A 57,671-nucleotide genomic window follows, 5' to 3' on the forward strand; every position below is an offset into this window, starting at 1 on the left:
GATATCTCATAGCAAAAGCTAGTAAGGCCCCTTGAAGACGACGAGGTAGATAGGCTGGAGGTGGAAGTGCAGCAATGTATGGAGCTGACCAGTACTAATCGGCCGAGGGCTTGTCCAGGTGGTTTAGGATGTTCTGGAGATGGATGACAATGTGCAGTTTTGAAGGTATGAACCTTCTGCCTACGAAAGAGCAATAGTTAGAATACATAAGCTGGATGATACAAAAGACAGCGTTACGAAAGAGTTTGCAGTATACAGAAGACAGTAATACGAAAGATGGTTATACAAAGGATAGTAATACAAAAGATATTTATCGAATACATAAGATAAGAAAGCTCTGGACAATGTTCAGAGCTTTTAGTTATACAATATAATTTAGTGACCTCGGACGATCCTGAATTAACACAAAGGAGACTATATAGATGACGGATATCAGCAGAGATATTTCAGACAGCGACTTTATCTTGATTGGGATAGGAGAAGAATGGGAGTCCCGCGAAATGACGGAAGAGCTGCGGGCTGCTTACGAGAAGCTGAGAAAGCAGATAGAAAACCGCGACTATTTTATTGTCACTACGGTTATGGATGGGTGGATTCATCAGATGGGGTTTGATGATAAACGGATCGTGGCTCCCTGCGGGAACTGGAATTATTTACAGTGTAAAGACGCCTGCTGCCCTGATATCTGGATGAAGGGAGACGGCATCGGTGAAGTGTGCCCTGAATGTGGGGCTTCTTTAGTTGAAAACACGGTTGAATCGAAACCTTACGTGGAAACAGGATATCTTTCTGGGTGGCAGACTTATATGAGCTGGCTTCAGAAGAGCCTGAACCGTAAGCTGCTTCTGATGGAGCTGGGTGTAGGGTTTCGCACGCCTACGGTGGTCAGATGGCCCTTTGAAAAGACAGCTTATTTGAATTTGAAATCACGGCTGTACCGAGTACATGAAAAGCTGTTTCAGATTCCGGACAACCTGGAGGGCAGAGGAATCTCCGTTCCGTTAAACAGCGTGGAATGGACATTGTCTGCTTTGACTGTTCGGCAGTAATTTCGGAAATCCTTGATTTTTCTTAAGAAAATCCGACAATTCTTCTATTGTGTGACCTCTCTAACTATGATAAAATATGACATAGTTGTGAGTGCCGCAGAAAAGCCTGCCTTTAAGAGGATTTAATCCGTGTCGGCAGAGAACGGCAGTTAGGATGTGACAATATGATTGCGATTATTGATTACGACGCCGGTAATTTGAAGAGTGTAGAAAAAGCCTTGGTTTTTCTGGGAGAGAAGCCAGTCGTCACCAGAAGCCGGGAGACGATCCTGACGGCTGACAAGGTGATACTGCCCGGTGTGGGAAGCTTTGGAAATGCAATGGAAAAGCTTCATCAGTATGACTTGGCGGATACAATCCATCAGGTAGTGGACAAAGGCACCCCATTTCTCGGTATCTGCCTTGGGCTTCAGCTATTGTTTGCCAGGAGCGATGAGGCACCGGGAGTAGAAGGCCTTGGTATCCTGCCTGGAGAGATTTTGAGGATTCCGGATGCTCCAGGGCATAAGATTCCGCATATTGGATGGAATTCTCTGGATATAAAAAGAGATGCTTCATTGTTTCAGGGTATTGACAATGGAGCTTATGTTTATTTTGTCCACTCTTATTATTTGAAAGCGGCAGACGAGGCCATTGTGGCGGCTACGACGGAGTACAGCGCTTGTATCCATGCTTCGGTGGAAAAGGATAATGTGTTTGCGTGCCAGTTTCATCCGGAAAAGAGCAGTGATATAGGACTGAGAATTCTCAGGAATTTTGCGGGACTAAAGCAGTGAGACGGGAGGGAGCCTTATGCATACGAAGCGAATTATTCCCTGCCTGGACGTGCATGGCGGCCGGGTGGTAAAGGGAGTCAATTTTGTCAATCTGAAGGACGCGGGCGACCCGGTGGAGATTGCGGCGGCATATGATAAAGCCGGAGCAGATGAAGTAGTATTTCTGGATATCACGGCATCTTCGGACGCCAGGAATACGGTGGCAGACATGGTCCGCAGAGTAGCGGAAACGGTCTTTATACCATTCACCGTAGGCGGCGGGATTCGAACCGTGGAGGATTTTAAGGCGCTGCTGCGGGAAGGCGCCGATAAAATATCCATAAATTCTTCTGCGATCAGCAATCCCAGCCTGATTTCAGAGGCAGCCGATAAGTTTGGAAGCCAGTGTGTAGTGGTTGCCATCGATGCTAAGCGCCGCAAGGATGGTTCCGGATGGAGCATCTATAAAAACGGCGGACGAATAGATATGGAAATAGACGCCGTTGAGTGGGCGATGAAAGCAGACGAACTGGGAGCCGGCGAGATCCTTTTGACCAGTATGGACTGCGACGGGACGAAATCGGGTTATGACAACGCTCTAACGGCGATGGTGGCGGAAAATGTTTCTATACCTGTCGTTGCTTCCGGAGGGGCAGGTACTATGGAGCACTTTTACGACGCGTTGACGGTGGGAAAGGCGGATGCGGCGCTGGCTGCTTCCTTATTCCACTATAAGGAGCTGGAAATACGGGAATTGAAGAAGTATTTGTCAGGAAGAGGACTGCCTGTGCGTATTTGAATTGACGGACGGTGAGAATAAAAGCGGTGAAATACTTTTAGACAAGAGGGGGATGGAGTATGGGAGCGATTTCCAATGACTGGCTGGAGCCACTTTCAGCAGAGTTTAAGAAACCATATTATGCCAGGTTATATAAAACGATAAAAGATGAATATAATAGTAGACAGATATTTCCAGAGGCTAAGGATATTTTTTCAGCATTTGAGCTGACGCCGTTTCATAAGGTAAAGGTGGTCATCCTGGGGCAGGACCCTTATCATAATATAGGGCAGGCACATGGACTCTGCTTTTCCGTAAAGCCGGGCGTTGAGATTCCGCCTTCTCTGGTGAATATTTACCAGGAACTTCATGATGACCTGGGATGCTACATTCCCAACAATGGATATTTGACAAAATGGGCGGAGCAGGGAGTGCTTCTTTTAAACACGGTGCTCACGGTCCGGGCTCATGCGGCGAACTCGCACAGAGGGATCGGATGGGAGGAATTTACAGATGCGGCGATCAAAGCGCTTAATGAATTGGATAATCCCATCGTATTCATTTTGTGGGGAAAGCCTGCTCAGAATAAAAAGGTAATGCTGAACAATCCCCATCATTTGATTCTGGAAGCGCCGCATCCCAGCCCGCTTTCTGCATACCGGGGATTTTTCGGAAGCCGTCCGTTCAGTAAAGCCAATGAATTTCTGAAGAAGAATGGGGTAACGCCAATTGATTGGCAGATAGAGAATATCTAGGAGGGAGTATGGGCTTTTTAGAGTTTTTAAAGGTAATTGTATTCGGTATTGTGGAAGGTATCACAGAATGGCTTCCGATCAGCAGCACCGGACATATGATCATCCTGGAGGACCTGATGCCTTTGAAGGTCAGCACGGAATTTATGGAGATGTTCCGCGTGGTCATCCAGTTGGGAGCTATTTTGGCTGTTTGTATCCTGTTTTTCCATAAGTTGAATCCCTTTTCTCCGAGGAAAAATCGGAGGCAGAAAAAACAGACATGGAGATTGTGGTCTAAAGTGATCGTAGGATGTATTCCTGCCGGGATTCTGGGTATCCTTCTCAATGATTGGTTTGACGCGCATTTTTACAACAGCTATGTGGTGGCGGCGACCCTGATTATCTATGGCGTCCTGTTCATCCTTTTGGAAAGACGGAACAAACGCCGGTATTTTTCCATTGAACGGTTTTCTCAGCTTACGTATCAGGATGCCCTGATAGTCGGTGCCTTTCAGGTACTTTCCCTGATTCCGGGTACATCTCGTTCCGGCGCTACGATTCTGGGAGCTATGCTCATCGGGATTTCGAGGCCCATCGCCGCGGAATTTTCATTTTTCATGTCCATTCCGGTCATGTTCGGCGCGAGTCTGTTGAAGCTTGTAAAATTTGGATTCCATTATACCGGTACGGAAGTCATGGTGCTGATAGTAGGCATGGTTTCTGCCTTTATAGTATCCGTAGTCGCGATTAAATTCCTGATGAGTTATATCAGGAAAAAAGATTTCAGCGTCTTCGGCGTTTACCGGATTGTACTCGGTGTGCTCGTACTGCTGTATTTCTTCGTGAAGAAATAACAGGACTGCGGGTAGGTATGAAGCCGGGTAAAGAAACCTGTAGAAGAAAATGATAGATTTTACACAGAAGTGAGGAGTAATGTGATGATGGAGCATAGCAGGACCGGAGCGAACCGGGGCAGGTACGAATATGGCAGCATAGGGGAAGAACCGCGGAGAAGAGGCAGGAAGCCGAGAGGTGTTCTGGGTCTGCTTTCAGCTCTTGGTCCCATATTATATTTTCCGATGATGCTTTTTTATCTGGAGATGGCATTTCATATTTATATGGGTGAAAGCCTGAAGTATATTCCGGTGTGGCTGTTCTTTTCGATTTCATTGGGATTTTTTCTTTCTCTTTTTGCCATCAATTTCAGTTTTCGGGTAAATCGGATAATCACATATGTCATAACAATACTGTTTAGTGTGGTATTTTGTGTGGAGATGATGTGCAAAAAAATCCTGGCTCAATATTACCAGCTTTTCAGCATAGCCAAGACAGCGGCCGGAAATAAGCTGACGGATTATATGAGCGCGATCGTCCAGGGAATTGTCAAAAACCTGTTTGGGCTGCTTCTCATGGTTCTGCCGATTATCTTTATCTATGTGATCGGACGTAATTTTTATAACTTTAAGAGAAAATATATTGGTTTGAGCGGTGTTGTGGCAGGAGCCGTGGTGGTGACGCACCTGCTGGGACTGCTGGTGATACATCTGCCCTGGAAGGGAGATTATACGCCTAAAAGCCTTTACGCTACAGATACCAACGTGGACGACCAGGTGCAGCAGCTGGGCGTCATGAACATGCTGCGGCTGGATTTGAAGCATTCCCTTTTCGGGGTGAAGAGGAACTTGAACGCTGATTTTGAAAATCCCACCTTTTCGGCCAACAATACAACGCCCAGTGGTGAGGGAAGTACCGGCGGCGAGAGCGATGCGGTTGGAACCAATACGAATACTCTTCCCAACGGCGTTACAGCCAACACCGACACCTCCCCCAATGTCATGAATGTGGATTTGGAATCTCTGGCGGCCAACGCCCCCAACGACGATGTGGCATGGCTGTGCAAATATTTTAACAGTGTGACGCCTTCGAACAAAAACCAGTATACCGGTATGTTCAAAGGATACAATGTGATATTTTTGTCTGCTGAGGGATTTGACCAGTATGTGATCGATAAGGAGAAGACGCCAACCCTATATAAACTGACCCACGAGGGTTTTGTGTTCAACAATTTTTACAGTCCTCTCCATTATACCAGCACATCCGGCGGAGAGTGCCAGAACCTGCTGGGCCTGTATCCGAAAAACGGCGGCGAGATAATCATGCAGGACAGCGGGGACAAGGGAACGAACTGGTATTTCAGTTTGGCTCAGCAGCTGAACCGGGCCGGCTACGCTTCCATGGGTTTCCATGCCAACGGAAATATGTATAACAGGCTGAATTCCCATACGAATCTGGGCTATAAATGGTTTCAGGATGGAACGGGATTGGATTTGGAGCTGAATTCCAGCGGAAAGAAGATTTGGCCTCAGTCCGACCTTTATGCCATGGAACAAAGCGTAGATAAGTATCTGAACAGCAGTCAGCCGTTCAACGTCTACTATATGACTATCAGCGGCCATATGCCTTACGATTTTGGAAGTAATGCTATTTCCGTAAAGAACAGGGATATGGTGGCGGACAGCGGCTATTCAGAGAAAACACAGGGATATCTGGCGGCCAATTATGAGCTTGACAAGGCGTTGGAATATCTGCTCAAGCGCCTGGAAGAAGCAGGTATCGCCGACAAGACTCTGATCGTAATGGCGCCGGACCACATTCCGTATTTTGATGTGGATACCATAGAAGAGCTGGCTGGAAAATCCTTCTCATCCGGAGATGCGACGGCTTTGCAGCAGTCCCTGAATGAATCCATGATTACGGACTATGACCTGTATAAGAATTCCCTGATCATCTGGTCGGCCAGCATGAAGGAGCCGGTTCAGGTCGATAAAATCTGCGGACAGGTGGATATTCTTCCTACGGTTTCTAATCTGCTGGGCTTAGAATATGACTCCAGGATGCTGTCCGGCACGGATATCCTCTCCGATGCCCAGCCACTGGTAGCGTTTTCTTCCGGCTGCTGGAAGACAGACGTAGGATTCTATAACCGCTATACGGGAGAATTTACATTGGCAGAGGGCGTGACCATGGACGATGCTCAGAAAGAGGAGTATGTGGCAGCCATGAAGAAGGTCGTGAACAACAAGCGGGCCCTCTCAGAGATTATTATGGCCAATGACGCTTATAGCTATATTTTCCCGAATACGAAAAACAGTTCAAGTGTACAGTAGCACAGTCTATACAACCAAAAAGGCTGCCGGGGGTGATTCTCCGGCAGCTTTCTATTGTCCATTTAAATTGTTTGTCGAATTATAATATTACTGCTTGAATTTCGCAGGCGGCTTGTTATAATGAAGATGAAAAAGGTACTTTTGTGAGGGAGTTTGTATGAAAAAGTCATATGAGATTGACATGTGCAGCGGGCCGCTGTTTGGTAAAATCATGAGATTTGCGGTCCCGCTTATTCTGTCTGGCGTGCTTCAGCTTCTTTTTAATGCGGCGGATATCATTGTAGTCGGTAGGTTCACTGGAAGCCATGCTCTGGCTGCGGTGGGATCTACCAGCGCTCTGATCAATCTGCTCGTCAATCTGTTCATTGGTGTTTCCGTGGGAGCCAATGTAATGGCAGCCAGATATTTCGGATCCAGAAGTGAAAAGGAAATGTATGAAACCGTTCATACGGCCATACTCACGGCCCTGATTGGCGGATGTCTGATGATATTCATTGGAATCTTGATGGCGCGGCCGGTGTTGGAGCTGATGGGGACTCCGGATGATGTACTTTCTCATGCGGTGCTGTATATGAGGATTTATTTCATAGGGATGCCGTCGTTTATGGTATACAATTTCGGAGCGGCGATCCTGCGGGCCATAGGAGATACCAAGCGGCCTTTATATTTCCTGACGGCTGCCGGGGTAGTCAATGTGATATTCAACCTGTTGTTCGTTATTGTCTTTCATATGGGAGTAGCCGGTGTGGCCATCGCAACAGTCATATCCCAGACCATATCGGCAGCGCTGGTACTTCTCTGCCTGTGCAGGAGCGAGGGAATTTACCGACTGGATTTGAAAAAGCTTCATATCCACAGGGACAAGCTGTCAGCGATGCTTCAGATTGGCCTTCCGGCAGGATTTCAGGGAATGGTGTTCAATATCTCCAATGTACTGATACAGTCTTCGGTAAATTCGTTCGGATCTCTGGCTATGGCGGGAAATACGGCTGCCAATAACATTGAAGGATTTGTCTATATATCCACCAACTCCATCTATCAGACCTCTCTCAGCTTTACAAGTCAGAATATGGGGGCCAGACAATATAAAAGGGTTGACCGCATCCTGATAGAATGCCTGCTGATTGTGACCGTGCTGGGGCTGGTACTCGGAAACGGCGCTTATTTGCTGGGCGATTCACTCCTTCAGGTTTATTCATCGGATCCTGAGGTGATCGCATTTGGAATTTCCCGGCTGGCGGTCGTCTGTGTATCCTACGCCCTTTGCGGAATCATGGACGTGATGGCGGGAAGTATCAGAGGGATGGGGTGTTCTGTCATGCCCATGGTAGTGTCTTTGACCGGCGCCTGCCTTTTTCGGGTAGTCTGGATATTTACAGCATTTAAAATCAGCCGCAGCCTGTTTACTCTTTATATTTCATATCCGATTTCCTGGGTGCTTACCATATCCATGCATGTGGTATGTTATCTGGTCATGAGGAAGCGGAAATTTGGACCGCCGCGGAACAGGGCTCCGCTTCCAAGAAAAAAACAGGACGTCTCTTGATCTGAGACGTCCTGTTTTTGTTCTATTATCTGTATTGGTTATGTACTGCTTTTCTGTTCGGCAGCTTTATTCATATTTTTCTGGGCTGTGGAGAGCATCAGCTTGATACGGTTCAGCTGGTTTACTTCACTGGCGCCGGGATCGTAATCCACTGCGATGATATTGGAGTCCGGATATTGCCTCCGCAGCTCCTTGATGACACCTTTACCCACCACATGGTTGGGCAGGCAGCCGAAGGGCTGCGTACAAACGATATTGTTGGTGCCTGTATGAATGAGCTCCAGCATCTCACCGGTCAGGAACCAGCCCTCGCCTGTTTGATTACCCAGGGAAACAAAGGGATCGGCCAATTCAGCCAGGCTTTCTATCTTGGCCTGGGGGAGAAAATGCCTGCTGGCGTTCAGTTCCTGTCTGGCGGCCTTTCTGAAGTATTCCAGAAGGGAAATCCCTATGTTGCAGAGGCGGGCGGTGGAACTTTTAAAGCCCAGATTCTTTGCCTTAAAATTACTGTTATAAAAACAGTACAAAAGGAAATCCATCAGATCTGGCATCACAGCCTCAGCGCCTTCGGCTTCCAGCAGGTCCACGAGATTGTTGTTGGCCAGAGGAGAGAATTTCACGAGGATTTCACCGACAATACCCACCTTAGGCTTCCGGATGTCCTCATGGATGGGAAGGCTGTCAAAAGCCTGGATGATGGCCCGGATATTCTTTTTGAACCGCCCCATGGAAGGCCCATGACTGGTCAGGTCCTCAATGCACCGTTTTTCCCATTTTTTATGGAGTTCGTTGGCAGAGCCGGGCACCAGCTCATAAGGACGCATCCGGTACAGCACCCGCATGAAAACATCGCCGTATACCACTGCCTGCATGGCCTTTATGAGCAGAGGCAGGGTAAAGGAAAATCCAGAATTGGATTCCAGCCCCTGTGCGCTGAGAGAGATGACCGGTATCTGCGGCATGCCAGCCCGTTCAAGCGCGCGGCGAATGAAGCCGATATAGTTGGAGGCTCTGCAGCCGCCGCCAGTCTGGCTCATGAATACGGCTGTCTTGTTCAGATCATATTTTCCGGATAAGAGTGCCTCCATGACCTGGCCCACCACGATCAAAGAGGGATAGCAGGCATCGTTGTTTACATATTTTAAACCGACGTCAACAGCTGCTTTCGTATGGTTTTGAAGGACCTCCACATGATAGCCGCAGGAACTGATAGCCGGACCCAGAATGTCGAAATGGATGGGGCTCATCTGCGGACACAGGATAGTGTAATCCTTTTTCATCGCTTTTGTAAATTCCACCCGGTTATAGGCAGAAGTGACGATTTTTCGCTCAATATGCTTGCTTTTCCGCACCCGGAGCGCGGAGATCAGGGAGCGGATACGGATTCTGGCAGCTCCTAGATTGCTGACCTCATCAATCTTCAGCACCGTATATATTTTGCCGGAGCCTGTGAGAATATCGTTTACCTGATCCGTTGTCACGGCGTCCAGGCCGCAGCCAAAGGAATTCAGCTGGATCAAGTCGAGATCCTCCCTGGTTTTTACAAAATTCGCCGCGCGGTAAAGTCTGGAGTGGTACATCCACTGATCCATGACGACAATGGGGCGCTCCACTTGTCCCAGATGAGAAACGGAGTCCTCTGTCAGGACAGCAATGCCATAGGAAGTGATGAGCTCCGGTATGCCGTGGTTGATCTCAGGGTCCACATGATAAGGCCTGCCGGCCAGCACGATACCGTGACGTCCGGTTTCCTCCAGATACCTTAAGGTTTCTTCGCCCTTCTTCTTGATATCGTCCCGTGAAGCGATCAGCTCTGTCCATGCTTTGTGGGAAGCGTTTTTTATCTCTTCCACAGGAATATCACATTCTTCCGAAAAGACCTTTGTCAGACGCTTTTCCAAAATCTCTTCATTTGTGAAAGCAAGGAATGGATTCATGAACCTAGTACCAGCTTCTGTGATCTCCTCCATATTGTTTTTGATATTTTCCGCATAGGAGGTCACGATGGGGCAGTTGTAGTGGTTCTGGGCGTCCGGAGTTTCGTTGCGTTCATAGGGAATACAAGGGTAAAATATAAAGTCGATTCCCTGCTTGATAAGCCAGGCTACATGACCATGGGCCAATTTTGCCGGATAGCATTCCGACTCACTGGGAATGGATTCGATGCCAAGCTCATAAATCTTTTTGGAGGATTGGGGAGAGAGCACTACCCGGTACCCCAATTCCTTGAAAAAAGTAGCCCAAAAAGGAAAATTCTCATACATGTTCAGGACGCGGGGGATTCCCACAGTGCCCCTGTGCGCTTTGTCCGGCGTCAAGGATTCATAGCCGAATACCCGTTTATATTTGTACTCAAACAGATTGGGAATATTTTCTTTGTTCTTTTCTTTACCAAGCCCCCGTTCGCAGCGGTTTCCTGACACGAACTGCCGTCCGCCGGAAAAACGGTTGATGGTCAGCAGACAGCTGTTGGTACAGCCTTTGCATCTGGCCATCTTTGTGTCAAAGGTCAGGTTCAGAATCTTTTCCATGGAAAGCATCGTGGTTTCCTTGTCGGGGGTATAACGCTCCCTTGCTACCAGCGCAGCTCCAAAGGCGCCCATGATTCCGGCAATATCAGGGCGCACGGCTTCACAGCCGGCAATCCGTTCAAAGCTGCGGAGTACCGCGTCATTATAGAACGTACCGCCCTGAACGACGACCTGCTTGCCCAGATCACTGGCGCTGGTGATCTTGATCACCTTAAATAAGGCGTTTTTGATCACCGAGTAGGCGAGGCCCGCAGAAATGTCAGAGACCTCGGCGCCTTCTTTTTGTGCCTGCTTTACATTGGAATTCATAAAAACAGTACAGCGGGTACCGAGATCGATGGGGTTTTTGGCATACAAAGCCTCCTTGGCGAAATCCTGGACACTGTAATTCAGAGATTTGGCGAAGGTTTCGATAAATGAACCGCAGCCAGAGGAGCAGGCTTCATTCAGCTGTACGCTGTCTACGGTCTGATTTTTGATTTTAATGCATTTCATATCCTGTCCGCCGATATCCAGGATACAGTCCACATCCGGATCAAAAAAGGAGGCGGCATAATAATGGGATACAGTTTCCACTTCCCCCTCGTCCAGCATCAGAGCAGCCTTTATTAAGGCTTCTCCGTAGCCGGTGGAACAGGAATACTTGATGGATGCGCTGGGCGGAAGGAGCTCGCTTATCTCCTTCATGGCCCGTATTGTGGTTTTCAGCGGACTTCCGTTATTGTTGGAATAGAAGGAATAGAGGAGAGAACCGTCTTCTCCGACCAAAGCGACTTTTGTGGTAGTAGAGCCGGCGTCAATGCCCAGGAAACAGTCGCCCTCATATGTATCCAGATCCGCCGTTGCCACATTGTGCCGGCTGTGACGTTCCAGAAATGCGGCGTAGTCGTCCGAGTCCTTGAAAAGAGGTTCGAGACGCTTTACCTCAAATTCCATTTTCACACCGTGCTGAAGCTTCTCGCAGATGGCCTCTAAGGAGGTGTGGATCTCTTCCTTCGGGTTCATGGCTGCTCCGATTGCGGCAAACAGATGAGAATGCTCCGGAGCGATGATAGCGTCTCCTTCCAGCTTCAGAGTGCGGATGAACGCGGCCTTAAGCTCCGATAAAAAATGAAGAGGCCCGCCCAGAAAAGCCACATTGCCGCGGATTGGCTTGCCGCAGGCCAATCCGGAAATGGTCTGGTTGACGACCGCCTGGAAAATGGAAGCCGCCAGGTCTTCTTTCGTGGCGCCCTCGTTGATGAGAGGCTGGATATCAGATTTTGCAAATACGCCGCAGCGGGCAGCAATCGGATAGATGGCTTTATAGTGCTTTGCGTATTCATTGAGACCGGAAGCATCCGTCTGAAGCAGGGTGGCCATCTGGTCAATGAAAGAACCAGTTCCTCCTGCACAGATACCGTTCATACGCTGGTCGATACCATTGGTGAAATAAATGATCTTGGCATCTTCTCCGCCCAGTTCGATTGCGACATCGGTATGAGGCGCATAATCCTGGAGAGAAGTGGCGACTGCCACGACCTCCTGGACAAAAGGGACCTCCAGATGTTTTGAAATCGTGAGACCGCCCGAACCGGTGATGACCGGGCAGACCTCCATGTGGCCTAAGAGGTCAAGCCCCTGACGGAGAAGGGAAGCCAAGGTCTCCTGTATGTTGGCATAATGGCGCTCATAGGCAGAAAAAAGTACTTGATTTTCAGGATTCAAAATGGCTATTTTGACTGTTGTGGAGCCAATATCGATCCCCAATGTATTAAAATTCGTCATAAAAACACCTTTTTCTAGTAAAGTTAAGCCCATTGGCCGGAGACCCGGACAGCGGGCACAGTAAACCACATGTTATTATAGTATGTTCCATCTGGAATTGCAAGAATTCCGGGAAGTAAAATTATGTTAAAAAACCGTGAAGTTTGTAAAATATATAGAATCGGTAATCAGGTATTTGACAAACCTTAAGATTGTTCCTATAATGAAATGGTCATGTCGCTTTAATTGAAAGACAGAATGGAGCCTTGAATTTATGAATTGGATGAATAAACTGGAGCGGAAGTTTGGTAAATATGCCATTCACAACCTGATGTTTTACATCATGATCTTATATGGAGTAGGGTTTGTCATCATGAATGTAAACCCTATGTTTTATGTACAGTACCTTTCCCTGGACGCGGCTAAGATTCTGCACGGGCAGGTATGGAGGATTGTGACATTTCTGATCTATCCTCCTGCAACGGATATTTTGTATTTTATCATTGCCATGTGGCTTTACTATTCCCTGGGGACGACTTTGGAAAAGGTGTGGGGAAGCTTCCGGTTCAATCTGTACTTTATCACCGGAATTCTGGGCCATATTTTGGCGGCTGTCCTGATTTATGTGATTTTCGGGCAGGTGTTCCTGCTGGGGACCTCATATCTGAACTGGTCATTGTTTTTCGCTTTTGCCGCTACCTTTCCGGATATGCAGTTTCTGCTGTTCTTTATCATACCTGTAAAGGCAAAATGGCTGGGGATTCTGAACGGAGTGTACTTTGTGTATGAGCTGATCGTGGGAAATTGGGCGACGAGAATTGCAATCATCCTTTCCGTTCTCAACTTCCTGGTCTTCTTCCTGGCCAGCCGTAATCTGAACCGGGTGAATCCGAAAGAGATCAAACGGAAAGCTGTGTATCAGCAGCAGGTCAAGGCAGCTAAGTCAGATGCAAAGCATCCTAGGCATAAGTGTGCGGTCTGCGGAAGGACGGAGCTGGATGATGAGAATCTGGAGTTTCGTTTCTGTTCCAAGTGCGAAGGCACGTATGAATACTGTCAGGATCATCTGTATACCCATAAGCATGTGACGGCCCACGGGCATGATGAGACGGATGCGTGATGCAGTTTCAGGAAAATTTTATTTGATAGAGAAAAACACGGCGCGGCCTGGAGAGGGCCGCGTTTCTTTTGATTAAGATTACTCTGTCATTCGGAGAGAAAAGATGCTATAGTAGTATCATGAACAAAAATGAAAGCATCGGGGGATCTGAGGGGAAGCAGCATGTATACTAGGTTAATGAAGCTGATTTACAAAATCGAAAATAACCGGATATTTTCTTCTATTAAAAAGGGATTTATTTTATTGATTCCGGTTTTGCTGGTGGGTTCTTTTGCACTGTTGTTTAAAAATTTCCCAGTGCCGGCGTTTCAAAGGTTTCTGGAAGCCGGTATAGGAGCGGTCCTGCTGGAGATCCTGAATTTTCTGTTTGATTCAACGGTTGGGTTCATGTCAGTGTATCTTGTGATGAGCATCAGTTATTACTATTCCGAGACCATGGAGATACGGAGCCGTTTCCTGCAGGTGATGTCGATGCTTGTTTCCATGATCTGTTTTGTGGCTTCCTTCGGCGGAGGGAGCGGTTCCATGGAGTTGAGTGATATGGGGCCTGTGGGTGTATTTACCGCTATGTTTACGGCAATAGCGGCTACCAAGCTGTTTTATGTACTCAATTCTCGGATTTCCGAACGCCGCCGCTTCTACGCGCCAGGCTCTGACACGGATTACCGGAATTCCCTTTCTGTACTCTATCCGCTGCTTCTCTGTGTCTTGATTTTCATAGTGGGAAGGTTTCTGGTACAGTATATTACGGGGGCGGATAATCTGAATGATCTGATCTCAGATTCTATCGTCGCTTTGTTTGAAAATATGGACGGAGGGTTTGGAGTAGGGGCGCTTTACGTACTGGTCTTAAATATCCTGTGGGTTTTCGGGATTCACGGGGGAAATGCTATGGAATATGTGGCACAGTCATATCTGGTCCCAAATGATACGGTGCCGGGCGTCATTGTGTCCAAATCATTCCTGGATAACTTTGTCATGATTGGCGGATGCGGCGCGGCTATCTGCCTCCTTTTGGCACTTTTATTTTTTGCCAGGGAAAAAGACAACCGCCAGCTTGCCCGGTCGGCGGCTCCTGCCGTCCTTTTCAATATAAATGAAATTCTGGTATATGGCCTTCCGATCGTGCTGAATCCTATTATGGTCCTGCCTTTTATACTGACACCTCTCTGCGCCTATCTGATCGCGTATGGAGCGACTGTGCTAGGTTTTCTTCCGGTGGTCGAAGCGACCGTCACGTGGACGACGCCGGTGCTGTTCAGCGGCTATCTGGCCACGGGGACCGTTCATGGAGCAATCCTCCAGCTGATAACGGTGGCGGCCGGGACCTTGATCTATGCGCCGTTTGTCCGGCTTTCTGAAAAGATGAGAAAGAGCCAGGCAAAGACACTCCTGCAGGAACTCACGGAGCATATGAAAAAGCAGCAGGAGGAAGGAAAGGCCCTGGATGTATTGGATCGTCACGATAGTCTGGGGATGCTTGCCAGAAATATGGCGTCCAAGCTCCGGATTGATGTGGAAGCGCAGGGGCTTCCTCTGGGCTATCAGCCCCAATTTCACAGTGAAAAGGGGATCATTGGAGCGGAAGCGCTGCTTAGATGGTGTTATGCCGGCGAAAGCGTTTATCCTCCGCTGGCTGTGGAACTGGCCAGGGAGGACGGGTTTTTTGACCGCTTGACACAATGCGTGATGCGGACCTCGATGGATGCCTGCCGGACTCTGCTCCGGGAAGGGCATATGCTGGAAATTTCAATGAATATCACGGCGGAACAGCTGAATAACTCACGGTTTGTGGATAAGGTGATCCGGCTTGCCGACGAATATGGCGTCTCCGGTTTTTTCTGTCTGGAGGTAACAGAAGAGACCTCCGTGGAAAACCTGAAATCCATTTCGGAACATATTGAGCGTCTGAAAGAAAATGGGATTATGGTGCTGGTGGATGATTTCAGCATGGGAAGCACCAGCCTCAAATATTTGCAGGGCAATGGCTTTTATGCGGTCAAATTGGACGGAGGCCTGGTGAGACAGGCTGCGGAAAATGAGAGAAGCCGGGATATCGTCGCGTCCATCATTACCCTCGGGAAGACTCTGGATTATACGGTGATTGCGGAGTACGTCGAGACAGAGGATATCCGCGACAAGCTGAAAGCGCTGGGATGCCATATTTATCAGGGTTATCTGTACAGTCCTGCTGTGCCGTTTGAAAAATTTAAGGAAATGCTGTAAAAGAAACCGTTCGCTGCTTTGAACTTGAATAAAAAGTTGTTTTTCCATCCATATTAAACGAAGAAGGAAATCACAGGCAGAAAGGATGCAGTCCAGATGGGAAAACATAAAAGCGGCCAGAAATCTGGCGGCGGGCAGAGAAACGGAAACGGCAGGGCCTGGTATGAACGGGTTGAAAACGGCTATCATATAGGAGAAGAGCAGGAAAGGAAGAAAAATATGGGAGACGGCGTCAGGAAGGATAAGACTGAAAAAGAAGGCCAGTGCGGCAAAGCAGATTGGAAGGAATTATCCGATGGCGGCACCGTCCGGAATTCATCTGGAGAAAACGGAGCGGAGAACCAGGCTTCAGACAATCAAGTGAAAGATGAAAAGATCCAGGATTACGGTCAGGTGGTTCTGGATGAGGGAAATGGTAAAGAAAAAGGAAAGATTTATCTCCTTTCTATCATCGGGGAGATTGAAGGCCATGAGAATTTGAATTCCAGCAGCAAAACGACGAAGTATGAGCATGTACTGCCAAAGCTGGCTCAGATTGAAGACAGTGAGGATATAGACGGTGTTCTTCTGCTCATCAATACACAGGGAGGGGACGTATCCAGCGGATTGGCACTGGCTGAGATGGTGGCGTCCCTCAGCAAGCCTACTGTTTCTCTGATAATCGGAGACAGCCATTCCATCGGCGTACCGTTAGCAGTGTCGGCGGATGATTCTTTTATTGTTCCTACGGCTACTATGCTGATTCACCCAGTCCGTATGACCGGCATGACGATTGGCGCACCTCAGACGTACCATTATTTTCAGAGGATACAGGACAGAATCACAGGTTTTGTGGCAGATCACAGCAAGATGCCCCAGGATAAGATTGAGGAGTTGATGATGAGCACTAAAGATCTGACCAAGGATCTGGGAACACTTTTGGTGGGAGAGGATACCGTCCGGCTGGGTCTGATCCATCAGGTGGGAGGGATCGACAAGGCTCTGAAGCGGCTGCATGAAATGATAGATGAGCGGAGAAGTGAAGCCTGACATAAAGATTAAGAAGACGGCGCGATACAGGAAGTATCGCGCCGCCTTTATTTTTATACCTTGCCGCACGAAGTGCGCCTGCCCGGAGGGCATGTATTTAGGGGTGCCCTTGGGTATACCTTTGAATACCTTTCAAACAAACTTAATTTTATTAACCCGAGGAAACAGAAGGATGTCCGATTCCATCCAGGCGGGTCGCTGGAATCGGAACATTCCTTCTGCTCCTCTTTCCGCACCGAAATAAGCATTCATTTGTTCTGAAAGCCATTGAGGCGGCTCACCGCGGCGCGCTGCCCTAAGGCACGTGGGCCCTGTGGATATCCAATCCTTTTCTGGAATCTAAGAAATGAAATTTATCCAGTACAGCGCGGCAGAAAGGCACCGGCAGAAGAATTCCGGGCCGGCCTAAAGGAGAGCGCCGCAGGGTAGCGGCCGGTGTTCTCCAGGAGGAGGGAGGCAGAAACGGAGATACCGATTCCGTTTCTGAGCGAACAGGAGACAGGAAATCATAAAGATTTCCTGTCGACATGTGAGCGGTACTGCCGGAGCGGAGATAAAGCGGCCCCTGCATCGCCAGCGAACCGAAATCGTGACGGTCCGGAACTTCTGCCGATGCTAAAGCTGATTAAAAAAGATTCCAAAAAGTACCTTATATCATGCTTATTTACACTCCTCCGCCTCTGTTTTCGGTCTGGCGGTCAGTGCCGACAGAGCCTTCCGGAACTGGAAGGTAAATAATACGGCGGTAAAGGTGACTGCTATAACGTCGGCGATTGGTTCCGCCATATAGACGGCTATGGTCTGGTTCGATCTCAATATCTGCGGCAGAACGTAGATAAGAGGGATCAAAAGGATAAACTTTCTGGTCACGGCTACCGCTATGGATGCTTTGGCATTGCCGAGAGAAGTAAAAGTCATCTGGCAGGCCATCTGGATACCGAACAGGAACATAGAGGCCATATAAACACGGAGAGCCGTCTTAGCGAAGCTTAACAGCGCCGCGTCGGAAGTGAACATGGCGGCGAACATCTGCGGAAACAGCATGACGCAGGACCAGAGGAGAATGGAATAGGTAAGGCTTGCTTTCAGGAGCAGGTGGAATGTTGCCTTCACCCGGTCTGATTTTCCGGCGCCGTAATTATAGCTGATAATGGGCTGGGCGCCCTGACCCAGTCCCTGGAGAGGCAGCATGGCAAACTGCATGACGCTTGTCAGTATAGTCATGGCTCCTACTGCGATATCACCGCCGTACTTCAAAAGAGAGGAATTAAAGCAGACGGAGATAACACTTTCACTGGCCTGCATGATGAAGGTCGCCAGACCGAGGGCCAGGCTGGGCAGGATGATCTTCCGGCTTAGACCAAGATATCTTTTTTTGATTTTAAGAATGGTCTTTTTTCCAAACAGGAAAGCCATTACCCAGATACAGGAAACAGCCTGGGAAAGAATCGTAGCCAAAGCGGCGCCCTGGACTCCGAGCCCGAATCCAAAGATGAAGATCGGATCCAGCACGATGTTGCAGACGGCTCCGATGAGGACAGAGAGCATTCCGGTCTTGGCAAAGCCCTGAGCTGTGATAAAAGCGTTCATTCCCAGGGTCAGCTGGACGAATATCGTACCAACAGCATAGATATTCATGTAGCTGACGCCATAATCGATGGTGTTTTCACTGGCTCCGAAAGCCAGAAGGAAATCTCTGTTCCAAAGAAGGAGAATGGCTGTCAGAATGAGAGAGATCAGTATCTGAAGGGAAAAACAATTGCCCAATGTTTTCTCCGCGGATTCCATGTCTCCTCTGCCCATGAAAATAGAAGCTCTGGGAGATCCGCCGTTGCTGACTAGGGCGGCGAAAGCGGCGACGATCATAATGAGGGGCATACAGACGCCTACGCCGGTCAGGGCCATGGCTCCCACATTGGGAATATGCCCGATATACATACGGTCTACGATGTTATAAAGCATATTGATGAGCTGCGCGGCTACCGTGGGCAATGCGAGACGCCACAATAATTTACCTACCGGTTCTGTTCCTAAAAAATTCTTCGTGTCATTCATTTTACGGCTGCTTCCTTTCCAAACCAATGATTGTATTATTTATGATTCTTTCATTTAGTATCATATACTGACGGCATTCTTCCGGAGAAAATCCGGCAAATATCTGTTCCAGAAACCGTCCCCTGGCTTTTTCCAGCTCTTTTATCAGAGGAGACGCTTCCGAAGTCAGAGAAAGATGGATATAACGCCGGTCCTTTTTATCCGGTGTCCGATAGAGAAGCGACTTCTGGATGAGAGCCTCCACACCCTGAGAGACATTTCCCTTTGGCAGCATCCGTATTTCTGAAATATCCCCGGCTGTATCCTTTCCAGGATTGTTGTGAAGAAAACTGATGATATTGACCTCAATCTGCGTGAGATGATACGCCTCACAGACGTCTTTTAGACAAAGTTCATATAACTTGATCATCCTCCGGACGGATAATAGAATTTCCGTATTTTGATTCATATGGTCCATACCTTCCATCTACACTATTTAGTTCTATTAAGAACTGTTTTATATAAAACTATTATACCTTATATGTACCTGGTGTCAAGAAGAACGTGCATTTGATATACCTTTCAAACAAACGTATCTCTATAACTAGATGGGGCAGGTGGAAATCCGCTTCCATCCGCCGATCCTGAATTGGAGCTAATTAAAAAAGATTCCTAAAAGTACCCTATATTATGCTTTACATCTTTTACTTTTCTGCAATATCCTGCATTTTAAGAAGAAACCTTTCTTTGGCTTTCGTGAACACCTGATATTTCTTCCATGCGAGACTCATTTCTATTTCTATTCGATTGGACAGAGGCCTAAAGCATAGGTTGCTGTCGCCGGTCACATTGATGATCTTGTCTAAACAGACTGCGTATCCAATGCCCTCGTCCACCATAAGTGAACCGTTAAATAAAAGATTGTAGGAGGCGACGATATTCAGCTTATCTTCTGTACAGCCAAGCAGTGTTTGTACGTTCAAATCGTTCCGCATCTGCCTTGAGACGATCAGCGGTTTGTCCCACAAATCCTCCGGCGCGATGACATCCTTATCGGCAAGCGGATCGTCCTTTCGCATCATGACCCCATAAATATCTTCACAGGGAAGCGGAAGGCGTTCGTATTTTGAGGAATCAATTTCGCCAAACAGCAGTGCGAAGTCAATAAGTCCGCGGTCGAGACTTTCGAGCACAGACGATTTGTCGCCGCTGATGATGTGAACGTGAACCAGCGGATACTCCGTCTGCAGGGAGCGGGCTATCCGTGCGATACAGCGAACACTGTCAGTTTCCCCGGCGCCAATGGTAATATCGCCTGCTATCGTTTCATCGGACAAGGATATCTCATCCTGGGCCTTCTTAACGAGCTCGGTGATTTCCTCCGCGCGTTTGCGGAGAATCATCCCCTCTTCGGTCAGGGTGATTTTGCGATTACTGCGGATGAAAAGCTGCTTGCCCAATTCCTCCTCCATATCCCTGAGCTGCCTGGACAGAGTGGGCTGGGAAAGATGCAGTGCCTCGGCGGCGCCAGAAATGCTTTGCTCCCGAGTGACAGCCAAAAAGTATTGTAAAACACGAAATTCCATCGTTGAAGCCTCCTTTCTGATGACATCAGTTTAGCACAAACATATATGCCTGTAAAGCAGAGAAGAATATTTAATATAAGTATTTGCTATTGTAAATGACCGCTGATACAATAAAATCAAATCTGGATGACGAGGAAGGGGTGTAGGAAATGCATAAGATAATATTAGCGATGCTCATACCGGGCTTATTCATAATGATGCTGATGGCGGGGTGCGGTACAGCAAAGCAAAGTACGCCGGCGCCGGACAGGATTCCACAGAAGAGCGGGATTAAGACAGAAGAAACGGCCATACCCCTTACTTCTGAAATGAGAGAAGTAGAGGATGGTTTTTTCGCTGTGAGGTTCGAGGGTGACGATGGGTTTGACGCCTTTCTTGACGCGGGCGGTGCGTCTTCCGACTCCGGAGTCGCGGAATTTTTGTCCTTTCATCTAATGACGGATTTTAACTTTTCAGCCAGCCGGTTTGGGTGCAGTACCATAGCGGTAGAAAGTCCCGAGGGAGACCGGCTTTTTGGAAGGAACTTTGATTGGCAGGCCTGCGACGCACTGGTGGTGTCCTCCAGGCCCGATAAGGGATACGCTTCCATCTCTACCGTAAACATGGATTTTGTCAGTGAGAGCGGCGGTACGATCGGCAACGCTCTGCAATTAAACGACGTCCTTACGCTCGCCGCGCTGTATGCTCCGCTGGACGGCATGAACGAAGCGGGGCTCGCGGTATCAGTCAACATGATACAGGATACGGCGACCATCGATCAGAATACGGACAAACCCGATATCACTACTACCACAGCTATTCGCCTTTTGTTGAATCAGGCGGCAAATGTGGAGGAGGCGCTGGAGCTCCTGGGTCAATATGATATGCATGCCTCCATGGATATGACGGTCCATTTCGCATTGGCGGACGGCCATGGCCGCAGCGCGGCGGTCGAGTATGTGGATAATGAAATGGTTGTGACCGAGACGCCGGTGGTGACAAATTTCTATTTTGCCGATGGAGAGAAAAAGGGGATAGGCACGGTCCAGTCTCACGAGCGGTATGAGCTTCTGAATCAAAGGCTGTCTGAACGGCAGACCATGGATATGCAGGAGGTCCGCGACGCTTTGGACAGCGTGAGCAAGGATAATTTCGGGGAGTTTGAATCCACCGAATGGAGTATTGTATTCAATCTGAACAGCGGCATGATTCACTATTACCACCGTGAAAACTATGAGAACCGCTATACATTCCAGATTCAGTAAGGAAGGAGGTGTGCTCAATGAACTGTCTGAAGCTGCTCTGGGGTTTGTATTCTATTAAGCGCAACGAGAGGAAAACCTATACCCAGATTCAAAATTTACAGGAAAAGAAACTACGGAAGATGCTGCAATTTGCCTATGGGCATTCTGTGCATTACCGCAGAACCTTTGAAGCGGCGGGAATTACCAAAGACCACATTGAATCTGCGCCGCTCCGGGCGTTTCCCACTCTCAGCAAAGCGGAGCTTTTAGACAATTTCGACGAGCTGATTACCGTCTCCGGCCTGACCCAGGAAGAAATGCGCCGGTTTGACGCGGAGGAAACCGTGGACCGTAAGCCATTCAAGGGGAAGTATCATGTGGTACACTCCTCCGGCAGCACAGGAAAGCCCGGGTATTTTCTGTATGATACGCCCGCATGGAACTGTATGCTGCTGGGCATTATCCGCGGCGCACTTTGGGGGATGTCCATGCCGCAGATTCTAAAGCTGCTGGCTTGCGGGCCCCGTATTGTGTACTTGGCCGCTACTGACGGCCGTTATGGCGGAGCCATGGCGGTGGGCGACGGCATTGACGGCATTCATGCAAGCCAACTGTATCTGGATATCAAAACCCCTCTGTCCGAATGGATCCGGCAGATCGGCGTATTCAAACCGAATATCATCATCGGCTATCCTTCCGCTGTCAAAATTCTCGCCGAGCTTGTGGAGCGCGGAGAGATACACATGAAGGTCATCCGGGTGATCTCCTGTGGAGAACCTCTTGGGAGCAGCCTGCGTCATTATATTGAAACCGTGTTTCACACACAGGCAGTCAACTTCTATGGCGCAAGTGAATCCCTGGCATTGGGCGCGGAGCTCGACCCTACGGAAGGTATGATTCTTTTTGACGACATGAATCTGATCGAGGCGACGGACAGCGGTATCTACCTGACTTCCTTATATAACTTTGCACAGCCCCTGATTCGATATCATATTTCTGACAATCTGATCCTCCAAAAGCCGGAGACTGGCAGCCGCTGTTCTTTTCTCCGCGCATCCGGTCTTTTGGGAAGGAACGAGGATATTCTGTGGTTTACCGACGGCAGCGGACACCGGGAGTTTTTGCATCCGCTCGCCATTGAAGGATTCTGCATAGAAGGACTCTTGGATTATCAATTCAGGCAGCTCAGTGAGGACGCATTTGAGATGCTGGCTGAGACTTCCCTGACGGCTTCCAGGGATGTGATCCGGACAGAGATGCTGAAACAGATGCGCTGCATTCTGGAGGAGAAAAAGCTTTCCTGTGTGCAGTTTTATGTGCGGTTTGTGGATGAAATCCAGCCGGATCCGAAGACCGGTAAAAAAAGGCTGATCGTAAAAGAAATGCAGAAAGAGAGGGTTTGCTCATGAAAGAAATTCTTTTGCAGGGAAAAGAAATCAGCAAAGTATTTGTAGGAGGCGGGGAAAACGTGCCGATTCTGAATCGCGTAAACGTCCGGATTTTTAAAGGCGACTTTACCGTGATCATGGGGGCATCCGGCGCGGGGAAATCCACACTCTTATATTCACTCTCCGGCATGGACGATATTACAGGTGGAAGAGTGGAATACAAGGGCAGGAAAATCAACGGACTTTCGGAAAAGGAGACGGCACGGCTTCGGGCGAATGAATTCGGCTTTGTATTTCAGCAGACTCATTTGGTGAGTAATCTGACCCTGTATGAAAATATCCTGGTCGCAGGGTATGTGGGGAAATGCAGGCCAAAAGAAGTGAGGCGTAAGGCATTGGCGCTTCTCGCACAGATGCGTGTGGGCGAAGCAAAAAACCGGCTTCCGTCTCAGGTCTCCGGTGGCGAAGCACAGAGAGCGGCCATAGCCAGAGCTGTAATCAATGATCCCGGTCTGATTTTCGCCGATGAGCCGACAGGTGCACTCAACAAGGCGGGCAGCGAAGAGGTTCTTAACCTGCTGTCCGCTTTGAGTGAAGCCGGACAGAGTATTCTGATGGTCACCCATGACGTTCGGGCGGCTGTCCGCGGTTCCCGTATTCTATACATGGAGGACGGCAGCATTGCGGATGAACTGACGCTGCCTGCTTACCGTGCGGCTGATGCGAAGGAACGCGAAGAGAAAGTGACGAGGTGGCTTTCCTCTTTGCAGTGGTAAAGGGGGATATGATATATGGAAGTGAAAATCTTGCTGAAAGCAGGAATCAAGCAGCACAGGGGCGTCCTCGCCGGAATTTTCGTCTTGGTCCTGCTGGTATCCCTTTTTCTGGGTACCGTGCTGACTGTGTGGACGAATTCCGGCAGCTATATGCGGCATGAGTTAAACCGTGCGGGTTTTGGCGGGCTGACCGCATGGGTATCCGGTGCTCCAGACGTGAACGCCCTGGCAGGCCAGGCTGCAGCGCTTCATGACGTGGAACGGGTGGAGGTTCAGAGACTTATTTTTTCGAACTATATCACAAACGGGCAGGAGTCGGACAGCGAGGGTCAGCTCATCTCTGTGGCCTCCGGAGATCGCCGTTACCGCTTTTTTACCGACGACTTGACCGGATACCTTGATGAGTTGCCTGAGATTGCGACTGGCGAGGTATATGTTTCGCCCTCTCTTATTTCGATGTTCGATGTGAAAATCGGCGATGCCATAGACTTTCCCCTTGCCCGAAACGGCGGGACTGTATCTCTTACAGTAACAGGCTTTTACGAGGATCCGTTTATGGGCAGCTCAATGATTGGTATGAAGAGTTTCCTCATTTCAGGTGATGAGGCCGATGAGATGCTGCAGGTGATACAAAACGCGGGAATCGATGCGCTGGCCCGGAGCGGCGCGATGCTTCATCTGTTCCAGCGAGAAGACAGCACGGCGGCTATCGCTGAGCTCAATGGCTCGCTGAACGAGAACACCAGCCTGCCGGAGTTTACTGAATTTGTACACAGCTCGGATGCGGTCTCTGGCTTTATGCTCATCCTGCAAAACGCGTTCTGCGGTCTGCTGCTGGCTTTCGTGCTGGTGCTGCTCTTTGTGGTTTTCGCTGTGTTGGGTCACAGTATTGCCAGCGCCATAGAGGCAGATACCGTTCGCATGGGTGTCCTCAAGACCGCCGGATTCACCAGCAGTATGCTGCGCCGGATACAGCTGCTGCAATATGCCGCAGCTATCCTGCCAGGAATGCTGCTGGGTATTTTGCTGACCCGGCCTGCGAGCAGACTCGTCAGCAGTGCAACAATCACGACTACAGGACTGCGCGTTCCGGCGGATGTGCCGCTTGGCTTGTGCCTTGGGGCGTTTGCGGCGATCTTGCTGCTGCTTGCCGCGTTTATTTTACTAAAAACTGCACGAATCAGCCGCATCATGCCGATGAAAGCCATTCGCGGGGATATGGAGAGATCTCCCTTTCGTCCGGAAAAATGGCCTGCAGTCAACGGAGAGAACCTCAGTATTTCCCTTGCTGTCCGGCAGCTTGCAACGGGCAGACGAAAATATCTGAGCGCCTGTGTTACGGCGATTTTACTGGTATTCTTTGTCTCGATGATCGTGCGGATGAACGCCTGGCTGGGCGCGGACGGAAAGGGAATGATGGATGCTTTTAACCCTGCGGATCATGACATCGGCATTCAATCCTTCGGTGAACTGACACGAGAGGAAATGGAACGGATGATTCTTGAGCACACAGGTATTACAGACACCTATGTTTTGGCCATGCCCGGCGTGACCGTAAACGGCGTGGATTTTACTGCCAACGTCATTGACGAACCGGAGCGCTTTCATCTCATGGAGGGCAGAACATGTCTGAACGGAGACGAGATCGTCATTACGGAATTTGTGGCGGCGGATTTGGGCGTAGCGGTGGGAGACTCGCTCACGGTAGGCGCCGATCTTGGCATCGCAGAGTATGTCGTCTCCGGCATTTACTCCTGCGCCAATGATATGGGACAGAACGTTGGCATGAGCCGGGAGGGATATTTAAAGATTGGATACGATTCCCCCAATCTTTGGTGCCGGCATTATTTTCTCGCGGATTCCTCCAAAAAAGTTGCAATTACCGGCAAGCTGGAAGCGGCTTATGGCGGTGACGTGCACATCCACGAAAATACCTGGCCGGGACTGTTCGGCATTATTTCCGCCATGGAGGCGCTCCTGTCATTCCTGTACATCATAGTCGTTTTTTTCATTCTGGTCGTCACGGTGATGACCGGAAGCAGAATACTTTCGGCGGAAAGGCGGGATACCGGTATCTATAAGGCTGTCGGAGTTACGGACAGGCGGCTTCGCATCTCCTTTTCCCTGCGCTTTGGAATTGCCGCGCTGGCCGGGTCGATCATCGGCGCTGCTTTGGCGTCTGTTTTCACAGATCCTCTGGTAAGCGCTGTTATGAAGCTGGCCGGTATCAGCACTTTCGCATCCAGGCTGGACGCGGCCTCTGCTTTGCTGCCGGTCGTGGCTGTTGTTACACTGTTTGCAGGTTTTGCCTATCTTGCGGCAGGCAGAATCAAACGCACGGATTTGACCATATTGATCACAGAATAAATCTAATGGGAGGAATAAATAATGGATAAGCAGATGTTAGAAGGAAAAGTTGCGATTATCACTGGCGCCAGCTATGGAATGGGACAGACGATTGCCGAGGTTTTTGCCGAAGAAGGTGCGGCGGTGGTACTGACTGCCCGCCATCCAGACAAGCTGGACACGGTTGTAACTGCTTTGAAGCAGAAGGGCTATCGCGCTCTCGGCATAGCCGCCGACACTGGTTCCACAGAGGATACCGCGCGGGTTTTCCATGAGACGGTCAAAGCCTTTGGCGACGTGGATATCCTTGTCAATAACGCCGGAATTGGGGAACAGACCATCATCGATGAGACGACGGACGAATGGATGCAGCACATCATGAATATTAACCTGGGAGGTCCGATGCGAAATATTCGTGAAGCGCTCAAGTACTTTCTCCCCAAGAACGACGGTGTTATCATCAATATCTCGTCGGTAAACGGGGCGAGGCCCTTCTGCGGAGCTTCTTACACCGCCAGCAAAGGCGCTCTGAACACTCTTACAAGAAACGTAGCAATGCGTCTGATTGAAACGAATATCCGCTGCAATGCGGTGGCCCCCGGTGCGACAGTGACCCCGGCGCACCTTGCCAATAAAGCCGGAGAACAGCCGGGCGGCACAAAGATGCTGGAACACAGCGGCCATTTTGTATACTTTCCCGGTCCGGAGTGCGAGCCCATCGACCAGGCGTATGCCTGCCTGTATCTCGCCAGTAAAATGGGCCGCCATGTAAAAGGCCAGGTACTTCAGGTATGCAACGGCGCATTCCTTTGATATACGTATTAGGCATGATAATTTATTTAATATAAGTATTTGCTATGGATACGCTTTTCATTTATACTGATTTTATCAACAAACAGGTTTCCAAAATTTAAAATGCGTCTAAAAAACGGCACAGGAAAGGAACGGCTATGACAAAGAACAGGCTGAAAAGATTGGTGCTCCTCTTTGCTTTGACCACTTTACTTGCGGTAATGATGGCCGGCTGCGGCCGGTCAAATGAAAGAAAAGATGAGAGTGTGGACGACAGAACCGGCCTGATTTCCGACTTCGGAAATGTCGGTGGCAGCCAGAATACTCCCGCGCAGGACGGAGCGGCACAGACAGAATTGTATGTGAGCTTCGGCGGCAGCGGACCGACTTTTATCATGCATCTGTACGATAACGATACAGCCGCAGCTATCGCCCGTCATGTGGGCACGGCTGACTGGCAGCTGCCCATTTACAACTATGAGGGTTACGACAACTGGGAGGTCATGCAGTATTACGACATCCCCAGCCGCTATGAGATCCCAGAGAATCCGGAGAGCGTGACAGCAGAGCCGGCCGGAGCCGTTTATTATTCAGAGCCCAATCGTATTGTCCTGTTCTATGGGGATGCGGAGGTTTCCGGGGAATACACTCCGGTAGGTTACTTTGATGATTCCGAGGAGTTTCGCAGCGCTGTAGCCGACAATCCTGTACTTGAAGAATGGGGCAACAAGATCGTTTTGATCAGCGCCGGAGAATAAAGCGGATACAGGACGCATTACAGAGAAGGGAGGAAATACAAAGTCGTGGTTAACGAAAGACTGTGGAACATCCTGATTGATTCTTTCGGGAAAATCATTGTGCCGGGTCTCACTATGACGATTCCACTGACGGTAATTTCCTTTGCCCTTGCGCTTGTCATCGCCGTTGCCGCCGCGCTGGTACAATTTGCAGATGTCAGGGGATTCAAACAGGCGGCAAGGTTTTATATATGGGTCATTCGCGGCACGCCGTTATTGGTGCAGCTCTTTGTTATCTTCTATGGGCTTCCGAATTTAGGCGTGGTTATCGATCCGTTTCCGGCAGCGGTGATCGTATTTTCCATCAATGAGGGGGCCTATTGTGCGGAGACTATTCGGGCTGCACTGGAATCCGTACCGGCAGGGCAGCTTGAGGCCGGGTACTGCAGCGGGATGTCCTATATGCAGACCATGCGGCGGATCGTCCTGCCTCAGGCTATGCGAACGGCGTTTCCGCCCCTATCCAATTCCCTTATTGCCATGGTTAAAGACACCTCTCTTGCCGCCAATATCACGGTGACGGAAATGTTTATGGTGACACAGCGCATTGTGGCCAGAACCTATGAACCGCTTGCGCTCTATATCGAAGTAGGGCTTATCTATCTGCTTTTCTCTACGGTGCTGACCAAACTGCAGCGCGCGGGAGAAAGGAGACTGAACGTCCATGGAAAACAAGGAGGCTGATACAATGCTGGAAATCATGGATATACAAAAATCATTTGACGGTACTCAGGTTCTTGCCGGCGTAGATGTTCAGGTGAATCGGGGAGACGTGGTGGCGATTTTAGGCCCCAGCGGCTCGGGCAAAACCACACTGCTTAGATGTATGAATTTTCTTGAAACGGCAGATGCGGGTACGATGGTGTTCGACGGAGAACGCTTTGAACTTGGACGCATATCAAAAAAGGATATCGCCAGGCTGCGTAAAAAAACCGCGTTTGTTTTTCAAAATTATAACCTCTTTTACAATAAGACAGCTATTGAAAATGTGACAGAAGGGTTGATCGTAGCGCGAAAGGTGTCCAAGGCGAGGGCCGTGGAGACTGGACGGCGCGCGCTGGATAAGGTAGGTCTGTCGGACCGGTATGACTACTATCCCAGCCAGCTTTCGGGAGGACAGCAGCAGCGGGTAGCCATCGCAAGAGCGCTGGCAGCCGAACCGGAGATCATCTATTTTGATGAGCCGACATCCGCTCTGGATCCGGAGCTGACAGGCGAGGTGCTCTCGGTCATGCGGCAGCTGGCAGACGAAGGAATGACCATGCTGATAGTGACACATGAAATGGGTTTTGCGGGAACTGTATCCAACAAGGCGGTGTTCATGGAAAAGGGTAAAGTAGTGGAAGCCGGAGACTCCAAGACGTTTTTTGAGCGCCCACGTGAAACGAGAACAAAGGAATTTCTGCATACGATCAGCCAAAGTATCAATCTGGCAGGCTGACAAAAATTAATTTTTAATAAAAGGAGATAAAGTAAATGAAAAAAAGACGTTTTGCGGCGTTATTTGCGGTCATCGCCGTATTTGGAGCTTTGGCATTGAGCGGCTGCGGGTCCTCTTTACAGGAGCCTTCCACACAAAAATCCTCTTCTGGAGACCTGCTCTCCCAAATTCAGGAGCGCGGTGAAATCATCATTGCCATGGAGGGTACCTGGGCGCCCTGGACCTATCATGATGAAAACGATGAGCTGGTCGGCTATGACGTCGAGGTGGGCCGGGCGATCGCACAAAAGCTGGGTGTGAAAGCCAGTTTTGTAGAAGGCGAATGGGACGGCCTGCTGGCGGGACTTTCTGCCGGGCGCTACGATATTATGGTCAACGGCGTGGATATCGATCCGCAGCGTCAGGAAGCATATGATTTCTCGATTCCCTATGCCTATAACCGTACGGCGGTGATAACTTCTGGCGGGAACAATGATATTCAGAGCCTGGAGGATTTGCGGGACAAAAATACGGCCAATACGATTTCCAGCACCTATGCAGAAACAGCGGAAAGCTATGGAGCCGAAGTCACCGGTGTGGATGATTTGAACCAGACCTTCGAATTGCTGCTCAGCGGGCGTATAGATGCCACGCTCAATGCGGAAGTCACTTATTACGACTATATGAAAGCGCACCCTGACGCCAATTTGAAAATTGCGGTTTTGACCGAGGAAGCCAATCAGATTGGCATCCCCATGCGCAAGGGCGAGGAAACCGCCGCACTGCGGGAAGCTATTGACAATGCGCTCTCAGAACTGGCGGAGGACGGCACGCTGTCCGAGCTCTCCGTTAAGTATTTTAGCAGCGATATTTCTCAGGCCTCGTAACAGGCGGCGAAGAGAGTACTATATTAATGATCTGCTCTTTATGCTGCAAAAGCAAAATCTTTAATCTATATGAAAGGACGGTAGGCAGTTGGCAAGTTATCTATTAAAAGGAATCCTCATCGGTTTGCTGTTCGGCCTGCCGGCAGGGGCCATTGGAGCTATGACGGTACAGCGCACATGGAGCTTTGGATTTAAGGCGGGGCTGCTGACGGGACTTGGTTCTTCGGCGGCCGACTGTCTTTATGCCGTCATCGGGGCCTTTGGTTTTACTTTGGTTTCAGATTTTCTTTTACAGCGTCAGACGATTATCAATATCCTGGGCGGCGGACTCATTCTGATGATGGGGCTCCGGCTGATTTGCAAAAAAAGTGAAATCTGTGCTGCACAGGTAAAAGCGGCCGGCAAAGCAGGGATGTTTTTATCCTCTTTCGTCATTGGCATTGCAAACCCTGCCGCTATCCTCACGTTTCTATTTGCTTTCTCCTATTTTGGCATAGCCGGTGTGGCAGAACCAACGGATGGAATCTCTCTTGTATGTGGTGTATTCATCGGAACCTATCTTTGGTGGGGAACCCTGTCGGCCGCAGCCTGCGCTGTCAAAAAGAAAACAGGGAGTCGAAGCCTTCGATATATGAACAAAGTGTTCGGCTGGATTCTTGTCCTGTTTGGGACGGCATCATTTTTTAGACTGCTTTTGTAATACGAGAACTGCAGATTGGAGGAAAGATAAATGAGACGAGCCATAATACTGGCCTGCAGCCTGCTGCTGATGTTTTCTTCGACGGCGTGCGGCGAGGACGGCAATGAACCGGAGTCCGCATCTGTTCCTGCACAGGAGGAGAGTGAAACCATGCAGATGAAGGTACAGGCCGGAGACGCCACATTTTTTGCTGCTTTGGAAGAGAATACGGCGGCCAAGGCTTTTTTGGAGCTTATGAAAGATGCACCGGTCGTTCTCCGGATGAGCGATTATTCCGGATTTGAAAAAGTGGGCTCCCTGGGAATCAGTCTCCCTGAAAACGACAGTCAGACCACTGCGGAATCCGGGGATATCGTTTTATATAACGGAAATCAGATTGTCATCTTCTACGGCACCAATTCCTGGAGCTACACACGCCTTGGGAAGATTGACGACCTGACTGGATGGACAGAAGCGCTCGGAACCGGCGATGTTACCGTTACCTTTTCTGTGAACTAAAGCTGCCAAAAAATGATAATCAATTTGGAGGTGTACACTTGATTTATGATTTTGATACGCCGGTAAACCGGCGGAATACAAACTCCCTGGAATGGGATGTAAGCGAAAGCGAGCTGCCTATGCGGGGGGACGACATGGGTTTTGAGACCGCGCCGGAGATCAGGACCGCCATCACGGCGCACGCCGCGCAGGGAGTGTTCGGATACAACACCATACCAGATACATGGGCCCGTTCATATGTGGACTGGTGGGCGAACCGGCATAACTATTCGATGGAAAAGGATTGGCTTGTATTCTGTACTGGCGTTATGCCCGCCATTTCCAGCATGGTACGCAAGCTCACGACACCGGCGGAAAAGATTTTGGTTCAAACGCCGGCCTGCAGTAGTTTCTTTGACACCATTGTAAACAATGGCAGGCAGGTTCTTCAAAATCCGCTGAAATACGACGAAAACGGATACAGCGTCGATTTTGTGGATTTAGAGCAAAAGCTTGCAGACCCCCAGACTACACTGATGATTCTCTGTAATCCCCACGATCCGGCAGGCAGAGTGTGGGACCGGGACACACTCCTGCGAATCGGCAGACTCTGCATGAGACATCATGTGACAGTGATCTCTGATGAAATCTTCTGTGACTTGATTTCTCCAGGAAAACAATATATCCCCTTTGTCTCGGTTTCGGAGGAATGCCGCGAAAACAGCGTCACCTGTATTACTCCGACAAAAACGTTCAATCTGGCGGGGCTTCAGACGGCGGCGTTGGCAGTCCCGAACGACGCACTGCGCTATAAGGTCTGGCGCGCTCTGAACACGGACGAAGCGGCCGAGCCGAATTCTTTTGCAGTAACCGCCGCCGTTGCCGCGTTTACAAAGGGTGCGGCATGGCTGGATGAGCTCCGGGTCTATCTGCATGAAAACAAATCTCTTGCGGAAGAATATGTGAAAAATGAGATTGCGGATATCAGGATCGTGCCGTCTGAGATTGTCCATCTCCTATGGCTGGACTGTACGAAAATAATAGGATTTATTCCGGAAGCCGCCGGATTTATCCGGGAAAGGACAGGCTTGTATCTTTCGGCAGGCGGCCAGTTCGGCGCAGGCGGAGAGCATTTTCTGTGGATGAACGCCGCTTGTCCGCGGGCGGTTTTGATGGACGGTTTAACACGTCTGAAGGAGGGCATTGCGGCTTACGAGGAGTATATGATTAACCTTTGCTGAGAAAATTGGGCCATGGTATACTGCCGCATCTTTTACTCAGACAGTGGTGAAACTTATTTTGACTTGTACATCATAGGAAAAGGCCCCGCGCAGATTGCCGGGGCCTTTTCCGTCATTCTTAAGTCCGGATATCAGGTCCGGATATTATTTGATGGGATCATAATATTTGGATTCGTAATATTTATAGAGAGCCTTATATTCTTCGGTAAGTCCACGGTGCATAAGCTGCTGATATTCATGGGAGTCGAAGCTCTTGGAGGAATTCAGCTTTTCGATGATGTGGAGAGCGATATTGGAGCAGTGGTCGGAGATGCGTTCCATATTGGTCAGGAATTCCGTCAGAGAGATTCCTGCCTGTACGCTGCAGTCGCCGTTGCTGAGCCGCTCAATATGGTGAGTCTTCAGAGCTTCCTTCAGCACATCGATGACTTCCTCCAGGGGTTCCACACGGTAGGCGACTACCAGATCGTCATTTTTATAAGCCTCCAGGGTGATGGTCACCACTTGTTTGACGGCTTCTGTCACGATCCTGATCTCCTCTAGCCCTTTCTCAGAGAAGTAGATGCCTTGTTCCTGATTGAACTGGCCTACCTCCGCCACGTTGACGCAGTGGTCGCCGATCCGTTCGAAATCACCGACACTGTGCAGGAGCTCTGCCACTTCCTTTTGGTCCTCCCGCCGGATATTCTGCGAGGTGATGCGGACTAAGTATTCGCCGAGAGCCGTTTCACATTTATCCAGGAAATCTTCATTTTCATTGAGCTTTTCAAAGGTCTTCTCATCAAAGTTGTGCAGCAGAGTCACCGCCATATCATAATTTTCCTGGATGGTTTCACCCATACTCAGCGTTACCTTGCGGCACTGTTCCAGAGCAACGGTGGGCCTGTCTAAGAAAATATCATCCAACAGAGCGAGGCTGGAATCCGCACGGGAAGGAGCGTCGTCCTTCAGAATCTTTTTGGAAATAGAGACCAGGCCGCTGCAGAATGGGAGGAGGATGACACTGGTAGCGATGTTGAACAGAGTATGGAAGTCGGCGATATTGCCTCGGGTCATGGATTTTTCCCAGAAGCTGAGGCCTACAAGGTTTTGGAAACCGTAAATTCCCACCAGGAACAGGATGGCGCCGATGATATTGATCATCAGATGACAGACTACCACACGCTTTGCATTTTTGTTTGTTCCTATACTGGCGATCAGGACCGTGATACATTTGCCGATGTTCTGACCGATGATGATAGGAGCGGCCATGGAAAAGGTGACAGTTCCGGTAGAAGAAATAGCCTGCAGGATACCGACGGAAGCGGAAGAGCTCTGCAGGACCGCCGTGACGACTGCGCCCAGCAGGACACCCAGCAGGGGATTGCGGAACATGAAAAAGATTTCCTGAAAAGCATTGGAATCCTTGAGCGGCGCCAGGGCGGACTCCATGGTGGTCATACCGAAGAACAGGATGCCGAAGCCGATCAGAAGATGGGCGATGTCCCGAGTCTTTCTGCGCTTGGTGATCAGAATCATAAAGGAACCTATGGCGATCACGATAGGCGCGAAGGAAGAAGGCTTGATCAGCTCGAATATCAGCTGAGAACCGGACAAGTCGCCCAGCCGGAGAATCTGTCCGGTGATGGTAGTACCGATATTAGCGCCCATGATGACTGGTACGGTCTGGGCAAATTTCATGATTCCAGCGTTTACAAAACCTACCAGCATTACCGTGGTAGCCGCGGAGCTTTGGATTACACCGGTCACAACGGCGCCCAATGCCAGCCCTTTCAGGCGGCTGTTGGTCAGGCGTTCCAGAGTGCGTTCAAGACCGGCGCCGGCAATTTTCTCAAGCGATGTGCCGAGGAGGCTCATACCGTATAAGAACAGGCCGATGCCCCCGCAAAGAGTTAAGACAGAAAATATAGTCAAAGTTATCCCCCACTTCTTTTGTAAATTTTTTCTATAATCTTTGTAAAGTCTCTATAAAGACACTATTTCCATATTAGTATAAATGAAGAGAAGCGTCAATGAAAATTTTGTCCCCCTTTCAAATTAAGCCGGGTCTTGTATCCTGTCCCCTGGAATGGTATACTTATATTTCAGACATGCGGTATCCTGTCCGGATGGAAGGCTTCCTAATCTATGCTGTACATCGGCGCTGGAGATCGGGAAGAAAGAGAAGTGGAGGAAATATTGTGGCATCGACAAAAAGAAAGACTACATCAGGGAGCAGGAGCGGGAGCCGTAAGAGTGCGCCTGCGAAAAAGACTGCCAGTGGAGCGAAGAAGAGAAGTGCCTCCAGAAATACAAAAGAAGAAAGGATGGAACCGGCCATAAAAAAAGAGCTGGTGATCTTGGTCAGCCTTGCGATAGCGGTTCTTTTGTTCTGCAGCAATCTTCACTGGTGCGGAAGCATGGGAGAGGCTTTATATCGTATCATGCGGGGGCTGTTTGGTATTCTCGCTTACATAGTCCCGGTGTATCTGTTTTTGTGCGTTTGTTTTCTGCTGTCCAATAAGGGAAGCGGCCGTGCAGTTCTCCGGACGATCGTCTCTTTCCTCGTGCTGGTAGTGATCTGCGGGATAACTTCCCTGCTGGCCATGAAGGAGTTTGACAGTGCCATGACCCTTGGGGATTATTACACGCAGGCGGCCGAAACATTCGGCGGCGGACTGCTCGGAGGGCTTTGCTGCAAGCTTCTGTATCCAGGGCTTGGCATGGTAGGGTCATATGTGATTCTTATTCTGCTGGCGGCGGCCGGGCTGGTCTTTGCAACAGAAAAATCCATATTGAATCCCATCCAGAAAAGCGGCCGAAAGGTATATGATTCTGCCAGGGAGGATATGGCCAGGCGTCATGAGATACATGCGGCAAAGGCAGAGGAGCGGAAAAGGTACCGGGCGGAGCAGAAGGTACGCGGAGTATCTTTGGATACCAGTGTAGGAGACTCTGAGAAAAAAGAAGAGAAACAGCCGGAGAAGCGGAACGGGCGCCCGAATCCAAAGGAAGAAAGGCCCGAAACCGCCGATGTGTTCACTGGGCATATACAGGGCATGGTAGAGCAGGACAGTGCGGATACGGAAGAAGCGGTATACATAGATGAAGAGGCGGAGCCGTTGAAGGCTTCGAGGGTGAAACGGACTCTGACCGAGCTGGAGGCTCTGGACAGGGACGAGGCAGAGGAGGGGAATCCTCTTTCTGTGGATTATGAGGCAGCCCGCAGGCAGCCGGAGTTTGGCCGGCAGTTTGAGATGACGGGAACATCAGGACAAGCGGAAGCAGGCGGACCGGAAGAGACGGAGGAAGTACAGGTACCTTTTGAGGAAGATGTCAAACGGATCGTCACTGCCAATGGAAAGATCATAGAGGTGGAAAGTGATCCTACAGAGGAGGATCCTCTTACAGCAAAAAGAGTGTCTTCCGGAACGTCCATTTTCCGGGAAGAAGGAAGTGCAAGGGGAAGTTCCGGTAGCGTTCGTTTTACGGAAGGGCAGGAAGGGATGGCAGGGGCCGTTCAGCCGGCTGCAAAAAAGAAACCGCCCCGCCCCTATGTAAAGCCGCCGATGAACCTATTGAAGCAGGGAAGCAAAAAGATGAAGAATCGGGATGCGGAGCTTCGGGAGACAGCGGTAAAGCTGCAGAGGACACTGCAGAATTTCGGTGTGGGTGTCACCGTGACCAATATAAGCTGCGGGCCTTCAGTGACTAGATACGAGTTGACGCCGGAGCAGGGAGTTAAGGTGAGCAGGATCGTATCCCTGACTGACGACATCAAATTGAATCTGGCTGCTGCAGATGTCCGCATTGAAGCGCCGATTCCTGGAAAGTCAGCAGTGGGTATTGAAGTGCCGAATCAGGAAAATATGACGGTTTTCCTGAGGGATGTCATTGAATCAGAGGAATTTAAGAAGCATCCGTCCAGGCTGGCCTTTGCGGTGGGACGGGATATCGGCGGACAAACTGTGGTGACGGACCTGGCCAGAATGCCCCATCTGCTTATCGCCGGAGCCACCGGCTCCGGAAAGTCTGTATGTATCAATACTCTGATCATGAGTATACTCTACAAAGCAGATCCGGCGGAAGTAAAGCTTATCATGGTCGATCCGAAAGTCGTAGAGCTGAGTGTGTATAACGGCATTCCCCATCTTATGATTCCGGTAGTTACGGATCCGAAGAAAGCAGCCGGGGCCCTCAACTGGGCAGTGGCCGAGATGACGGACCGGTATAAGAAATTCGCGGAGCTCAACGTCCGGGATTTGAAGGGATATAACGAGAGAATAAAAGAAGATGCGGAAGAAGGAGAGGAAGCAGTTCCCCTGCCGCAGCTGGTCATCATCGTGGACGAGCTGTCGGATCTGATGATGGTAGCTCCGGGAGAGGTCGAGGATGCCATCTGCCGTCTGGCTCAGATGGCCAGGGCCGCCGGAATCCATCTGGTGCTTGCTACGCAGAGGCCCTCTGTCAATGTTATTACCGGGCTCATAAAGGCGAATGTGCCTTCGAGAATTGCCTTTTCAGTATCTTCCGGCGTGGATTCCCGCACGATTATCGATATGAACGGCGCGGAAAAGCTGCTCGGAAAGGGAGATATGCTGTTTTATCCTTCCGGATATCAAAAGCCGGTAAGAGTGCAGGGAGCGTTCGTCTCCGATGAAGAAGTTTCCAAAGTGGTGAAATACCTGACAGACCATACGGATGCGGATTACAGCCAGGAGATCGAGAGCCGGCTCAGTACCTCTTCCGGAACGGACGGTACCGGCGGGACAGATGAACGGGACGTTTATTTTGCGGATGCCGGCCGGTTCATCATAGAAAAAGAAAAAGCGTCCATCGGGATGCTCCAGAGAGCTTTCAAGGTGGGATTTAACCGCGCGGCCCGAATCATGGACCAGCTAGCCGAGGCCGGCGTGGTCGGTGAAGAAGAGGGCACTAAACCCAGGAAGGTCCTGATGACCATGGAGGAGTTCCAAGACTATTTGGATTGACGGCGTGCCGGCGTTCTGCATAAGATAAAGGAAGATCAATGCTTATGCGGAGAAATGGATGATACTGAGCAGTCTGCTGTCACATGTCGGCTACATCAGGATAAGAGGAAGCTCCCAGGCGGAAGTAACAGGCATTACCTGTGATTCCAGAGAGGTACGGCCGGGAACCATGTTTGTATGTATACCGGGCATCCATAAGGATGGCCACGAGTTTGCCAGGCAGGCCATAGGCGCCGGAGCGTCCGTCGTCATCATGGAGGAAGGAAACCCAATTGCGAAAAAGGAAGAGAAGAGCATTTCCGGGATGGCCAGTGTGGTGCTCGTGGCTTCTGCCAGAAAGGCGTTTTCATATCTTTCCGCCGCGTTTTATGGTTATCCGATGCGCTCTATGGTTTCCGTGGCGATCACCGGTACGAAAGGAAAGACGACGACGGCCTATATGATCCATGGGATCCTTTGCGGCGCAGGGATAAAGACAGGACTCATCGGCACCAACGGAGCTTTTGTGGATGGAAAAAAACTGGAGCTTTCTCATACGACGCCGGAAGCCCATGAGCTGCAGAGAATCCTGCGGGAGATGAAGAATGCGGGATGCACCCATGTGGTCATGGAGGTATCCTCTCAGGGATTTAAAATGGAGAGAGTTGCCGGCCTGCATTTCACCTACGGGATATTCACAAATCTTTCCCAGGACCACATCGGTCCGGGAGAACATGAAAGCTTTGAAGATTATCTGTATCAAAAGAGCCGGCTTTTTACAAGCTGCGATGTGGGAATTGTGAACCGGGATGATATGTGGGTGAAGGAAATGACAGCCAGAGCCACCTGCCGGCTGGTGACTTTTGGGATGGGAGAGGCGGATTATCAGGCTTCCCCTCCGGTATTTTATAAAGACAGCCATATGCTGGGATGTGAATATCAGCTGGGCGGAAAAGAAGAAGCCAGTGTGTTTCTTCCGCTTCCGGGAGAATACAATGTGAAAAACAGTTTGGCAGCCATTGCGGCGGCGGACCAGATGGGGATTTCCGCGGAGACGGCGCGGAAGGCCCTGCGGGAAGTCCATGTGCCGGGAAGAATGGAAGTAGTATCCGGGAACAACCACTTATGGGTCATTGTGGATTACGCGCATAATGAGGTCAGTATGGAGAATCTGCTGGAGACCCTGAAGGCTTATGAACCCAGAGATTTGATTTGTGTGTTCGGATGCGGAGGAAACCGTTCCCGGCTGAGGCGGTTCGGCATGGGCCGGGCGGCCGGCAAATGGGCGGATGTATCAGTCATAACGGCGGACAATTCCAGATATGAACCGGTAGAGTCCATCATTCAGGATATTGAAAAGGGCTTTCAGGAGACGGAAGGACGGTACGTGGTGATACCGGAACGGAGGGAAGCGATAGCCTATGCGGTCAGCCATGGAAAAAAAGGCGATATCATCGCTATCATTGGAAAAGGCCATGAGGATTATCAGGAGGCCAACGGGAAACGGATTCATTTTTCTGACAGAGAAGAGGCAGAAAAGGCACTTGTCAAATATAAATAATGAGGAAAAAGTATGGAACAGACGACAGTACGTGACATTGTGAGAGCAACAGGCGGGGTGCTTCTGGCGGGGGATCCCGGCGAGCCATTGGAAAACGTAAGCATTGATTCCAGGGTCATGAAGGGACGGGATTTGTTCGTTCCTTTGATCGGAGAACATTCGGACGCTCATGATTATCTGGCGCAGGCCATTGAAAACGGGGCAGTTTTGGTCCTTTCCAGCAGGAAGATGGAACCTCTTCCCGGAGCGGCCTGGATACAGGTGGATGATACCCTGAAAGCGCTGCAGGCGGTGGGCAGGGATTACAGAAACCGAATGGGAATCCCGGTGGTGGGGGTGACCGGGAGTGTGGGAAAGACGACTACAAGAGAAATGACTGCCACGGCTTTGGGGGCGAAGTTCCGCATTTTTAAGACCTCAAAAAATTTCAACAGCGATATCGGCCTGCCGGTGACAATGACCGAGATGACGAAAGAGGATGAGATAGCCGTTTTGGAAATGGGGATGAGTGACTTTGGAGAAATGGAAGTGCTCTCTTCCATGGCAAGGCCTTTGGCCGCCATTATCACGAATATCGGCGTGGCACATATTGAACAGCTTGGGACACAGGAAAATATTTTCCGGGAAAAGCTGAAGATCACAGTTGGTATGGAAAGCGGAGGGACTCTGATCCTCAACGGCGACGACAGGTTTTTACGGACGGTAGGCGAATCCATTGGTTTCCATCGGATGTTTTACGGATTTGGGGAAAACTGTCAGTATAGGGCAGAGGATATGGTGATAACCGGTGAGGGAACAGATTTTACCTCTGTATGCGGAGCGAAACGGGTGCGGGTGCATCTGCCGGTCATGGGAAAGCACATGGTGATGAATGCTCTGGCGGCCATGGCCGCCGCGTCCATCTGGGGTGTTTCCATGGAGGAAGCAGCGGAGGCTCTGGAGGGTTTTTCGGGATTCCGGAACCGGCAGCAGATTTATAAGGTGAGGGATTATCGTGTGATTGATGATACCTACAATGCCAGTCCGGATTCCATGAAGGCTGCGCTTGGAGTTCTTGCCGGAATGGAAACAAAGGGAAAGAAAATCGCGGTTTTGGCCAATATGCTGGAACTCGGAGAAGACAGCAGAAGATTTCATTATGAAGTCGGGTACTACGCAAAGGAGATCGCGCCGGATATTCTGATCTGTATCGGTGAACTGGCGGCAGAAATCGGCCGGGGAGTCTCTGAGGCAGGCGGAAAGAACACGGTTATCGAAAGCTTTGGCACGAAGGAAGATGCGCTGCCGTTTTTAAAGGAACAGGCGGGAAGCGGGGATCTGATCTTGTTCAAAGGCTCAAACAGCATGAAGCTGGGTGAACTGATTGATTCCCTGAGAGACGAGTAAGGCGCCAATGAGAAAAGAGAGATCGTAAATACATGTCCAAACAGTATGTCAATGTCATCGTCGATATCGTTCACACGGCAGTGGATAGGGTTTTTCAGTATGAAGTCCCGGAAGAGCTTTTGGGAAAGCTCTCTTTAGGCATGAAGATACGGATACCCTTTGGCCGTGGAAACACAGTGCGGGATGGCTATATCATAGGATTTACAGAAAAGCCGGATTATGACCCGGAAAAAATAAAGCAGGTACAGACGGTGGAGGAAGATGCGATGCCCATTGAAGGGCAGCTCATCCGGCTGGCAGCATGGATGAAGGAGCACTATGGCTCTACGATGATTCAAGCCCTGAAAACGGTGCTTCCCATGAAGAAAAAGATGAAACCGGTCCAGAAGAAATATCTCGTCAGGACGGTCTCACAGGAAGCGTGCGGTGAGCTGCTGGCAGTGTACAGAAAAAAAAAGCAGAAAGCAAGAGTCCGGTTTCTGGAGGCTCTTATGGAGGACGAAGTGCTGCCCTATGAGGTGGTGACTCAGAGACTGCGGGTGTCGCCGGCGTCCTTCCGGCCTTTTCTGGAACAGGGGATCTGCCGGCTGGACACGGAAGAGAGCTATCGGAATCCGGTGCGGGGCCTTTTGAAGAAAGAACAGACTTTCCTTTTGAATGAGGAGCAGAGAGCGGCCGTCTCCGGAATGACCGCTTCCTGGGATGGGAAAAAGGAAACCTGTCTGCTCCACGGCATAACAGGGAGCGGAAAAACAGAAGTGTATATGGAGCTGATCCGTCATGTGATAAAGAACGGGCGTCAGGCAATCGTACTGATTCCGGAGATTGCGCTTACCTATCAGACGGTGATGCGGTTTTACAGACAGTTTGGGGAGCGGGTATCCATCGTCAACTCCAGACTTTCAGCGGGAGAGAAATCGGACCAGTTCGAACGGGCGAGGACAGGCAGGATCGATATTATGATCGGTCCGCGGTCCGCACTTTTTACGCCTTTTCCGAATCTGGGCCTGATCATCATAGACGAGGAGCATGAAACGGCGTATAAAAGTGAAACAGTCCCGAAATACCATGCCATAGAAACGGCCATAGAACGATGCCGTATGGCGGATGCCATGGTGGTTCTCGGATCGGCCACTCCGTCGGCTTCTTCCTATTATAAGGCGCAGAACGGAGAATATCTTCTGTTCCAGATGAGAAGCCGGGCAAAGGAAGAGAGCGTGCTGCCTTCCGTGGAGATCGTGGATCTGAGGGAGGAACTGAAGGCAGGGAACCGGACGATTTTCAGCAGGCGTCTGAAGGAACTTTTGAAGGAAACCCTTGAAAGAAAGGAACAGGCCCTCCTGTTTTTGAACAGGCGCGGATATGCGGGCTTCATTTCCTGCCGCTCCTGCGGGGAAGCGGTTAAGTGTCCCCATTGTGACGTGAGCCTGACACAGCATTGGGACGGAAAGCTAAAATGTCATTACTGTGGATATGAAACGGAGATCCCGAAATTCTGCCCTTCCTGTGGGTCCCGCTATATCGCGGGCTTCGGAACCGGGACTCAAAAGGTGGAAGCTATGGTGAGTTCCATGTTTCCGGAGGCAAGAATCCTGCGGATGGATACAGATACTACAAAAGGTAAGGGAGGCCACGACGCGGTCCTTGCCGCTTTTGCGGACGGAAAGGCCGATATTCTGGTCGGGACCCAGATGATCGTGAAAGGACATGACTTCCCGAATGTGACGCTGGTGGGGATACTGGCGGCAGATTTGTCGTTACATTCGGGGGGATATGAGGCTGGAGAGAGGACCTTTCAGCTGCTCACTCAGGCAGCAGGGCGGGCGGGCCGGGACAAGCTGCCCGGTCAGGTGGTGATACAGAGCTATGCTCCCAGCCATTACAGTGTGGAGGCTGCGGCAAGCCAGGACTATGAAAGCTTTTACTGGCATGAGATTCTTTATCGGAGGCTTCTTCACTATCCTCCGGTATACCGTATGATGTCGCTGCTTTTTACTTCAAAGGAAGAAACGGCCGCGGAGCGGATGGCCGGAAAAGTGAAGGAAATGGCCGGAGAATTTGAAGGACCTTTAAAGGCGGGGACAGAAGAGGCGGAGGGGCAGAGGCATGACGCTGTGGAAATCATAGGGCCGGCCAAAGCTGCGGTCTCACGGATCAATGACAGCTACCGGTATGTACTTTACGCGAAATGTGAGGAAGAGCAGCCGCTGCTGGCGCTTAAAGAAAAGATCGAGCAGATGGAATGGGACAGAAATGTTCTGTACCAGTTTGATATGGAATAGATATTAACCGGAAGACGGGAAGAATATAGAAAACAAAACATGGAAAGAAAGGATAGAGGATCATGGCACTTAGGACGATCAGAGAAATCGGTGATGAGGTACTGACTAAAAAGGCGAAGGAAGTAAAGGAGATGACTCCGAGGACGAGCCAGCTCATAGCAGATATGCTGGAGACCATGTATGAGGCAAACGGAGTAGGTCTTGCCGCGCCGCAGGTGGGGGTTCTAAAAAGGATCGTGACGATCGACGCGGGTGACGGGCCTATCGTGCTCATTAATCCGGTGATTCTGGAGACAGACGGGGAACAGTCGGGGCCGGAAGGATGCCTGAGCGTTCCGGGAAAACAAGGTATCGTTACCAGGCCCAATGAAGTGACAGTCAAAGCGCTGGACGAAAATATGAAAGAGCATCTGATAAAGGGGACGGAGCTTCTGGCCCGGGCCATCTGTCATGAGTGCGACCATCTGGAAGGCAGGCTCTATGTGGATTTGGTTGAAGGGGAGCTGATGGATGTGACAGATGAGGAAGAAGATGAATAAATCAGAAGTTTTTTCTTAAAAAACTGTGAAAATCGCGGTATTTGGAAAAAATAAGAGTATACTGAGTATAACAGTCCGTCAGTCTGTGGAAACAGACAGAATTCGGAAGGGTATGACGGAGGTTGGAGGAGCAGACGTATGAAAGTAGTGTTTATGGGAACTCCCGATTTTTCAGTTCCGGCCCTGGAAGCGCTGGTGGCCGCCGGCCATCAAGTGGCAGGCGTGGTCACGCAGCCGGATAAGCCGAAGGGACGCGGGAAGGAAATGCAGATAACGGCAGTGAAAAAAGCTGCGGTTTCCCATGGGATTCCGGTTTATCAGCCGGCCAGAGTGAAGGGAAATCCTGAATTCATGGCACAGCTAAAAAAAATAGATCCGGGTGTGATCGTGGTAATCGCTTTCGGGCAGATCCTGCCGAAAGAAATATTGGAGCTTCCGAAGTATGGGTGCATCAATATCCACGCGTCTCTTCTGCCAAAATACCGGGGAGCGGCCCCTATCCAGTGGGTGATCATAGACGGCGAAAAAGAGACGGGGATCACGACCATGTATATGGAAGAGGGGCTGGATACCGGCGATATGCTGTTAAAAACAATCATTCCCATTGATGAAGAAGAAACGGGAGGCAGCCTTCACGACAAACTGAGCGCAGCCGGCGGTCCTTTGATCGTGGAGACTTTGAAAAAACTGGAGGCGGGCAGCCTGGTGCGGATTCCACAGGAAGGAGAATCCTGTTATGCGAAGATTCTGACCAAATCCCTGGGAGACATTGATTGGAACATGGATGCGGCGTCAATCGAACGGCTGATTCGGGGACTTCTGCCCTGGCCCAGCGCATACACCCGCCTGAAGGACCGGACGGTGAAGATATGGAAGGCCGGAGTGATTCCGGAGCAGGGAGAGAAAGCGGTTCCCGGCACGGTCATTGCCATCGGAAAAGAGAGCTTTTCCGTGCAGACTGGAAAAGGGCTCCTGGAAGTGAAAGAACTCCAGCCAGAGGGAAAGAAACGGATGGACGCTGGTGCATTTCTCAGGGGATATCCTCTGAAAACGGGAGATGTATTCGAAAGAAAGCAATAATACGACAAGGAGTGGATGAAAAACTATGCCTTATTATGGTTTTTATTATTTTGACCCTACATGGATTTTGGTGATCGTCGGCGCGGTCATCTGCATGATCGCATCGGCCAGGGTGAAGAGCACGTTTGCCAAGTATTCAAAGGTGATGAGCCGGACCGGCATGACCGGTGCGGAGGCAGCCAGGAGACTGCTGGACAGCCAGGGGATTTATGGTGTACAGGTGATGTCTGTGGCCGGAGATTTGACGGATCACTATGATCCCAGGAATAAGACCCTTAAGCTGTCACAGTCTGTATATGGCTCCACATCTGTAGCAGCCATCGGAGTGGCGGCTCATGAATGCGGCCATGCCATTCAGGATGAAGTGGGATATTCTCCCTTAAAGCTCAGGACTGCTTTTGTACCGGTGGCCAATTTTGGCTCCAGCATCAGTATGCTTCTGATCATCGCAGGACTGATATTCGGCGCCAGAAACGGCAGCTATTCTATATTGGTGAATCTGGGGATTCTCTGCTTTTCCCTGGCGGTGTTATTTCAGCTCATTACCCTGCCGGTGGAGTTCAATGCCTCCAGGCGGGCGCTGGTGCTCCTGCAGGAAAACGGAATTTTATACCAGGATGAAGCGGCACAGACCAGAAAAGTCCTTTCCGCCGCGGCTCTCACCTATGTAGCAGGAGCCTTGTCCGCTATTCTTCAGCTGCTGCGTCTCATACTGCTGTTCGGAGGAAGAAGGAACCGTGACTGACAGAGGGAAAAAGAAGCCGGAAAGGCCGGACGGAAGCACAAATGTCAGGGCGATTTCTCTGGGCTGCCTTCTTCGGATACTGGAACAGGGAGAGTACAGCCATGTGGTGCTCCGGGAAGAGCTGGAAAAATACAGTCATCTGGAAAAGAGGGACAGAGCATTCCTCACGCGGCTGACAGAAGGCGTTGTCGAACGACTGTATGAGCTGGACTATACCATCAACTGGTTTTCTAAGATAAAGACAGAAAAGATGAAGCCTGTCATACGGGAAATCCTCAGGATGGGGGTCTATCAGATTTTGTATATGGACGCGGTGCCGGACAGTGCCGCCTGCAACGAAGCTGTGAAGCTGGCTCAGAAAAAAGGATTTGGTAATCTCAAGGGCTTCGTGAACGGAGTTTTACGGGCAGCTTCAAGAGGCATGGAAGAAGTGATGCTTCCCGATAAAAACCTGGATTTTCCCGCATATGCGGCAGTGAAATATTCCACACCTGTTTGGATCACGAAAAAGCTGGTGAAAGAATACGGTGAGGAACGGGCGGAAGGGATATTGGCGGCCGGGCTGTCCGAACGGCCTCTTACTGTCCGGTGCAATTTGAGCAGAATTTCCTGGGAGACTGCAAAAAACAGCCTGGAGGAGCAGGGGATACGGGCAGAAACGATTGATGGTATTCCCGGGGCTCTCGAGATTTATGATTTTGATATGCTGCCGAAAGTCGACGCTTTTTCGAAGGGCTTTTTACAGGTCCAGGATGTGAGCTCTATGCTGGCGGGGATGGCGGCGGCTCCAAAAGAGGGCGATTTTGTTCTGGATGTGTGCTCGGCTCCCGGAGGGAAAAGCCTCCATGCCGCGGACCTGCTCCACGGGACAGGCCATGTGGAGGCCAGGGATCTGACAGCGGAAAAAGTGAGACTTATAGAAGAAAACATCGGACGCAGCAGCCTGACCAATCTGTCGGCCAGGGTATGGGATGCGCTCGTTTTGGATAAAGACAAGATCGCTTCGGCAGATGTGGTGATTGCGGACCTGCCCTGTTCAGGATTGGGGATCATCGGCAGGAAAAGTGACATTAAGTATAAAATGACAGAGGATGCCCAGAAGGAACTGGTCATGCTTCAGCGGAGGATCCTGGATGTGGTCTGGCAGTATGTGAAGCCGGGAGGGAGACTGGTGTATTCCACCTGTACGGTATTCTCATCGGAGAACGCGGAAAATGCGGACTGGTTCACAGAGAATTATCCATTTTACACGGAAAGCCTGGAGGAAGTCCTGCCGAAGAGGTTTTTCACTGAGACTACGGGACAGGGAAAGCTGCAGCTTCTGCCGGGAGAAAAAGGGACGGACGGTTTTTTTATCGCCCGATTCCGCAGGAAGGAATCAATACATAGATGAAGACGGATATAAAATCTCTTACATTGGAAGAACTTAAGGATGCCTTGGCGGACATGGGGGAAAAGCCCTTCCGTGCAGGCCAGATCTTCAGCTGGCTCCATGAAAAGCTGGCGGCCAGCTTTGATGAGATGACAAACCTGTCCCTTTCTTTGAGACAAAGGCTTTCAGAACGGTTTTTTCTGACACTTCTGGAGCCTGTGGAGGTGCTGGTATCGGAACTGGACAGAACCAGGAAATATCTGTTCCGCCTGGATGACGGCAATGTCATTGAAAGTGTCTGGATGGAATACCATCACGGTAACAGCGTATGTATTTCCTCTCAGGTAGGCTGCCGTATGGGATGCCGCTTCTGCGCGTCCACACTGGACGGGCTTGTGCGCGATCTGAGGCCGTCGGAAATGCTGGAGCAGATCTACCGCATGCAGACTCTCATGGGGAAACGGGTGTCAAACGTGGTGGTCATGGGATCCGGAGAGCCTCTGGATAATTACGATAATTTTGTGAAATTTATACGTCTTCTCACAGATGAGCACGGATTTCATCTGAGCGCGCGAAATATTACAGTTTCCACCTGCGGCCTGCCGGACAGGATCTGCCGCCTGGCGGAGGAAAAGCTGCCTATCACCCTCGCCCTCTCTCTTCACGCGGCGGATGATGGGAAAAGAAGGGAACTGATGCCCATCGCCAGCCGGTACAGCTTAAAAGAGGTGCTTCCTGCATGCGATGCATATTTTGAAAAAACGGGAAGGCGGCCGAGTTTCGAGTATAGCCTGGTGGGGGGTGTCAATGATACAAAAGAGGAGGCTGAGGCGCTGGCAGCCCTTTTGGGACACAGAAACTGTCATGTGAACCTGATACCGGTGAATCCCATAAAAGAGCGTAAATACGTGCGTTCTGGACAGGAGGCCATCCGTAATTTCAAAAATATACTTGAAAAAAGTGGAATTAATGTTACTATTAGAAGAGAAATGGGACGGGATATAAACGGAGCCTGCGGGCAGCTGCGCCGGAGCTACCGGGAAGACCGGCCCTAAAAGGTGTCTGTTTGAGGCAGAAGGAGGATAGTGCATGAAGGCCTACGCTATGACCGACCGGGGAAGAAAAAGACAGATCAATCAGGACTCGGTATATTATTCGACCTTTCCGGTTGGGAATATTCCCAATTTATTTATAGTAGCAGATGGAATGGGAGGGCATCAGGCAGGAGATTTTGCGTCAAAATATACCATAGATAATCTGGTTCGTTTGATAGAGGCCGCAGAGGGCAATAATCCAATTACGATCCTGAATGACAGTATCCGCCAGGTGAACGGGATGCTTCTGGAAAGAGCATCCGGGGATGAGAAGCTGGCGGGCATGGGCACCACTTTGGTGGCGGCCTGTGTCATGGGAAGCGTCCTGTGTGTGGCCAATGTGGGTGACAGCCGGCTTTATGTGATCCAAGACGAGATCAGGCAGATCACGAGAGACCATTCTCTGGTCGAAGAATTGATTCAGCGTGGAGAGATGGAGCGGGGAAGCGAAGCCTACCATGAGCACAAAAATATTATTACCAGGGCCATTGGCGCCAGAAGCGGAGTCTTCGCGGATTTTTTTGAAGTAACGCTGGAAGAAGGGGATACGGTGCTCATGTGTTCCGATGGATTGAGCAATATGGTCCCCGACGATACCATCCGGGAGATCGTGGCGGGCCGGGAAGACCTCAGGGCGGCTGCGGAGGACTTGATAGAAGAGGCAAATAACAATGGAGGCAGGGACAATATCGCCGTAGTGCTGTTCCGGCCGAACGTAGACGAGGTGAAAGAATGGTAAGAATAGGAATGTTTCTGGGTGAACGTTATGAGATCCTGGAAAAGATCGGTTCCGGCGGCATGTCGGACGTGTACAGGGCCAAGGATCACAAACTGAACCGGGATGTGGCCGTAAAGGTCCTGAAACAGGAATTCAATTCTGATAAGACTTTTGTCGGCAAGTTTCGGACGGAGGCCCATGCGGCGGCGTGCTTGTCCCATCCCAATATCGTGCATGTATTTGACGTGGGGGATGAAGACGAGCTTCATTATATCGTGATGGAGATAGTCGAGGGGATCACTCTTAAGACTTATATTGCCAAAAAGGGCAAGCTGGAGATACGAGAGACCATCGGCATCGCGATGCAGGTGGCCCAGGGAATTGAAGCGGCCCATGAGCAGCATATCGTCCACCGGGATATTAAGCCTCAGAACATTATTATTTCCAGGGACGGCAAGGTAAAAGTGACGGATTTTGGAATCGCTAAGGCGGCAACCACGGAAACCATCACTTCTAATACTATGGGTTCCGTCCACTATATTTCGCCGGAGCAGGCCAGAGGAGGATACTGTGATGAACGCAGCGATATCTATTCTCTGGGTATTACCATGTATGAAATGCTTACGGGACGTGTGCCTTTTGAGGGAGACTCTGCAGTTTCCGTGGCGCTTCTCCACATTCAGGGGGAAATGGTCCCGCCCAGGGAATATGATCCCATGATTCCTGTGAGCCTGGAAAAGATCGTATTAAAGTGTACACAGAAAAAGCCGGAGCTGCGGTACCGCAGTGTGACGGAACTCATCGGAGACCTGAAGCGGGCCCTGATGACTCCCAACGAAGATTTTGTCCGGATGAATGTGATAAACAGCGACGGCCCCACCCGGGTGATGAGCCAGGATGAGGTGAACCAGATTCGTGACGAAGCCGGCCGCGGCGGCATGGATGACACGGAAATGCTGGAACCACTGGATGATTATGACGATATGGAAGAGGAAGAGCGTTATCAGCTGGATTATGACGATGACGAGATGCTTCCGCTGGATGACGAGGAAGATGAGGAGTACGAGGAGGGAAAGAAATCCGACAAGGTGTATACCATTGTGGGAATCGTAGTTGCAGTAGTCATCGTGCTGCTGGCCCTGTTCGTCCTTGGCAAGACCTTTGGTCTCTTTGATTTTTCCGGAAAGAAGAACAACAAGGAAACAACGGCGGAGTCTGATGCAACAGAAGTGCCTATGCCGAATCTGCTGGGAAAGACCGTGGCAGAGGCGGAAGAAGAGCTCGCCAAGCTGGATCTGGAGATGAAGTTATCTTACAGTGAGTCCAATGACTATGAGGAAGGTCAGATCATGGAACAGGAGTTCGCGGAAGGCTCGTCGGTGAAGCGCCATACGGTGGTGAAGCTGACGGTCAGCAAGGGAACTACCGAGACACAGGTTCCGACGGATTTGATCGGCATGACGAAGGAGCAGGCGACGAAAGCCCTTCATGAGGCTTTCCTGGAGCCGGAATTCGATGAAATTTTCAGTGACGATGTGGAAGAAGGAAAGGTTGCGAAGGTGACCCCCGGCGTCGGAAGCAAGTGTACGATAGGAGATAAGGTCACCGTATATCTGTCCAAGGGACCGGAGACGAAGACCACCGAGGTGCCGGATGTGCTTGGTAAAACGGAGAGTCAGGCCAGATCCGCTCTGGAAGGAGCCAATCTCCAGGTGGGCAGTGTGACCGAGGACTATAGTGAAGAATACGATGTGGGCCAGGTCATGAATCAGTCCGTGAGGGGCGGCAGTACCGTTGAGGAAGGCACGAAGGTCAATCTGGTGATCAGCATGGGTAAAAAGGAAGAGGAAAAGGTCACCATGCCCGGAATCCTCGGTCTGGATGCGGCAGGTGCGCAGGCACAGCTGGAAGCGGCGGGCCTTAAGCTGGGAGCAATAGGAAAGAAGGACAGCAATGAAGAGATCGGACAGGTGATCGACGCGGAATATACAGAAGGCACGGAGTTAAAGCCGGGGACCACGGTGAATATCTGGGTGAGCCGGGGACCGAAGGAGGAGCCTACCACCGCGCCGACTACGGCGCCTACGGAAGCGCCGACACAGCCGTCTGGCACAGATCCTACGGAGAACAGCGGGACTCCCGAAGGCAACCTTCCGGACCAGCCGGCTCAGTAATATGACAAAGGGCAAGATCATCAAAGGAATAGCAGGCTTTTACTATGTCCACGACGGTCACAGCAGAGTATATGAATGTAAGGCAAAAGGGATTTTCCGCAGCCAGGGAAAGAAGCCTCTGGTAGGAGACGATGTGGCGGTGGATGTCCTGAATGAGGAAGAAAAGCTGGGGAATATCACGGAGATATTCCCCAGGAAAAACAGCCTGATCCGCCCGGCCTCGGCCAATGTGGACCAGGCCCTTGTGATATTCGCCGTGAAGGAGCCGGAACCGAATTTAAACTTGCTGGACCGCTTTCTGGTCATGATGGGAATGCAGGAGATTCCCTGCCACGTATGCTTCAACAAGGTGGATCTGTCAGGCGGCGATATGGCAGAGCGTTTGGCCGCTGTCTACAGCGGGGCCGGTTATCCGGTCCATTCTGTCAGCACGTACACCGGCGAAGGGCTCGAGGGGATCCGAACGCTTCTCCAGGGGAGGACGACAGTCATGGCCGGACCTTCCGGGGTGGGGAAATCTTCAATCATGAATGCCGTGAGTCCCGAGGCCAGAATGGAGACCGGAGCAGTGAGTCAAAAAATCAAAAGAGGGAAACATACCACCAGGCATACGGAGCTTTTCTGTGTGGGGGAAGAGACCTACCTTTTGGATACACCGGGATTCAGCTCCCTGGCCATAGAGGGTCTCGAATGCGGCGAGCTGCGCTGGTACTATCCGGAAATGGAAAAGCTGGAGGGCAGCTGCAGATTTCAGGGCTGCATCCATGGAAAGGAACCGGACTGTGCGGTTAAGAGATCGGTTGAAGAAGGAACCATAAGCAGAGAACGGTATGAAAATTACCTGCTTCTCTACGAAGAGCTGAAATCAAAAAAACGATACTAACGATTGAAAAGGAGTCGGTCATGTTAATTTTATCACCTTCTATCCTGGCTGCGGATTTTACAAAGCTGGGAGAGCAGATTGAGGAAACCATAAGCGCGGGTGCCGGATATATCCATCTGGATGTCATGGATGGAATGTTCGTGCCGCAGATATCATTCGGAATGCCGGTCATAGAGACTATCCGAAAGTGTACGGATAAGGTATTTGACGTTCATTTGATGATAGAAGATCCCGGACGCTATATTGAGGCGTTTGCAAAGACAGGGGCGGATATCATCACCGTACATGCAGAAGCCTGCAGACACCTGGATCGTGTGATTCAGCAGATAAAAGCCGCGGGAGTCAAAGCCGGAGTGGCGCTGAATCCTGCGACTCCCCTTTCAGCGCTTGACTATGTGCTGGATGAACTGGATATGGTGCTGATCATGACCGTGAATCCGGGATTCGGCGGACAGAAACTGATTCCCTATTGTCTGGAAAAGGTCCATGACCTTCGGCTGCTCATGAAGGAACGGGGACTGGACATCGACATTCAGGTGGACGGAGGAATCAAGGCCTCCAATGCAAAAGAAGTGGTGGAAGCCGGCGCAAATGTCCTCGTGGGGGGCTCTGCAGTATTTTCCGGGGATATCACGGCCAATACAAAAGCCTTTATGGATGTGTTCGCGGAATTTGAAAACAAATAAGAAGCTATTTCCGGAGAGAATATGAAAATTCTGATCGTAACCGGCGGGGACGTGGATACTGCGTCTGCCGCCGGATTTTTAAAAACATATGATTCTTCTTATGTGATCGCCGTAGACGGCGGTCTGGCGTCCGCAGACCTTCTCGGCCTGACTCCAGATCTCATAATCGGGGATTTCGATACGGTGGATGGAGACCTGCTGGAGACTTATAAAAAAGCCGGCATCCGTTTAGAGACGCACCGGCCGGAAAAGGATGCTACGGATACAGAGCTTGCTTTTTCTTATGCCCTTGATCTGCCGGGGGCGGAAGAAATCGTCATTCTGGGGGCACTGGGCCGGAGATTCGACCATGCACTGGGTAATTTACATGTTTTGATCCAGGGGCTTCGGCGGCAGATTCCATGCCGGATAATCGATTCTCATAACAGTGTCTGTCTGCTGGACAGGGGAAGGACTTTTCGGAGAGAGGAACTCCGCGGAACTTATATTTCCTTCATTCCCATGACGGAACAGGTGACGGGAGTGACCCTCACAGGATTTAAGTATCCTCTTAAGAATGCGGTACTTTTGCAGGGCAGCAGCCTCGGCATAAGCAATGAGCTGTCGGCAGAGGCGGGAACTCTGTCTTTTGAGACGGGTATTTTAATCTGCGTGGAAGCAAAAGACTGAAGACAGAAAGAACCGATACTGGACTGATAAAAAATGCAGAAACTGGATATTCCAAACAATCCAGATTATGGCTATGATAATGAATAATCAAACAGATTTCATAGCGATCAAGAAGGAGACATGATTATGGAACAGACAGTAAAAGCAAAAGGAAGAAAAAGCACAGCCCTTTTTATCTGCATGACAGCTTTAGCTACCGCCATTATCTGCGTAGCTACGATGGTGATCCAGATTCCCATTCCCCTGGGATATGCACATCTGGGAGACAGCTGTATCCTGCTGGCTTCGGTATTCTTTGGGTGGAAGACAGGGATCTTTGCGGGAGGGGTGGGTTCGGCTATGGCAGATTTCCTGACCGGCTACAGCCAATGGGTCCTGCCCACCTTGGTCATAAAAAGCATTCAGGGTTTCTTGATCGCGAAGATATGCAGAAACCGGGATGGAGAATTCAGGATCCTGTCCGTGCGTACTGCTCTTGCGGTGGCAGCGGGGATTCTTGAGATGGTGCTTGGATATGTGGCAGGCGGAGCCATTTTGTCAGGAAGCATGGCAGCGGGGATTGCTTCCGCGCCCGGGCTTCTGCTGAAGGGTGTCCTGAATATCGCAGTATTTTATGTAGTCGCCCTGACTCTGGAAAAATCAGGCGTAAAGAAGTTTATACCTGTAAAATAATGCAGGGTATTGGGAAAATAAGGAATCAGGAGCAGAAATCTTTATGGAGTCATCACACAACAATCAAAAAAAAATCGCAGTTATAAATGATATGTCCGGGTTTGGCCGCTGCTCGATCGCAGTGGCTATGCCCATTATTTCGGTTATGAAGATACAGTGCTGCCCGGTGCCCACGTCTATTTTTTCCAATCATACCGGGTTTCCGGAATATTTCTTTGAAGATTATACGGAAAAGATGCCGGAGTATATCGCCAACTGGAGGAAGCTGGGGCTGGAGTTCGAAGGAATCTCCTCCGGATTTCTGGGCTCCAGGGCGCAGATTGATATTGTGAGGAAATTTATCCGGGATTTCCGGACGGAGAGGACGACGGTGATCATTGACCCGGTCATGGGGGATTATGGAAAGCCTTATCCCACCTATACCGATGAGATGTGCCAGGAGATGAAGCGTCTGGTGGAATACGCGGATATTCTGACTCCTAATCTGACAGAAGCGTGTATTCTGACGGATACGCCCTATTCGGAAGGGCGCTGGTCCATTAAGGATATTGTATCCATAGCGGAGAAGATCAAAGAAAAAGGGCCGGGGAAAATCGTGATTACCGGCATCCGTCAGGGGGATTTTGTGGCGAATCTGGTCTATGAGGACGGATGTGAACCGCGGATATTGAGAAGCCACCGCGTGGGGACAGAGCGTTCCGGAACCGGAGATGTGTTTGCTGCCGTCATTGCCGCTGACGCAGTCAACGGCGTGCCGTTTCCGGTATCCGTGAAAAAGGCTTCTGATTTTGTGAAAAAGTGTATCCTCCGTTCAGAGGAGATGAAGATACCCCGGACAGACGGCGTATGTTTTGAAGAGCTTTTGAACAAATTAAAATGAATATGACAGGAAGAAATGAGGGAAAAGAATGAGCATGACCATTTTATACGAAGTACATGGCAATCTTTACGTGAACCTGACCAACAAATGTTCCTGTGCCTGTACCTTCTGTCTCCGACAGACCAGGGATCACATGGAGGACTCCGATGTGCTCTGGCTGGACCGGGAACCTTCCGTGGAAGAAGCAAAGGCAGAATTTGAAAAGTTTGACATGGACAAATACAGCGAGGTGGTATTCTGCGGGTTCGGGGAACCTACGATGAGGCTGGATGCCATGCTTTCCGTGGCGGCTTTTGTGAAAGAGAAATATGGAAAGCCCACCAGGGTCAACACAAATGGACTGGCGGATCTGTTTTACGGAGAACCGACGGCCCATAAGCTCAAGGGGCTGATTGATACGGTATCCATCAGCCTGAACACACCGAATAAGGAGCGATATTACGAATTGACCAGAAGCAGGTTCGGAATCGGTTCCTTCGACGCCATGCTGGCTTATGCGGCGGACTGTACGAAATACGTGCCCCATGTGGTCATGACTACGGTGGATACTACCCTTACCAAAGAAGAAGAAGATGCCTGCAGAGAAATCTGCCGTAATCTGGGCGTGACTTATCGGATACGTCCTTGGGAGGATTGAGATGGGAAAACTGATACTGGCGTCAGCGTCTCCCAGGAGGAAGGAGCTCCTGTCGCTCACCGGGCTTCCTTTTACTGTTATCCCGGGGAACGGAGAGGAAGTCATCCATACCAGTGATCCGGCAGAAGCGGTGGAGGCTCTTTCCAGGGAAAAAGCTGAGGCAGTCTGTGGCAGAGCAGGTGAAGAGGATGTGATAATCGGCGCTGATACGGTGGTTGCTCTGGATTCTTTGATTTTGGGAAAGCCTGCCGGCGAAGAAGAGGCCTTCTCCATGCTGAAGAGGCTGCAGGGCAGGGAGCATGCGGTATATACCGGGGTCACGGTCCTTGAGAAGGGGAAACCATTGGAAAGGGTGACTTTTTCTGAGAAGACGACGGTCCACGTGCTTCCCATGACGGATGAGGAGATCCTGGACTATATTGCCACGGGAGAGCCCATGGATAAAGCGGGGGCCTATGGCATCCAGGGGAGATTTGCCGTATATGTGCGGGGAATCGAGGGAGATTACCAGAACGTGGTAGGGCTTCCGGTATCGAGACTGTATGGATTTTTGCGGAAATACAAGGAGAATCTGAATGATTAAACTGATTGTAACGGACATCGACGGGACACTGGTAGAGGACGGGGCTAACACACTTCCGGAAGGGATGATGGAGACTATTGAAGCGCTGATAGATCGGGGAATCGTCTTTGTAGCAGCCAGCGGGCGGTCCCTGGTGAGCCTGGAGCGGCTTTTTGAGCCGATCAAAGAAAAAATCTATTATGCTGCATGCAACGGGACACTGGTCGGACCGTATCGGAATTTAATGTTCACGGAAAATCTGGAAAAGGATCTTCTAAGAGAGCTTCTTCGGGATGCGAGAGAATATAAAGATGCGGTCGCTTTTCTGACCGGAGCCGGCATCATGTATTCTGATACTCAGGATGAAAAGCTGCTGCAATGGCTGACAGAAGGTTACCGGGAGAATATCACCCGTGTTCCGGATATCGCTCAGATGCCGGATGATTTTGTGAAGCTCAGTATCTATGACCGGAACAGGCGCTCCGGCGAGACCTTCCGCCCTTTTTGCAAAAAATGGGACGGCGTGGTGTCCATGGCTACGGCAGGGGCTATGTGGCTGGATGTCTATAAGATCGGAGTCAATAAAGGGACTGCCGTGAAAAAGCTGCAGGAGCTTCTTGGCGTATCAAGGGAGGAGACACTGGCTTTCGGAGACCAGCAGAATGATATCGAGATGCTGGGGAAGGCATATCACAGCTATGCCATAGGGAACGCTCTTCCCGAGGTAAAGGCTGTAGCCCGGTATGTGGCCGACAGCAATGTGAACGGAGGAGCGCTGAAGGTATTCCGTTCATTGCTGCAGAAAGGAAGTCATAAATGAAATTCATCCATACAGGAGATCTGCATATAGGAAAGATCGTGAATGGCTTTTCCATGCTGGAGGAACAGAAGCGGGCGCTGGACGCCATATTCACCCTGGCAGAAGAGACTTGTGCAGATGCCGTCCTGATAGCGGGAGATATCTATGACAGGGCGATTCCGCCAAAGGAGGGCGTGTCGCTGTTTGATGGATTCTTAGGTCGGTGTACGGAAGCGGGTATACCGGTCCTTGGCATCGCGGGAAATCATGATTCTCCGGAACGCATCAGCTTTGGGGAAATTCCTTTAAAGAGACAGGGAATTTATCTGGATGGGGTCCTTAAAGAGTCCCCGACGGCCGTCTGTTTTTCGGACGAATGGGGAACCGTGACTGTACATCTTCTGCCTTTTGCGGGACCGGCGGGGATGAAAGCGGCATTTGGAGATGGGGAGTCCGATGCGGAAGGGTTTCCAGAGGGTGTACAGAATGCGGTAAAAAGAATGCAAGTGTCCCATGGAGAACGCCATGTACTGGTGACGCATCATTTTGTCGGTGAAGGGGAATGGCGGCCGGAGGTTTGTGATTCCGAGAGCAGGACCGCTGTGGGAGGTGCGGATTTGGTAGACGCCTCCCTTTTTGATGCTTTCGACTATACGGCCCTGGGACATCTGCATCGGGCACAAAAAGTCGGAAAGAGACACATTTATTATTCAGGTTCTCCTGTCAAATATTCTTTTTCCGAAGCGGATCAGAGGAAGAGTGTTTTTTTGGTGGAGCTGCGGGAAAAGGGGAATTTAACGATAGAAAGGCGTTTTCTGACGCCGATCCACGACATGCGTATCATACGCGGCCCTCTGATGGAGCTGATGAAGCCGGAGGTCTATGACCTGGCAGACCGGGAGGATTATATCTGTGCGGTGCTCACGGATGAAGAAGAGCTTTTAGATCCGGCGGAATCCTTAAGGGCAGTATATCCCAATCTGATGCAGCTGGTCCTGGAAAAGAATCTGACCGGAGAGGGAGAGGGAACTTTTTCCGGCAGGACCCGGGAGAGAAAAAGCCCGGAGGAGCTGTTTGAGGAGTTTTTCCGGGAAGTGACCGGGCGTGAGGCTGACGAAGCGAGGCTCGATGTCATGAGAGAAGCGATAGAATGGGCAGAAAAGGAGGCGCCATGAAACCAGAATATCTGGAACTCAGTGCCTGGGGGCCATATAAAGGCAGGGAATCCATAGATTTCAGCCGTATGGGAAAAAGCGGCCTGTTTTTGATAACCGGAGCAACGGGAGCGGGAAAGACCACCATATTTGACGCGGTCTGTTTTGCCCTTTACGGATGCGTAAGCGGAAGTCTCAGAGGCCAGGACAGCTTACGGAGCGGATTTGCGGATAAGAATTCCAGGACATATGTAAAGCTTATATTCAGCCACAAAGGGAAACGGTATCTGGTGGAGCGCAATCCCAGATATGACAGGCCGAAGCTGCGGGGAAATGGTGTTACTACAGAAGCAGAGAAAGGGACGCTTTATTTCATGGAGGGCTCGTCTGAAACCCTGTTGGCAGAGGGAGCGTCTGCCGTAACAGAGCGGATCACAGAGCTTCTCGGTCTTCGCTTTTCTCAGTTCAAGCAGCTTTCCAT

General features: G+C 50.3%; 48 protein-coding genes and 1 rRNA gene (1 of these 49 running past the window's edge). 44 read left to right on the forward strand and 5 right to left on the reverse strand.

Going from position 1 to position 57,671, the window contains the following annotated elements; all coding sequences use genetic code 11:
* The 8 genes from LQE92_RS06760 to LQE92_RS06795 form a co-directional block, all read left to right on the forward strand.
* Positions 1–118, forward strand: a 23S ribosomal RNA gene (locus LQE92_RS06760); the annotation flags it as partial.
* A 304-nt stretch (positions 119–422) separates the two neighbouring features.
* Entirely contained in the window at positions 423–1,049 is a 627-nt protein-coding gene (locus LQE92_RS06765) for a hypothetical protein (protein ID WP_231062241.1), read from the forward strand.
* A 164-nt stretch (positions 1,050–1,213) separates the two neighbouring features.
* On the forward strand, positions 1,214–1,825 hold the full coding sequence (gene hisH, locus LQE92_RS06770) for an imidazole glycerol phosphate synthase subunit HisH (protein ID WP_231062242.1): 612 nt from the start codon (positions 1,214–1,216) through the stop codon (positions 1,823–1,825).
* Between the two features lie 16 nt (positions 1,826–1,841).
* Positions 1,842–2,603: an imidazole glycerol phosphate synthase subunit HisF gene (hisF, locus tag LQE92_RS06775; protein ID WP_231062243.1), complete on the forward strand. Its 762-nt coding sequence runs from the start codon at positions 1,842–1,844 to the stop codon at positions 2,601–2,603.
* A 59-nt stretch (positions 2,604–2,662) separates the two neighbouring features.
* Entirely contained in the window at positions 2,663–3,337 is a 675-nt protein-coding gene (locus tag LQE92_RS06780; protein WP_231062244.1) for a uracil-DNA glycosylase, read from the forward strand.
* 8 nt (positions 3,338–3,345) lie between these two features.
* A complete protein-coding gene (locus tag LQE92_RS06785; RefSeq protein WP_231062245.1) occupies positions 3,346–4,170 on the forward strand; it encodes an undecaprenyl-diphosphate phosphatase in 825 nt (274 codons plus the stop codon).
* A gap of 84 nt (positions 4,171–4,254) precedes the next feature.
* Positions 4,255–6,483 carry an LTA synthase family protein gene (locus LQE92_RS06790; protein WP_231062246.1) on the forward strand — a complete coding sequence of 743 codons (2,229 nt, stop codon included), beginning with the start codon at positions 4,255–4,257 and terminating at the stop codon, positions 6,481–6,483.
* 157 nt (positions 6,484–6,640) lie between these two features.
* Positions 6,641–8,029 carry an MATE family efflux transporter gene (locus tag LQE92_RS06795; protein ID WP_231062247.1) on the forward strand — a complete coding sequence of 463 codons (1,389 nt, stop codon included), beginning with the start codon at positions 6,641–6,643 and terminating at the stop codon, positions 8,027–8,029.
* Positions 8,030–8,067: 38 nt separating this feature from the next.
* Here the strand turns inward: LQE92_RS06795 and LQE92_RS06800 are convergent, their stop codons facing one another.
* Entirely contained in the window at positions 8,068–12,327 is a 4,260-nt protein-coding gene (locus tag LQE92_RS06800; protein WP_231062248.1) for a 2-hydroxyacyl-CoA dehydratase, read from the reverse strand.
* Positions 12,328–12,580: 253 nt separating this feature from the next.
* Here LQE92_RS06800 and LQE92_RS06805 point away from each other — a divergent pair, with 253 nt between their 5' ends.
* From LQE92_RS06805 to LQE92_RS06815, 3 genes are all read left to right on the forward strand, one after another.
* On the forward strand, positions 12,581–13,426 hold the full coding sequence (locus tag LQE92_RS06805; RefSeq protein WP_231062249.1) for a rhomboid family intramembrane serine protease: 846 nt from the start codon (positions 12,581–12,583) through the stop codon (positions 13,424–13,426).
* Between the two features lie 162 nt (positions 13,427–13,588).
* A complete protein-coding gene (locus tag LQE92_RS06810; protein WP_231062250.1) occupies positions 13,589–15,652 on the forward strand; it encodes a PTS sugar transporter subunit IIC/EAL domain-containing protein in 2,064 nt (687 codons plus the stop codon).
* Positions 15,653–15,748: 96 nt separating this feature from the next.
* A complete protein-coding gene (locus LQE92_RS06815) occupies positions 15,749–16,681 on the forward strand; it encodes a ClpP family protease (protein WP_331001258.1) in 933 nt (310 codons plus the stop codon).
* Positions 16,682–17,341: 660 nt separating this feature from the next.
* On the opposite strand, the gene LQE92_RS06820 is transcribed toward LQE92_RS06815, so the two are convergent.
* The 3 genes from LQE92_RS06820 to LQE92_RS06830 form a co-directional block, all read right to left on the reverse strand.
* Positions 17,342–18,736, reverse strand: a complete 1,395-nt coding sequence (locus LQE92_RS06820; RefSeq protein WP_231062251.1) for an MATE family efflux transporter — start codon at positions 18,734–18,736, stop codon at positions 17,342–17,344.
* A gap of 1 nt (position 18,737) precedes the next feature.
* The gene (locus LQE92_RS06825) at positions 18,738–19,145 is read right to left on the reverse strand and encodes a MarR family winged helix-turn-helix transcriptional regulator (protein WP_231062252.1); all 408 of its coding nucleotides are present in this window, start codon (positions 19,143–19,145) and stop codon (positions 18,738–18,740) included.
* A gap of 274 nt (positions 19,146–19,419) precedes the next feature.
* The gene (locus LQE92_RS06830; protein ID WP_231062253.1) at positions 19,420–20,301 is read right to left on the reverse strand and encodes a LysR family transcriptional regulator; all 882 of its coding nucleotides are present in this window, start codon (positions 20,299–20,301) and stop codon (positions 19,420–19,422) included.
* A gap of 149 nt (positions 20,302–20,450) precedes the next feature.
* Here LQE92_RS06830 and LQE92_RS06835 point away from each other — a divergent pair, with 149 nt between their 5' ends.
* From LQE92_RS06835 to LQE92_RS06890, 12 genes are all read left to right on the forward strand, one after another.
* Positions 20,451–21,545, forward strand: a complete 1,095-nt coding sequence (locus LQE92_RS06835; RefSeq protein WP_231062254.1) for a linear amide C-N hydrolase — start codon at positions 20,451–20,453, stop codon at positions 21,543–21,545.
* Positions 21,546–21,562: 17 nt separating this feature from the next.
* The gene (locus LQE92_RS06840) at positions 21,563–22,933 is read left to right on the forward strand and encodes a phenylacetate--CoA ligase family protein (RefSeq protein ID WP_231062255.1); all 1,371 of its coding nucleotides are present in this window, start codon (positions 21,563–21,565) and stop codon (positions 22,931–22,933) included.
* Entirely contained in the window at positions 22,930–23,688 is a 759-nt protein-coding gene (locus LQE92_RS06845; protein ID WP_231062256.1) for an ABC transporter ATP-binding protein, read from the forward strand. The genes LQE92_RS06840 and LQE92_RS06845 overlap by 4 nt, the downstream gene beginning before the upstream one ends.
* 15 nt (positions 23,689–23,703) lie before the next feature.
* Positions 23,704–26,055 carry an ABC transporter permease gene (locus LQE92_RS06850; protein ID WP_231062257.1) on the forward strand — a complete coding sequence of 784 codons (2,352 nt, stop codon included), beginning with the start codon at positions 23,704–23,706 and terminating at the stop codon, positions 26,053–26,055.
* A gap of 21 nt (positions 26,056–26,076) precedes the next feature.
* Positions 26,077–26,847 carry an SDR family NAD(P)-dependent oxidoreductase gene (locus LQE92_RS06855; RefSeq protein ID WP_231062258.1) on the forward strand — a complete coding sequence of 257 codons (771 nt, stop codon included), beginning with the start codon at positions 26,077–26,079 and terminating at the stop codon, positions 26,845–26,847.
* A 137-nt stretch (positions 26,848–26,984) separates the two neighbouring features.
* Positions 26,985–27,584, forward strand: coding sequence for a cyclophilin-like fold protein (locus LQE92_RS06860; RefSeq protein WP_231062259.1), 600 nt, complete (start codon positions 26,985–26,987; stop codon positions 27,582–27,584).
* A gap of 45 nt (positions 27,585–27,629) precedes the next feature.
* Positions 27,630–28,307 (forward strand): amino acid ABC transporter permease, encoded by a 678-nt coding sequence (locus tag LQE92_RS06865; protein WP_231062260.1) that lies wholly within the window; start codon positions 27,630–27,632, stop codon positions 28,305–28,307.
* The gene (locus LQE92_RS06870; RefSeq protein ID WP_331001259.1) at positions 28,288–29,064 is read left to right on the forward strand and encodes an amino acid ABC transporter ATP-binding protein; all 777 of its coding nucleotides are present in this window, start codon (positions 28,288–28,290) and stop codon (positions 29,062–29,064) included. The genes LQE92_RS06865 and LQE92_RS06870 overlap by 20 nt, the downstream gene beginning before the upstream one ends.
* A gap of 35 nt (positions 29,065–29,099) precedes the next feature.
* Positions 29,100–29,930 (forward strand): transporter substrate-binding domain-containing protein, encoded by an 831-nt coding sequence (locus LQE92_RS06875; RefSeq protein ID WP_231062261.1) that lies wholly within the window; start codon positions 29,100–29,102, stop codon positions 29,928–29,930.
* An 88-nt stretch (positions 29,931–30,018) separates the two neighbouring features.
* The gene (locus LQE92_RS06880) at positions 30,019–30,630 is read left to right on the forward strand and encodes a LysE family translocator (RefSeq protein ID WP_231062262.1); all 612 of its coding nucleotides are present in this window, start codon (positions 30,019–30,021) and stop codon (positions 30,628–30,630) included.
* 30 nt (positions 30,631–30,660) lie between these two features.
* Positions 30,661–31,128 carry a cyclophilin-like fold protein gene (locus tag LQE92_RS06885; protein WP_231062263.1) on the forward strand — a complete coding sequence of 156 codons (468 nt, stop codon included), beginning with the start codon at positions 30,661–30,663 and terminating at the stop codon, positions 31,126–31,128.
* A gap of 38 nt (positions 31,129–31,166) precedes the next feature.
* Complete coding sequence (locus LQE92_RS06890; protein ID WP_231062264.1) at positions 31,167–32,348, forward strand: MalY/PatB family protein; 1,182 nt, start codon at positions 31,167–31,169, stop codon at positions 32,346–32,348.
* A 144-nt stretch (positions 32,349–32,492) separates the two neighbouring features.
* Here the strand turns inward: LQE92_RS06890 and LQE92_RS06895 are convergent, their stop codons facing one another.
* On the reverse strand, positions 32,493–34,262 hold the full coding sequence (locus LQE92_RS06895; RefSeq protein ID WP_231062265.1) for a Na/Pi cotransporter family protein: 1,770 nt from the start codon (positions 34,260–34,262) through the stop codon (positions 32,493–32,495).
* A 266-nt stretch (positions 34,263–34,528) separates the two neighbouring features.
* Here LQE92_RS06895 and LQE92_RS06900 point away from each other — a divergent pair, with 266 nt between their 5' ends.
* From LQE92_RS06900 to LQE92_RS07000, 21 genes are all read left to right on the forward strand, one after another.
* Complete coding sequence (locus LQE92_RS06900; RefSeq protein WP_331001260.1) at positions 34,529–37,318, forward strand: FtsK/SpoIIIE family DNA translocase; 2,790 nt, start codon at positions 34,529–34,531, stop codon at positions 37,316–37,318.
* Between the two features lie 58 nt (positions 37,319–37,376).
* Positions 37,377–38,858: a UDP-N-acetylmuramoyl-L-alanyl-D-glutamate--2,6-diaminopimelate ligase gene (locus LQE92_RS06905; RefSeq protein ID WP_231062266.1), complete on the forward strand. Its 1,482-nt coding sequence runs from the start codon at positions 37,377–37,379 to the stop codon at positions 38,856–38,858.
* 12 nt (positions 38,859–38,870) lie between these two features.
* Positions 38,871–40,244 carry a UDP-N-acetylmuramoyl-tripeptide--D-alanyl-D-alanine ligase gene (locus LQE92_RS06910; RefSeq protein WP_231062267.1) on the forward strand — a complete coding sequence of 458 codons (1,374 nt, stop codon included), beginning with the start codon at positions 38,871–38,873 and terminating at the stop codon, positions 40,242–40,244.
* Between the two features lie 32 nt (positions 40,245–40,276).
* On the forward strand, positions 40,277–42,526 hold the full coding sequence (gene priA / locus LQE92_RS06915) for a replication restart helicase PriA (RefSeq protein WP_231062268.1): 2,250 nt from the start codon (positions 40,277–40,279) through the stop codon (positions 42,524–42,526).
* A gap of 62 nt (positions 42,527–42,588) precedes the next feature.
* Positions 42,589–43,065 carry a peptide deformylase gene (def, locus tag LQE92_RS06920; RefSeq protein WP_231062269.1) on the forward strand — a complete coding sequence of 159 codons (477 nt, stop codon included), beginning with the start codon at positions 42,589–42,591 and terminating at the stop codon, positions 43,063–43,065.
* A 138-nt stretch (positions 43,066–43,203) separates the two neighbouring features.
* Positions 43,204–44,145, forward strand: coding sequence for a methionyl-tRNA formyltransferase (gene fmt / locus LQE92_RS06925; protein ID WP_231062270.1), 942 nt, complete (start codon positions 43,204–43,206; stop codon positions 44,143–44,145).
* Between the two features lie 25 nt (positions 44,146–44,170).
* A complete protein-coding gene (locus LQE92_RS06930) occupies positions 44,171–44,890 on the forward strand; it encodes a zinc metallopeptidase (protein WP_231062271.1) in 720 nt (239 codons plus the stop codon).
* A complete protein-coding gene (gene rsmB / locus LQE92_RS06935) occupies positions 44,883–46,283 on the forward strand; it encodes a 16S rRNA (cytosine(967)-C(5))-methyltransferase RsmB (RefSeq protein ID WP_231062272.1) in 1,401 nt (466 codons plus the stop codon). The genes LQE92_RS06930 and rsmB overlap by 8 nt, the downstream gene beginning before the upstream one ends.
* Positions 46,280–47,317, forward strand: coding sequence for a 23S rRNA (adenine(2503)-C(2))-methyltransferase RlmN (rlmN, locus tag LQE92_RS06940; protein ID WP_231062273.1), 1,038 nt, complete (start codon positions 46,280–46,282; stop codon positions 47,315–47,317). Before rsmB ends, rlmN begins: the two co-directional genes overlap by 4 nt.
* A gap of 34 nt (positions 47,318–47,351) precedes the next feature.
* Entirely contained in the window at positions 47,352–48,095 is a 744-nt protein-coding gene (locus tag LQE92_RS06945; RefSeq protein WP_231062274.1) for a Stp1/IreP family PP2C-type Ser/Thr phosphatase, read from the forward strand.
* On the forward strand, positions 48,089–50,248 hold the full coding sequence (gene pknB, locus LQE92_RS06950; protein WP_231062275.1) for a Stk1 family PASTA domain-containing Ser/Thr kinase: 2,160 nt from the start codon (positions 48,089–48,091) through the stop codon (positions 50,246–50,248). The genes LQE92_RS06945 and pknB overlap by 7 nt, the downstream gene beginning before the upstream one ends.
* 1 nt (position 50,249) lies before the next feature.
* Positions 50,250–51,131, forward strand: coding sequence for a ribosome small subunit-dependent GTPase A (rsgA, locus tag LQE92_RS06955; protein ID WP_231062276.1), 882 nt, complete (start codon positions 50,250–50,252; stop codon positions 51,129–51,131).
* 20 nt (positions 51,132–51,151) lie between these two features.
* Positions 51,152–51,817 (forward strand): ribulose-phosphate 3-epimerase, encoded by a 666-nt coding sequence (gene rpe, locus LQE92_RS06960; RefSeq protein WP_231062277.1) that lies wholly within the window; start codon positions 51,152–51,154, stop codon positions 51,815–51,817.
* A gap of 21 nt (positions 51,818–51,838) precedes the next feature.
* The gene (locus LQE92_RS06965) at positions 51,839–52,486 is read left to right on the forward strand and encodes a thiamine diphosphokinase (RefSeq protein ID WP_231062278.1); all 648 of its coding nucleotides are present in this window, start codon (positions 51,839–51,841) and stop codon (positions 52,484–52,486) included.
* Positions 52,487–52,612: 126 nt separating this feature from the next.
* Positions 52,613–53,158, forward strand: coding sequence for an ECF transporter S component (locus LQE92_RS06970; RefSeq protein ID WP_231062279.1), 546 nt, complete (start codon positions 52,613–52,615; stop codon positions 53,156–53,158).
* Positions 53,159–53,201: 43 nt separating this feature from the next.
* Positions 53,202–54,038 carry a pyridoxamine kinase gene (locus LQE92_RS06975; RefSeq protein WP_231062280.1) on the forward strand — a complete coding sequence of 279 codons (837 nt, stop codon included), beginning with the start codon at positions 53,202–53,204 and terminating at the stop codon, positions 54,036–54,038.
* 28 nt (positions 54,039–54,066) lie between these two features.
* Entirely contained in the window at positions 54,067–54,675 is a 609-nt protein-coding gene (locus tag LQE92_RS06980) for a TIGR04100 family radical SAM protein (RefSeq protein WP_331001261.1), read from the forward strand.
* Position 54,676: 1 nt separating this feature from the next.
* Positions 54,677–55,258, forward strand: coding sequence for a Maf family protein (locus LQE92_RS06985; RefSeq protein WP_231062281.1), 582 nt, complete (start codon positions 54,677–54,679; stop codon positions 55,256–55,258).
* Positions 55,251–56,057, forward strand: a complete 807-nt coding sequence (locus tag LQE92_RS06990) for an HAD family hydrolase (protein WP_231062282.1) — start codon at positions 55,251–55,253, stop codon at positions 56,055–56,057. Before LQE92_RS06985 ends, LQE92_RS06990 begins: the two co-directional genes overlap by 8 nt.
* Positions 56,054–57,211 (forward strand): exonuclease SbcCD subunit D, encoded by a 1,158-nt coding sequence (locus LQE92_RS06995; protein WP_231062283.1) that lies wholly within the window; start codon positions 56,054–56,056, stop codon positions 57,209–57,211. The genes LQE92_RS06990 and LQE92_RS06995 overlap by 4 nt, the downstream gene beginning before the upstream one ends.
* On the forward strand, positions 57,208–57,671 hold the beginning of the coding sequence (locus LQE92_RS07000; RefSeq protein WP_231062284.1) for an AAA family ATPase. Its footprint extends 1,825 nt past the window's final position; 464 of the gene's 2,289 nt are visible here — the first part of the coding sequence; it begins with the start codon at positions 57,208–57,210; the stop codon falls past the right edge of the window. Before LQE92_RS06995 ends, LQE92_RS07000 begins: the two co-directional genes overlap by 4 nt.

It is taken from the genome of Lientehia hominis, assembly GCF_021044755.1.
In the GTDB taxonomy this organism is placed as follows: Bacteria; Bacillota; Clostridia; order Lachnospirales; family Lachnospiraceae; genus Lientehia; species Lientehia hominis.

Bases quoted from the DNA above. Each gene is read 5' to 3' on its own strand.
- LQE92_RS06795 (WP_231062247.1), top strand. From the start codon at position 6,641: ATGAAAAAGTCATATGAGATTGACATGTGCAGCGGGCCGCTGTTTGGT.
- LQE92_RS06965 (WP_231062278.1), top strand. From the start codon at position 51,839: ATGAAAATTCTGATCGTAACCGGCGGGGACGTGGATACTGCGTCTGCC.
- LQE92_RS06975 (WP_231062280.1), top strand. From the start codon at position 53,202: ATGGAGTCATCACACAACAATCAAAAAAAAATCGCAGTTATAAATGAT.
- LQE92_RS06930 (WP_231062271.1), top strand. From the start codon at position 44,171: ATGCCTTATTATGGTTTTTATTATTTTGACCCTACATGGATTTTGGTG.
- LQE92_RS06820 (WP_231062251.1), bottom strand. From the start codon at position 18,736: ATGAATGACACGAAGAATTTTTTAGGAACAGAACCGGTAGGTAAATTA.
- LQE92_RS06970 (WP_231062279.1), top strand. From the start codon at position 52,613: ATGGAACAGACAGTAAAAGCAAAAGGAAGAAAAAGCACAGCCCTTTTT.
- LQE92_RS06980 (WP_331001261.1), top strand. From the start codon at position 54,067: ATGAGCATGACCATTTTATACGAAGTACATGGCAATCTTTACGTGAAC.
- LQE92_RS06845 (WP_231062256.1), top strand. From the start codon at position 22,930: ATGAAAGAAATTCTTTTGCAGGGAAAAGAAATCAGCAAAGTATTTGTA.
- LQE92_RS06910 (WP_231062267.1), top strand. From the start codon at position 38,871: ATGGAACAGACGACAGTACGTGACATTGTGAGAGCAACAGGCGGGGTG.
- LQE92_RS06945 (WP_231062274.1), top strand. From the start codon at position 47,352: ATGAAGGCCTACGCTATGACCGACCGGGGAAGAAAAAGACAGATCAAT.
- def (WP_231062269.1), top strand. From the start codon at position 42,589: ATGGCACTTAGGACGATCAGAGAAATCGGTGATGAGGTACTGACTAAA.
- LQE92_RS06995 (WP_231062283.1), top strand. From the start codon at position 56,054: ATGAAATTCATCCATACAGGAGATCTGCATATAGGAAAGATCGTGAAT.
- LQE92_RS06785 (WP_231062245.1), top strand. From the start codon at position 3,346: ATGGGCTTTTTAGAGTTTTTAAAGGTAATTGTATTCGGTATTGTGGAA.
- rpe (WP_231062277.1), top strand. From the start codon at position 51,152: ATGTTAATTTTATCACCTTCTATCCTGGCTGCGGATTTTACAAAGCTG.
- LQE92_RS06835 (WP_231062254.1), top strand. From the start codon at position 20,451: ATGCATAAGATAATATTAGCGATGCTCATACCGGGCTTATTCATAATG.
- LQE92_RS06850 (WP_231062257.1), top strand. From the start codon at position 23,704: ATGGAAGTGAAAATCTTGCTGAAAGCAGGAATCAAGCAGCACAGGGGC.
- LQE92_RS06885 (WP_231062263.1), top strand. From the start codon at position 30,661: ATGAGACGAGCCATAATACTGGCCTGCAGCCTGCTGCTGATGTTTTCT.
- rsgA (WP_231062276.1), top strand. From the start codon at position 50,250: ATGACAAAGGGCAAGATCATCAAAGGAATAGCAGGCTTTTACTATGTC.
- LQE92_RS06800 (WP_231062248.1), bottom strand. From the start codon at position 12,327: ATGACGAATTTTAATACATTGGGGATCGATATTGGCTCCACAACAGTC.
- LQE92_RS06805 (WP_231062249.1), top strand. From the start codon at position 12,581: ATGAATTGGATGAATAAACTGGAGCGGAAGTTTGGTAAATATGCCATT.
- hisF (WP_231062243.1), top strand. From the start codon at position 1,842: ATGCATACGAAGCGAATTATTCCCTGCCTGGACGTGCATGGCGGCCGG.
- hisH (WP_231062242.1), top strand. From the start codon at position 1,214: ATGATTGCGATTATTGATTACGACGCCGGTAATTTGAAGAGTGTAGAA.
- LQE92_RS06855 (WP_231062258.1), top strand. From the start codon at position 26,077: ATGGATAAGCAGATGTTAGAAGGAAAAGTTGCGATTATCACTGGCGCC.
- LQE92_RS06815 (WP_331001258.1), top strand. From the start codon at position 15,749: ATGGGAAAACATAAAAGCGGCCAGAAATCTGGCGGCGGGCAGAGAAAC.
- LQE92_RS06860 (WP_231062259.1), top strand. From the start codon at position 26,985: ATGACAAAGAACAGGCTGAAAAGATTGGTGCTCCTCTTTGCTTTGACC.
- LQE92_RS06875 (WP_231062261.1), top strand. From the start codon at position 29,100: ATGAAAAAAAGACGTTTTGCGGCGTTATTTGCGGTCATCGCCGTATTT.
- LQE92_RS06985 (WP_231062281.1), top strand. From the start codon at position 54,677: ATGGGAAAACTGATACTGGCGTCAGCGTCTCCCAGGAGGAAGGAGCTC.
- LQE92_RS06780 (WP_231062244.1), top strand. From the start codon at position 2,663: ATGGGAGCGATTTCCAATGACTGGCTGGAGCCACTTTCAGCAGAGTTT.
- priA (WP_231062268.1), top strand. From the start codon at position 40,277: ATGTCCAAACAGTATGTCAATGTCATCGTCGATATCGTTCACACGGCA.
- LQE92_RS06825 (WP_231062252.1), bottom strand. From the start codon at position 19,145: ATGATCAAGTTATATGAACTTTGTCTAAAAGACGTCTGTGAGGCGTAT.
- LQE92_RS06810 (WP_231062250.1), top strand. From the start codon at position 13,589: ATGTATACTAGGTTAATGAAGCTGATTTACAAAATCGAAAATAACCGG.
- LQE92_RS06830 (WP_231062253.1), bottom strand. From the start codon at position 20,301: ATGGAATTTCGTGTTTTACAATACTTTTTGGCTGTCACTCGGGAGCAA.
- rlmN (WP_231062273.1), top strand. From the start codon at position 46,280: ATGAAGACGGATATAAAATCTCTTACATTGGAAGAACTTAAGGATGCC.
- LQE92_RS06790 (WP_231062246.1), top strand. From the start codon at position 4,255: ATGATGGAGCATAGCAGGACCGGAGCGAACCGGGGCAGGTACGAATAT.
- LQE92_RS06870 (WP_331001259.1), top strand. From the start codon at position 28,288: ATGGAAAACAAGGAGGCTGATACAATGCTGGAAATCATGGATATACAA.
- LQE92_RS06990 (WP_231062282.1), top strand. From the start codon at position 55,251: ATGATTAAACTGATTGTAACGGACATCGACGGGACACTGGTAGAGGAC.
- LQE92_RS06765 (WP_231062241.1), top strand. From the start codon at position 423: ATGACGGATATCAGCAGAGATATTTCAGACAGCGACTTTATCTTGATT.
- LQE92_RS06840 (WP_231062255.1), top strand. From the start codon at position 21,563: ATGAACTGTCTGAAGCTGCTCTGGGGTTTGTATTCTATTAAGCGCAAC.
- fmt (WP_231062270.1), top strand. From the start codon at position 43,204: ATGAAAGTAGTGTTTATGGGAACTCCCGATTTTTCAGTTCCGGCCCTG.
- pknB (WP_231062275.1), top strand. From the start codon at position 48,089: ATGGTAAGAATAGGAATGTTTCTGGGTGAACGTTATGAGATCCTGGAA.
- LQE92_RS06905 (WP_231062266.1), top strand. From the start codon at position 37,377: ATGATACTGAGCAGTCTGCTGTCACATGTCGGCTACATCAGGATAAGA.